Source organism: Novosphingobium endophyticum (assembly GCF_014640675.1).
In the GTDB taxonomy this organism is placed as follows: domain Bacteria; phylum Pseudomonadota; class Alphaproteobacteria; order Sphingomonadales; family Sphingomonadaceae; genus Novosphingobium; species Novosphingobium endophyticum.
The window spans coordinates 1-56,572 of record NZ_BMHK01000017.1 but is presented as its reverse complement, the minus strand read 5'-3'; the positions used below and the strand labels follow the sequence as shown (position 1 = coordinate 56,572).

Genomic DNA, 56,572 nt, shown 5'->3' with positions numbered 1-56,572 from the left:
GCGACCGCCTTCGGATCGCGGATGGCGATGCGCACGTCCTGCGCGACGATGTGCGCGCCCAGCAGCACCTTCGCAGCCGAATTGGCAAACCGGACCTGACCGCGCGCCACGACGAGCGCCGGCGTCTGAATATGCTCGAGGAGATTGACACCCTCAACGGCCATGTATGCGGTCTCCTTGTTCCGGCCTCGACGATGAACGTGGCCCGTCGGACATTGTACGAAAATCCGAAGACAAAGATATTGCAGGCTTGCCGAACCGCAAAGATTTGCCCTATTTCGCGGGCCATTCCGTCAACAGTCCGGCTTTCAGGTTTCAGGAAGTCCTATGTCAGCACGCTAGCGCCAACGCTTCACACTTGATATGCCGCATGTGCGAGAGGCCGGGCCTTTCGCTGTACCTCGCGTCCCGCCGGGCGCGTCCTGCCGATGATGGAATCGCCCGCACCATGAAATTCACTTCCGATCGCCTGTTGCTGTTTGGCGCCACGGGCGATCTTGCCAGGCGTATGCTGCTGCCTTCGCTCTGTGCGCTGGATGCCGAGCAGTTGCTCGACCCGTGCATCGAGATCATCGGCACGGCCCGCTCGGACATGGACGATCAGGGTTTCCGAGACTTCGCGCGCCAGTCGCTCGAACAGTTCCTGCCGGCCGATCGGCGCGGCGGGATGGCGACGTTCCTCAACCGGCTGAGCTATCAACCGCTCGACGCGAACAAGATCGAGGGTTTCAAGGCCCTGGCGGAGAAGGTCGGCGAGCCCAGACAAGGACTGTCGATCTTTCTTTCGACCGCACCGAGCCTGTTCGAGCCGACCATCCACGGGCTTGAGCAGAGCGGGCTTGCCGGCAGCAAGGTGCGCATCGGCCTGGAAAAGCCGCTCGGCATCGATCTTGCGTCGAGCTGCGTCATCAACGACGCGGTGGCGACGGCCTTTCCGGAAGAGCGCATCTACCGGATCGACCATTATCTCGGCAAGGAAACGGTCCAGAACCTGCTGGCGCTGCGCTTTGCCAACCTGATGTTCGAGCCGCTGTGGAACGCGGCGCATATCGACCATGTCCAGATCACCGTCGCCGAGACGGTCGGCCTCGAAGGCCGCGTGGCCTTCTACGACGATGCCGGCGCGCTGCGCGACATGGTGCAGAACCACATGCTGCAGCTTCTCGCGCTCGTGGCGATGGAGCCGCCGGTCTCCTACGATGCCACCAACGTGCGCGACGAGAAGGTCAAGGTGCTGCGCTCCTTGCGCAAGGTCGACGCGGGCGAGACCGTCACCGGCCAGTACCGTGCCGGCGCCATCGGCGGCCAGGCGGTGCCCGGCTATGACGAGGAACTGGGCAAGGATTCCAGCACCGAGACATTCGTGGCGATCAAGGCGCATATCGACAACTGGCGCTGGCGGGGCGTGCCTTTCTACTTGCGCACGGGCAAGCGCCTGCCCCGGCGCACAACCGAGATCGTGGTCCAGTTCCGCGACGTGCCGCACTCGATCTTTCAGGGGCGCGGCGCCAGGACGGTGCCGAACCGGCTCGTCATCGGCATCCAGCCCGAAGAGAACATCACGCTTTCGCTGATGGCCAAGGTTCCGGGGCTAGACCGCGACGGGATCGGCCTGCGCAGCGTGCCGCTGGCGATCACCATGCCCGACGCTTTCGCCGGCCCGCAGCGGCGCATCGCCTACGAACGCCTGCTGCTCGACCTGATCGAGGGCGACCAGACGCTGTTCGTGCGCCGCGACGAGGTGGAAGCCCAGTGGGAATGGATCGACGCGATCCGCGCCGGCTGGGAGGAACAGGACATCGAGCCCAGGACTTATACGTCGGGAAGCTGGGGGCCGTCCGCCGCCATCGCCCTTGCAGAGCGTGACGGAGTGACCTGGCACGAGTAGAACGGCACCTAAATCTACAGTGGGCCGCGAGGCCCGACGGGATCCAGCTCTTGGAGGAGAGGAGTACGGCCCAGGATCAGGAGTGGAAGAATGAGCAATCTCGCACCCGTGGTGGCCCGCGTGACGGACCGCATCATCGAACGGTCCAAAGACAGCCGCGCCCGCTATCTCTCACTCGTCGAGCGCGAGGCCGGGCGCCATTCGGACCGCAGCTTCCTGTCATGCTCGAACCTCGCCCACGGGTTTGCGGCATCAGGTGAGGACAAGAGCGCCATCGCCACCGGCGGTGCCTTCAACATCGGTGTAGTCACCGCCTACAATGACATGCTCAGCGCCCACCAGCCCTACGGTCGCTACCCGGAGCAGATGAAGCTCTTCGCCCGCGAAGTGGGCGCGACGGCGCAAGTCGCCGGCGGGGTTCCGGCGATGTGCGACGGCGTGACGCAAGGTTTCGACGGCATGGAGCTGTCGCTCTTCAGCCGCGACACCATTGCGCTCTCCACCGCGATCGCGCTCAGCCATGCGATGTTCGACGGCGTGGCACTGCTCGGCATCTGCGACAAGATCGTCCCCGGCCTGGTGATCGGCGCGCTGCGCTTCGGCCACCTGCCGGCCGTGTTCATTCCTTCCGGCCCGATGCCGACGGGCATCTCCAACAAGGAGAAGCAGAAGACCCGCCAGCTCTACGCCGAAGGCAAGGCCACACGCGAGGACCTGCTCGCCAGCGAGAGCGCCAGCTATCACTCGGCCGGAACCTGCACCTTCTACGGCACCGCCAACTCCAACCAGATGATGATGGAGATGATGGGGCTGCACATGCCCGGCGCTGCCTTCGTGCCGCCCGGCACGCCGCTGCGCCAGGCGCTGACGCGCGCGGCCGTGCACCGGCTCGCCGCGATCGGCCGCAAGAGCAATGACTTTCGCCCGATGGCACGCCTCGTAGACGAGAAGGCCATCGTCAACGCCTTGGTCGGCCTGCTCGCCACCGGTGGCTCGACCAACCACGCGATCCACCTGCCCGCCATGGCGCGCGCGGCGGGCATCGTGATCGACTGGGAGGACTTCGACGAACTCTCCTCGGTCGTACCGCTCATCACCCGCGTCTATCCCAACGGCTCGGGCGACGTGAACCATTTCCACGCCGCCGGCGGCATGGCCTGGGTGGTGCGCGAACTGCTCGATGCCGGTCTTGCCCACGCCGACGTGCTCACGGTCTCCGAAGGCGGCATGCGCGATTATGCGCAGGAGCCCGCGCTGATGGACGATGCCATGGCATGGACCTCGGCACCGACGGTCAGCGGCGACGAGACCATGCTGCGCAGCGTCTCCGATCCGTTCCTGCCCGACGGCGGCATGCGCCTCGTGTCCGGCAATCTCGGCCGCGCCACCTTCAAGACCTCGGCTGTCGACAAGGAGCGCTGGACCGTCGAGGCGCCGTGCCGCGTCTTCGATACGCAGGAAGCCGTCGCCAATGCATTCAAGGCGGGAGAACTCGACAAGGACGTGGTCGTCGTCGTGCGCTTCCAGGGTCCGCGCGCCAACGGCATGCCCGAACTGCACAAGCTCACCCCGCCGCTCGGCGTGCTGCAGGACCGGGGCCACAAGGTCGCGCTCGTCACCGACGGGCGCATGTCGGGCGCTTCGGGCAAGGTGCCGGCGGCGATCCACGTCACCCCCGAGGCGCTGGGAGGCGGGCCTCTGGCCTGTCTGCGCGACGGCGACCTCGTGCGCCTCTCCGCCGAGGATGGCTCGCTCTCGACCACGGCCGATCTCGCAAGCCGCGATCCCGCCCCGGCACCTGCTGCCGAGATGGGCATGGGGCGCGAACTGTTCGCGATGTTCCGCGTGAACGCGAGCGGCGCCGAACAGGGCGGCTCGGCCATGCTGGAAGTGGCGGGGCTGTGATGGGGATGATGGACATGTCCATATCGTCGTCCCGGGCTCGACCCGGGACCGCTGGCGGTGTTTACCCGCGCCCCTTGCCGCGAGCCTGTGCCGAACGACAGCCACCGGTCCCGGGTCGAGCCCGGGACGACGCCCTCCACCACCCTCCTCTTCAGAGGAGGGGGAAATGACTAAACTCGTCGCCATCGACATCGGCGGGACCCATGCCCGCTTTGCCATCGCCAGCGTGACGAAGAACCGCACGATCACCCTCGGCGAGCCGGAAACGCTGCATACGAAGGACCACGCCAGCTTCGAGAGCGCCTGGGAGGCGTTCAGCGAGATGCACGGCGGCAAGCTGCCGCCGGCGATCGCCATGTCGGTCGCCGGCCCCGTCGGAGGCGAGGTGATCCGCTTCACCAACAATCCGTGGATCATCCGCCCCGCGCTGCTCGGGGATAAACTGGGCGCAAAGCGCTGCACGATCGTCAACGACTTCGCCGCCGTTGCCCACGCCGTCGCCTGCGCGCACGAGGACGACTTCGTCCATCTCGCCGGCCCCGAGGACGCCCCGCTGCCTGCCGCTGGCACGATCAGCGTTCTCGGCCCCGGCACCGGCCTGGGCGTCGCGCACCTGTGGCGCGACGGCAAGGGCAGCTATCACGTCCAGGCGACCGAGGGCGGACACATCGACTTCGCCCCGCTCGACCAGATCGAGGACGCCATTCTCGCGCGGCTGAGGAAACGCCACATGCGCGTCTCGGTGGAGCGCGTGGTTTCCGGCCCCGCCATTGTCGACATCTACGAGACGCTGGCCGCCATGGAGGACAAGGCCGTCCATGTGTTGAGCGACGTGGATATCTGGAAGGCAGCCGCAGAAGGCAAGGACCGCCTCGCCGAAGCGGCCGTCGAACGCTTCTGCCTCTCGCTCGGCGCCGCAGCCGGCGACTATGCCCTTGCGCAGGGCGCTGGCGGCGTCGTCATCGCCGGCGGCCTCGGCTACCGGATCCGCGACACCATCCTCAAATCCGGCTTTTCCGACCGCTTCATCGCCAAGGGCCGCTTTGCCGGCATGATGGCAAAGATGCCCGTCAAGCTCATCACCCATCCGCAGCCCGGCCTGTTCGGCGCGGCTGCCGCCTTCGCCAGGGAACATCGTTCATGAACAGCCTGTCCGCATCCGTCGAGAAGGTCATGCGTCTTGCGCCGGTCATCCCGGTGCTGGTGATCGAGGATATCGAACATGCCCTGCCGGTGGCCGAGGCACTCGTCGCCGGCGGCCTGCCCGCGCTCGAAGTGACGCTGCGCACCGAATGCGCGATCGAGGCGATCAAGGTGATGAAGCAGGTCCCCGGCGCCGTCGTCGGCGCGGGCACGGTGCTCAATCCCACCGATCTCGACAGGGCCATCGATGCCGGCGCGGAATTCATTGTCTCGCCGGGCCTTACCGCGACGCTGGGCGAAGCGACGCTCAAGCGCGAGATCCCGTTCCTGCCCGGCACCGCCAACGGCAGCGATATCATGCTCGCGCTCGAACTCGGTCTTGACCGCCTCAAGTTCTTTCCGGCCATGGCCAATGGCGGCCCGCCGGCGCTCAAGGCGATCTCCGGCCCCTTCGGCCAGGTGAAGTTCTGCCCGACCGGCGGCATCAGCCCGGCCAACGCGCCCGAATGGCTGGCGCTCGACGCGGTGATCTGCGTTGGGGGAAGCTGGATGGTACCCAAGGGCAAACCCGATCCGAAGAAAATCGAGGCGGATGCCCGCGCCGCGGCGGGGCTGGCGCCCAAGGGGGCGGCATCGTGACCGGACCGGCGCTTCGCACGGTCCAGGACCTGGAAGAGCGCCTGCGCGAACTGCACAAGCTCACCGCGCAGACGCCGCTCTACAACCCGGTCTTCCAGCTCGGCCTCGAACTCTCGCGCAAACTGGAGAACGGCGAGATGTCGCTGGACGACATTGAGGCTCTGGTGGCCGAGATGGATTGCGAGGGCCTGCGCGCCCGCGCGGCGCGGATCGACCGGCTGCTGACGCCGGTTCCCGTCGCGGATAACGACGCGCGTATCGATGCCGCCGCCGAAGGAGAAGACTTCACCGCATTCGCGCTGCGCTGGCAGCGCCCCGCCGCCCACGTCGTCTTCACGGCGCACCCGACGTTCCTGCTCACCTCCGCCCAGACCGAAGCGATCACGCATTCGGCCTCCCACGGCGACTTCAGCGAAGCTTCCGTCTGCGCCGCCTCGCCCGCGCGCGACACCATCACGCTCGACTACGAGCACGAAAAGGCCATGGCCGCGATCGCGCGCGGCCAGAAGGCGCGCGACCGCATTGTCGCCCGCCTGCTCGACATCGCCGCCACCCGCTGGCCCAGGCGCTGGAAAGACCTGCAGCCGATGCCGGTGCGCTTTGCCCACTGGGTCGGCTACGACATGGACGGGCGCACCGACATTTCGTGGACGACCTCGATCCGCTACCGCCTGCAGGAAAAGGCCATGCGGCTTGCAGGCTATGCCGAGGCCTTGCGCGAACTCGCACCCGAGATCGCCGGGCGCCTCGATCGCGCGAGCAAGCTAGCCGAAGAGATGGCCACCCGCTTCGCCGCCGATCTATCCGCGCCCGAAGCCTTGTCCGAAGCCGCCAATGCCCTCACCGCCGATCACCCCGACAAGCTGGTCAGCCTCGAAGGCGTGATTGCCGAGCTGGAGGAAGAGGCCCGCCACGCCGATCAGAACGTGGCGCGCGATCTGCTCGTCGTCAGGGCCGCAATGCGCGCCGATGGTCTGGGCATGGGCTGGATCCACTTCCGCGTGAACTCCTCGCAGCTTCAGAACGCGATCCGCCGCCGCATCGACCCCGAAGGCAAGCTCAGCCTCGCCAGCCAGGCCGCGCTGGTGAAGATGCGCGAGCTGCTGGCCGAAGTGAAGCCGCTCAAATCGAACTTCGCGGCGCTCGCCATCGAGAACAGCACCGCCGTGCGCCAGTTCCTCGCCATGGCGCAGATCCTCCACCACATCGACGCCGATTCGCCGATCCGCATGCTCGTCGCCGAATGCGAACAGCCGACCACGGTGCTCGCCGCGCTCTACTTCGCGCGCATGTTCGGGATCGACGACAAAGTCGACGTCTCGCCCCTGTTCGAGACCGAGAGCGCGCTCGAGCACGGGGGGCGCTTCCTCGATGCGGTCTTGTCCGAGCCGGCCTACCGCGAATACGCGAGGCGGCGCGGCCGCGTCTCGATCCAGACCGGCTTTTCCGACGCCGGCCGCTTCGTCGGCCAGATCCCCGCCGCGCTTGCCATCGAGCGGCTTCAGGGCCGCCTGGCCGAAGCCATGGCCGCCAATGCCATGACCGATGTCTCCGCGCTGATCTTCAACACCCACGGCGAATCCATGGGACGCGGCGCCCATCCTTCCAGCGTCGATGATCGCTTCGCCTGGCCGATGTCGCCCTGGGCGCGCCGCCGCTTCGTGCGCGCCGGGATCAGGCTCGAACCCGAAGTCTCGTTCCAGGGCGGCGACGGCTACCTCTGGTTCGGCTCGGACGAACTGGCGCTGGCGACGCTCACCCGCATGGCCGAAAAGCCGCTGTGGGGCGCCGACGCGAAGGCGCCGACCGACGTGTTCTACCGCCGCACCGACCTCAGCCTCGATTTCTATCGCGCGATCCGCCGCGTCCAGAACGAGCACCTCGAAAGCGCCACCTACAGCCGCGCGATCACCGCCTTCGGCCTGGGGATGCTGAACGACACCGGCAGCCGCAAGTCGCGCCGCCAGTCAGACCTCGCCGCCGATCGCACGATGAGCCTGCGCCAGATCCGCGCGATCCCGCACAACGCGATCCTCCAGCAGCTCGGCTATCCGGTGAACGTGATCGCCGGCGTCGGCACGGCGGCGGACGGCAACATGGAGGAAATCGCGCAGCTGCTCACCGAAAGCGAGCGCGGCCGCCAGCTCATCCGCCTCGTCCGCTCGGCCAATGCGCTGGCCTCGATCAAGACGGTCGCGGCCTATGGCGAGCTGTTCAACTCCGCCTACTGGGCCAGCCGCCCCTATCGCGGCGACGAGCAGCACATCTCCGATGCCTGCCTGATGATCGGCGAATACCTCACCAAGGATGACCGCGCCGGCGTCTATCGCCGCCTTGCCTCACGCCTGCGCGTGGACTCGCTCAAGCTGCACCGCCTGCTCGCGCTCATCCCGGACGAGACGCCGCAACCCGGACGCGAGCACACGCGTCGCAGCCTGGGCGTGCTGCAATCCTTGAGGATCGCGCTGTTCAAGCACATGTTCCTGCGCGCCGTCATGGTCCCGGTCTTCAGCCGCGCCAATGACATCAGCCGCGAGGACGTGCTGGAGATGTTCTTCACCCTGCGCGTCGACGACGGCCTCTCCCAATTGCGCCGCGCCTTCCCGGTCAGCTTCCCCTCGATCAGTGACTTCAACGTCGATCTGCCGAGCGACTATCCCGATTCCAGCGCGACCGGCTACGTCCGGATCCACACCGACTACATCGACCCGATCGAACGCTCCTATGGCCTGAGCCTCAGGATCACGACCGCCATCGCCAACGAATTCGGCGCGCACGGGTAAACCCGTAACGAAGCGGGTCTATTCATCGGCCTCCAACAGGAGGAACGACTTGGCCGTCTTTTCGATGATTGCCGAGTCCATGTTGTCCGGCAGGATCGCGGCGAGCAGGTTGGTGTCCTTGAGCAGCATCCTGGCGCCGTGCCCGAACAGGCCCGGCTCCGGGATGCGCGCGTAGACTTCGAAACCGAAGCTGCGCCCGGAACTGTGGTTGACCAGTTCGGCAAGCGCGTTGCGCTCGATGCCCAGTGCCTCGCCGGCTCGCAGCGCGGCCTGGGCAAGACCCATGTTGGCCGCCATCAGTGCGTTGTTGACGATCTTGGCTTTCTGTCCCGCCCCCGCCTCGCCGAGCCGGACGATGAGCCTGCCGAAGCTCTCGAACACCGGACGCGCCTGTTCGAAGGCTTCCGGCGAACCGCCGCACATGACCGTCATCGTCCCGGCCTCCGCACCCGGCGCGCCGCCGCTGACCGGCGCATCGACCATCCTGACGCCGTGCTGCGCGCACAGCGCCTCGATCCGCATCGCCGTTTCGGGAAGGACCGTCGAATGCAGCGCCAGCAGGCTGCCGGGCTTCATTACCGGGACCAGCTTGCCGCAGACGTCGAGTACGTCCGCATCGTCGACGACGCACAGGCCCACATGATCGCAGGCCGCGCCAAGCTGTTCCACCGCCCCGGCCACGCTGGCGCCCTTTTCGGCGAATGGCCGGGCCGCCTCCGGCCGGCGTGCCCAGATCGTGAGCGGGAAGCGCTGCAGCATCCGCAGCGCCATTGGACCGCCCTGACTACCGATGCCGACGAATCCGGTACGAATAGCTGCCATTTCCCTGCTCCCGGCATCCGTTGTCTCGCGGCGATCGAAGCGCGCCCGGCGGACGGTGTCCAGCCCTGAACGGGCAGGCCGCGCCTCAGCGGACCGGCATCGTGGGGGCGACGTCGAATCCACAAATCTGGACATGTCAGGCTATCGGGCCACCAATGGTGCGCGGCTCTTCCGCATGACGCAGCCACGGGGTTATTCATGCGCTAGAACAGTACCGCCCATCAAGAGGACGGACGAAAGGAGAGAGACCATGGACACCGAACAACAGGCCATGCGCGAGCTTCTGGACCGGGAGGCCATGCGGTGCTGCCTCGCGCGCCTTGCGCGGGGCGAGGACCGCCGCAGCGCGGAGCTGATCCGCACCTGCTGGTGGCCCAATGCCCGGTTCGACTACGGCGTCCACGCCGGCGACTTCGAAACCTACCTCGCCTGGGTCGTCCCGGGCACCGACGCGATCAAGGATACCCAGCACATCCTCGGCCAGTCGCACATCGAACTGGCCGGGAACATGGCCAGGGCGGAAACTCACGTCCTGTCGTACCATCGCGTGGATATGGGCAGCGGGGATCGGGACACCTGCATTGGCGGCCGCTATCTCGACACATTCGAAAGGCGCGGCACCGAGTGGCGGATCATCGACCGCGTGCTGCTCTACGACTTCGAGCAGGAATGGGGCGAAGCCGCCGACTGGTCCCGGGGCGTGATGGGCTATCCCTTCTCCGACCAGCATTTTCCCGGCCGCGCCAAGGGCGATTTCAGCGAGACGTGGTTTGAAGGCAACTGGTTTGACGGGGGCAAGCCTTGAACGCGCTGCTGGCGGGCAAGGTGGCCCTCGTCACCGGCGCGAGCCGGGGCATCGGCAAGGGCATCGCCCTCGTCCTCGCCGAACAGGGCGCCACGGTCTATGTTACCGGCCGCACGGTGAAGGAAGGCGACTACTACCTTCCCGGAACCGTCGGCAGCACCGCCGCCGAATGCACCAGGCGCGGCCGGGACAGCGGGGGCAAGGGCATCGCGGTCGCCTGCGACCACGGTGACGACGACGCCGTGGCCCGGCTGTTCGAACAGATCGGCAGCGAGCAGGGCCGGCTCGACATCCTCGTCAACAATGCCTTCACGCTTTCCGACGACCTGCTGGAGCCCAAGGGGTTCTGGGAAAAGCCGCTCTCGAACCTCGAGATGTGGGACGTCGGCGTAAAGTCGAACTTCGTCGCCGCCTGGCATGCCGCGCGGATCATGGCGCCGCAGAAGTCGGGGCTGATCGTCGCGATCTCGGGCTATACCGGCGTCACGTATACCTACGGCGTGATCTTCGGCACCGCGAAGGCGGCGGTCGACCGCATGAGCCGCGACATGGCGATAGAGCTGGAGCCCTGCAACGTCGCCTCGGTATCGCTCTGGCAGGGGCTGACGCTGACGGAAAAGGCGCGGCACAATCTGGCGCAGATGGCCGACAGGATGACCGCCTCCGTCACCGGGCAGACGGGCAGCTCCGTGGAGCACCCGGGTCGCGTCATCGCCGCGATGGCCGCCGACCCCCGGATCATGAAACGCTCGGGCGCGACCTACATCACCGCCGAACTCGCCGACGAATACGGCATCACCGACATAGACGGGCGCCGCATCGAATCGATGCGCGAAAAGCGCGGCGCGCCGCTGTGGGGACCGATCAGCGAGAACGACTATCATGGCCACTGACCGCGAAAGACGCCTCGACGAACTGCTGGACAAGCAGGACATCCACGAATGCCTCGCCCGCTTCTCCCGGGGCATGGACCGGTTCGACAGGGACATCTACCTCTCCGCCTTCTGGGAAGACGCGCAGATGGCCGCCGGCCCTTTCGTCGGCAGCGCGGCGGACTGCTGGGACTGGGCCGTGCCGATGCACGAGGCGGGGCAGATACTGACGCATCACGCGCTGCTGCAGACCATGATCGACCTCGACGGCGACACGGCGCATGCGGAGACATACTACCAGTTCATCGGCCGCAACCGCGACGAGAGCCTGTGGATCGCGGGCGGGCGCTATATCGACCGGCTGGAGAAGCGGGAGAGCGTCTGGAAGATCGCGCTCAGGACCAATGTGATCGAATGGAGCTGCGCGCCGCCGCCAATGCCGATCCCTTTCGCCGACGTGCCGGACATCGCGGAAAACGGGGTTTCCTCACGCAGCCGGCAGGATCCTTCCTACCAGCGGCCGCTCGTCAACCGGCGCGCGCCGAACAATCCCGCGAAAGCCTGACCGGCCGGAGTGGACTTCCCCCCGTTCGTTACTTATATTGCAAATACGCGCAATAAAGAAACAACGGGGATGACATGGTCCCGGCTCGATCCGCACCCGCGAACCAGCACGAAACACTCTTCCGCCTGCTTGCCGCAGCCACCGACGAGAGGCGCGCGGCTTTCGCGCTGACGACGCTCGCGATCGATCCCGCGCTGGGCGGCACATCGGACCGGCCGGTCCGCGCACAAGTCGCCATGGCGCTGAACGCGGCGTTGTTTCTCGACCTGCTGGACCGCGTGCCGACCGCCGCGCGCTATGTCGCCGCGCTGCGCGAGAAGGGCGAGACCGTCGTCTTCGACCACGGCGCGCTGCGCACCATCGACGGGGAAACCGGCGCGCTGCCTGCGGGGTTCCGGGCCTTCACCCGATTCCTGACGCCGCTAGGCTACGAGGTGGGCGGCCTCTACCCCTTGCCCCGGCTGCGGATGACGGGCCGCGCCCTCGTCCATCACGACTTGCCCGAGACGGTGCCGCAGTTCTTCGTGTCCGAACTCCATGTGTCCGAACTGCCCGAACCGGCGCAGGCGGCGGCGCGGCGCGTCTTCGACCAGTCGCGCGATCCGCTCGGCGCGGCGGAACGGGCGGCGCTGGGCGTGCTCGAACGGCAGGGTTCCTGCTCGCTGGAAGAGGGGGCAACGATCGTCACCGGCGCCCTGCGCGCGTTCGAACGCCAGCACCCGGCCCCGGCCCTCGCCGACTACGAAGCCCTGTTCGAGCACAGCCGCGAAGCCGCCTGGATCGCCACCGAGGGCAATGCCTTCAACCACGCCACGACCCGCGTCGCCGATGTTGATGCACTCGCCGAGGAGTTGCGGCAGGCCGGCTATCCGATGAAGCCGGACGTGGAGGTGTCGCAGAACGGCCGCGTGCGCCAGACCGCGATCCTGGCCGACAAGGTGCAGCGCCCCTTCCGCCTGACCGACGGTTCCGAAGTGCTGCGCGAGGTGCCCGGTTCGTTCTACGAGTTCATCACCCGCGACGTGGACCCCGCGACAGGCAGGCTGGACCTGACATTCGATTCGGGCAACGCCACCGGCATCTTCGCGGTCACGAGGCAGCCATGAGCCTGATCCGATCAATCGACCCCGCGACCGGCGAGCCTGTCTGGGAAGGCGCGGGCGCCGTCGCGGAAGAAGTTTCCGCCGCGCTGCTGCGCGCCCGCGAGGCATTTCCGGGCTGGGCCGCGCTGCCAGTCGAGACCCGCATCGGGGCGGTGCAGCGGTTCAAAGCCGTTCTCGAAGCCCGCAGGGATGCGATGGCCGAGACGATCTCACGCGAGACCGGCAAGCCGCGCTGGGAGAGCCTCGCCGAACTGGGATCGATGATCGGCAAGGTCGATATCTCGATCGCGGCGCAGGCCGAGCGGGCGGGCGAGAAACGCGGCGCCATGCCTTTCGGCGAGGCCGTGCTGCGCCATCGGCCGCACGGCGTGATGGCCGTGCTCGGCCCCTTCAACTTCCCCGGCCACCTGCCCAACGGCCACATCGTCCCCGCCCTGCTGGCGGGCAATACGGTCGTGTTCAAACCCTCCGAGATGACCCCGGCGACCGGCGAGGCCATGGCCGGTGCGTGGACTGAGGCCGGCCTGCCCGATGGCGTGTTCCAGATCGTCCAGGGCGCGCGCGAGACCGGCGAGGCACTGGTTTCCGGCGACATCGACGGCCTGCTGTTCACCGGATCGGCCGGCGCGGGAGCATACTTCCGACGCCTCTTCGCCGAACGGCCGCATGTGATCCTGGCGCTGGAGCTGGGCGGCAACAATCCGCTCGTCGCCTGGGACGGCGATGTCGGGGAAGCGGCGGCGGTGGTCGTGCAATCGGCCTTCGTCACCACCGGCCAGCGCTGCTCCTGCGCCCGGCGGCTGATCGTTCCTGAAAACAGCTTCGGCGCCGAGCTGGTCGAGGCGGTCGCGGCGCTGGCGGACCGGCTGACGATCGGCGCGTGGGACGATGAGCCGCAGCCCTATATCGGTCCGCTGACCTCCGCTGCGGCAGCAGCCACCGCCGCGAAACAGGTCGCCGGCCTCGTGGAACGCGGCGCACGCGTGATCCGGCCCTTCGAGGGGATCGAAGGCCGCAGCGATGCTTTCGTGCGCCCCGCCCTGCTCGACGTCACCGGCATTTCCGTCCCCGACGAGGAGATCTTCGCCCCCGTCCTCCAGGTCAACCGCGTGCCGGACGTCGGCGCGGCGATGGACGCCGCCAACAATACCCGCTTCGGCCTCTCCGCCGGGCTCATCAGCGACGACAATGCGCTCTGGCAGCGCTTCATCCTCGAAAGCCGCGCGGGCGTCGTCAACCGCAACCGCCCTACCACCGGAGCAGCGGGTTCAATGCCCTTTGGCGGGCTCGGGGAAAGCGGCAATCACCGGCCGAGTGCTTATTACGCCGCCGACTACTGCGCCTATCCGGTCGCCAGCTTCGAGGCAGCGAGCGCGGCGGGCAGCACGGAAGCGCTCGACGGGAAGCTGCGGACATGAGCGCGCTCACCAGCGAAGAACGCGACCTGATCGAACCGATCGAGCGCCCGCCGATCCTGCAGCGCACGCTCGACTGGGCGGCGGTCAACAGCGGCACCGCCAATCTCGAAGGCCTCGCCGACATGGCGGCGCGCCTTGCCGATGCCTTTTCCGTGCTGCCCGGCGAAGTCCGGCTGGTCGAACCCGCGAGGGTCGAAAAGGTCGACGCCGAAGGGAAGCCGCGCGCCGTGAGCCACGGCCGCCATCTCGTCCTCTCGGTCCGACCCGAGGCCGGCCGCCGCGTGATCCTGACCGGCCATATGGACACGGTCTATGCCAGGGACCACCCGTTCCAGACCTGCGACTGGATCGACGACAATACCCTGCACGGCCCCGGCACGGCGGATATGAAAGGCGGCCTTTCGCTGATGCTGGCCGGTCTTGCCGCCTATGAGAGCGGCAATCCCACGCTCGGCTACGACGTGATGATAAACAGCGACGAGGAAACCGGATCGCTCTCCTCCGCCCCGCTGATCGCCGAACTGGCGCACGGCAAGCTCGCCGCCCTGACTTACGAGCCGGCGCTGCCCGGCGGGATCATGGCCCGTTCGCGGCCCGGATCGGGCAACTATGCCGCCGTCGTCACCGGGAAATCCGCCCATGCCGGGCGCAATCCCGAAGAAGGACGCAATGCCGTGGTTGCCGCTTCGGACCTCGCGATGCGGCTCGCCGCCGGCCGGCGTGACGGGCTTTCGGTGAACCCCGCCCGCATCGAGGGCGGCGCGCCCAACAATACGGTGCCCGACCTTGCCATCCTGCACTTCAACATCCGCCCGCGCGCGCCGGATCTTGCAGAACTGGCCGCACGGATGATCGACAGCGCCATCGCCGAAATCTCCACCCGGCACGACGTGCAGATCCATCTTCACGGCGGCGTCTCGCGTCCGCCCAAGCCGGTCGATGCGAAGACCGAAGCGCTCTTCGGCCTCGTCTCGAAGGCCGCCGCCGATCTCGGCCAGCACATGACCTGGCAGGATACCGGCGGGGTGTGCGACGGCAACAACATCGCCGCCTGCGGTGTGCCCGTGATCGACACCATGGGCGCCTGCGGCGGGGCGATCCACTCGCCCGACGAATTCCTGCTGGTCGACTCGCTCGAAGCCCGCGCCCGCCTCACCGCGCTGGTGATGCACCGGCTGGAGCGTGAACGCTCTTGACCGCGCCGCACGCCTTTCCGTCCGCGCAGTCACCGTCATCCCGGACTTGCTCCGGGACCGGTGGCGGTGTTTACGAGGGACCGCGCCGAACGACCGCCACCGGTCCCGGAGCAAGTCCGGGATGACGATCAAGACAATCGCGCCCCGACCGCCACGGAGTACCGGTATGACATTCCTCTTCCGCCCCGCCCGCGAAAACGACCTCGACGCACTCTACCGCATGGCGAAGGGAACCGGCGGCGGCTTCACCAACCTCCCGCCCGACAAGCCGACGCTGAAGGCCAAGCTGGAACGCGCCACCCGCGCCTTCGCCCGCGAGGAGGACACGCTGAACGACGACCTGTTCGTCTTCATCCTGGAGGATGTCGAGACCGGCAAGGTCCGCGGCACATGCCAGATCTTCTCGCAGGTGGGCACCGAGCTGCCATTCTATTCCTACCGCATCGGCCGCATCACCCAGCATTCCAAGGAACTCGACCGCACCTTTCGCGCGGAAATGCTGACGCTCTGCACCGACCTTGACGGATCGAGCGAAGTAGGGGGTCTCTATCTCGATGCGACCGAGCGTTCGGCCGGCGTCGGCAAGCTGCTGGCCCGCAGCCGCTACCTCTTCATGCGCGCCCACCGCGCGAAATTCGCCGACCGCACCCTGGCCGAACTGCGCGGCGCGATCGACGATGCCGGCAACTCGCCGTTCTGGGACGGTCTGGCCGGGCGCTTCTTCGACATGAGCTTTCGCGATGCCGACGAGTTCAACGCCCGCCACGGCAACCAGTTCATCGCCGACCTCATGCCCAAGCACCCGATCTATACCGCGCTCCTGTCCGAAGGGGCGCGGCAGGTCATGGGCCAGCCCCACTACTCGGGCCGGCCCGCGATGCGGATGCTCGAAAGCGAAGGTTTTTCCTTCCAGAACTACATCGACATCTTCGACGGCGGCCCGACCATGACCGTCGATACCGACCGTATCCGCACCATCCGCGAGGCGAAGGACGGCAAAGTCGCGGCGCTCACGGGCGCGGACGGCCCGACGCACATCCTCTCCTGCGGCCGGAGAGGCGAGTTTCGCGCCTGCCTCGGATGCGTGGCCGAGGCGGAGGGAGGCGTGACGCTCGACGAGCAGGCGGCCGGGCTGCTGCAGGTGCGCATCGGCGACACCATCACTTATGCTCCGGCCTGAGGGTTGAGATGATTACCGAGATCAACTTCGACGGGATCGTCGGGCCCAGCCACAACTACGCCGGGCTCAGTCTAGGCAACCTCGCCTCCACGCGCAATTTCGGCAAAGTCTCGCGCCCGCGCGATGCGGCGCTGCAAGGCCTCGCCAAGATGCGCGCCAATCTGGAACGCGGGCTGCCGCAGGGCTTCTTCCTGCCCCAGCGCCGGCCCGACGAAGGCTGGCTGCGACAACTCGGCACGACCATAGCCGAGGCAAGCCCCGCCTTGCGCGCCAATGCCTTGTCCGCCTCCTCGATGTGGGCGGCCAATGCCGCGACCGTCTCGCCGGGGCCGGACACGGCCGACGGGCGCTGCCATCTTACCGTCGCCAACCTCGCGACGATGCCGCACCGCAGCCACGAATGGCGCGAGACGCTGGCCCAGTTGCGGATCGCCTTCGCCGACGCGGCACACTTCGCGGTTCATGCCCCGGTCCCCCCGCCGTTCGGAGACGAAGGTGCGGCCAACCACATGCGGCTCACCCGCAGCCACTCGGAGCCGGGCATCGAAGTCTTCGTGTTCGGCGAAAACGGCGGCCCCTTCCCTGCCCGCCAGCACCGCGAGTCCAGCGCCGCCGTCGCCCGGCGGCATGGCCTCGACCCGGCGCACACCGTGTTCGCGCAGCAGTCGGAAGAAGCGATCGCGGCGGGCGCGTTCCACAACGATGTCGTCGCCGTCGCCAACGAGCGCGTCTTGTTCACCCACGAGCACGCCTTCGCCGCCCGCGAGGCGCTCTATGCCGAACTGCGCGAGAAATTCGCGGAAATCGAGATCGTCGAAGTTCCCGCCAGCGCCGTCAGCCTCGCGGACGCGATCACCTCCTACCTGTTCAACGCCCAGCTCGTGACGCTGCCCTCCGGCGAGATGGCGCTGGTCCTGCCCGGCGAGGCGCGCGAGACGCCCGCCGTCTGGCGGTGGCTCGAAGCCCACGTCGCCGGCAACGGTCCGATCCGCCACCTCTTCGTCCACGACTTGCGCGAATCCATGGCCAACGGCGGCGGCCCCGCCTGCCTGCGCCTGCGCGTCGTCGCCGACCCGGCGAGCGTGGACCCGCGCTTCATCGCCACGGGTGAAAAGCTGGACCGGATCGAGGCAGTGGTGCGCAAGTGCTGGCCGGAGCAGATCGCCGTCGAGGATCTCTCCACCCCGGCCCTGTGGCGCGACTTCCTAGCGGCACGGGCGGCCCTGTGCGCGGAACTGGACTTGAATGAGCTGGACCGGGAGTTTTTCTGATGGTCCGCTACCGGGCGCGGCCTTCGACAAGCTCAGGCTGAGCGGGGTTGGAAGACTGTGTGGAATGGGCAGCTAGCAGTCACTTCAAAGCTTGCAGCTTCGGATCTGGTGCAATTCAATCTGGTCAGGCGGGAATTGACTTCTGTATGTCACTACCGCTCCATTAAAAGAGGGAACGATCGACAATACTACAGACGAATTTTCATTCATATAAGTAACTCCAAGAATGGAGTCGACACCTTTAAACGGCATATAATGCATTTTGTTGCGACTTATTGTAGCAGTTATTCCCGGACATTCTTTCAATGCATGGACACTCCTATCCGCTGCAAGCTGAAATTGCAGAGGAGGTTCCGGCTTCTGACTGTGCAAAACGAATGCCAAGGTCACAAGAAGCAGACCAAGAACGATCGGACGCGAACGCATGACCTGCTATGCCGCAGTGAAGAGATGTCCGCAATGACGCGCAACCGGAACACCCCCAACCCCGCTCAGCCTGAGCCTGTCGAAGGCCGTCGCCAGCGCCCCCTCACCCCTTCGGACAATCCGGCTGATTGTCCGGATGCGCCGCCACGAAGGCCGGATGCTCAAGGCAGGCCGCCTCGATGCGCGTCATGTGCGGCATGGCCGAAAGGTCGAAATCGAAACGCCGCGCGTTGTAGAGTTGCGGGATCAGCACGCACTCGAACAGGCCCGGACCATCGAACAGGAAGTCTCCCGCCCCTCGCTCCGCCAGCTTCGCCTCCACCGGCACGAGCGTCCTGGCGAGCCAGTGGCGGTACCAGGTGTCGATCTCGTCCTGCGAGTGGCCAAGCTCGTGCTTGAGGTAGCGCAGCACCGGCAGGTTGAGCGGTGCGTGGAGTTCAGTGGCGATGGCCATTGCCAGCTCACGCATCACGAAACGGTCTTCGGTATCGGCGGGCAGCAACGAGCGGTCGCGATGCCGTTCGTCGAGCCATTCGAGGATTGCCATCGACTGGGTGTAGACCCTGCCGTCCGCTTCCAGCGCCGGCACGCCCGCGAAAGGGTTGAGCTTGCGGTACGCTTCGCCGCGCTGTTCTGATTCGAGCAGGTTCACCGGCACGATCTCGTAATCCAGCCCCTTGAGGTTCAGCGCGATGCGCACGCGGTAGCTGGTGGAGCTGCGGTAGTAGGCATGGAGGCGCAAGGCCGGTGCTCCCTTCAGGTTTCGGCGGCGATCTTCTCGTGCAGCCAGGCCGCGTGGCGCGGGGCTTTCCGGGTGCGGGACCACTCCTCCAGCATGTCCTCGGCCACGTCGCGCAGGCGCTGCATCTGATCAGGCGTACCGAACTGCCAGGCAAGTTCAAGCCGGTGGCCGTTGGGATCGAAGAAATAGATCGACTTGAAGACGCCGTGATGCGTCGGTCCGACGACATCGAGCCCGTGCGCCTCGGCGCGGGCCTTGGCATCCATCAGGGCCTCCTCGCTGTCGACCTTGAAGGCGATATGCTGAACCCAGTCGGGTGTCGCCGCATCGCGGCCCATCTCGGGCGCATTCGGCAATTCGAAGAAGGCGAGCACGTTGCCGCCGCCCGCGTCCAGGAACACATGCATGTAGGGGTCGGGATCACCGGTGGAGGGCACCGCGTCCTCGGCGATGGCGAGCATGAAATCCATGCCCATGACATCGCGGTAGAAATCGACCGTCTCCTTGGCGTCCTTGCAGCGATAGGCGACGTGGTGGATACCGCCGAGGGAGGGGGCTTTTGCTTCGGTCATCTTCTCTCTCTCCTCGTCATCCCGGGCTCGCCCCGGGACCGGTAGCGGTGTTTACGCGCAGCCCCTGCGAGGGGGCTCTGCACGAGATGGCGTGCCGAACGACCGCCACCGGTCCCGGATCAAGTCCGGGATGACGGTTCACTCCGCTCACTCCACCGCCTCCGCCTTCAGCACGCCGCGCCGCACCTGATCGCGCTCGATGGATTCGAACAGTGCCTTGAAGTTCCCTTCGCCGAAGCCCTCGTCGCCCCGGCGCTCGATGAATTCGAAGAAGACCGGGCCTATCCGCGGTTCGGCGAATATCTGCAGCAGCAGGCGCGGCCGCCCCCCCGAGCCAACGCCCTCGGTCGTGCCGTCGAGCAGGATGCCGCGGGCCTTGAGTTCGTCCGCCGGCTGCCCGTGCCCCGGAAGGCGCTCGTCCAACATCTCGTAATATGTCTCCGGCGGCGCCGTCATGAACGGCACGCCGAGCGTCTTCAGGCGGTCCCAGGTCTTCAGGAGATCATCGGTGATCAGCGCGATGTGCTGGATGCCCTCGCCATTGAACTGGCGCAGGAATTCCTCGATCTGGCCTTTGCCGCCTTCGCCTTCCTCATTGAGCGGAATGCGGATCTTGCCGTCGGGCGCGGTCAGCGCCCTGGAGGTAAGGCCGGTATATTCGCCCTTGATGTCGAAATAGCGGATCTCGCGGAAGTTGAAGAGCTTTTCGTAGTAGTCCGCCCAGTAGGCCATGCGGCCACCATAGACGTTGTGCGTCAAGTGATCGATCAACTGGAGCCCCGCGCCGACGGGATGCCTGTCGGCGCCCGGCAGGTACTCGAAATCGATGTCGTAGATGGACAGCGCGCCGTCGCCCTCCCCATTTTCATCGGCCCGCTCGTAGCGGTCGATCAGGTAGATGATCGAATTGCCGATGCCGCGAATGCCGGGAAGGTGCAGTTCCATCGGCCCGGTGGCGACCTGCACCGGCTCGGCCGAGCGGGCGAGCAGTTCCGCATAGGCCTTGTGAGCGTCGCGCACGCGAAAGCCCATGCCGCAGGCCGAAGGCCCATGTTCGCGGCTGAAGAACCACGCCGGGCTGTGCGGCTCGTAATTGGTGATGAAATTGATCCCGCCCTGACGCCAGAGCTCCACGTCCTTCGAACGGTGACGCGCGATCCTGGCGAAGCCCATGGCCTCGAACACCGGCTCCAGCACGCCCTTCTCCGGCGCGGAGAACTCGACGAATTCAAAACCGTCGAGGCCGATAGGGTTGTCGAACAGGTCTGTCGCAGGATGCGTGGTCATGTAGCGGTCTCGCGTTTGGGATCGCAGGGAGTCTCGCCGGGCAGGCATTCGCCCGCCGGCAGCGCAGGCGCCTCGCGCCATTTTTCGTAGATCGGGCCGAAATCCAGATCCACGAGGCTGTCGATGAGCTGGGGCAGGCTTTCGAGCACGAAATAGGTCTTCTGAAACTCGTCGATCATGTACCCGGTGCGCATGATCCGGACGGGATCGAACGGCAGGCGCAGGACCCGCGGATCCTCGATCGCATAGACAGTCTCGCTGTGCGACGAGATGATCCCGGCGCCGAAGACCTTGAGCGCACCGTCCTCGCGCACCAGGCCGAACTCGATGGTGTACCAGTAGACGCGCGCCAGCATCGGCAGCGCGTCCATTGCCATCGCCCGCGCCCCGGCCTTGCCGTAGAGTTCCAGGAAATCGGCGATGGCGGGGTCGAGCAGCATCGGGACATGGCCGAAGAAGTCGTGGAACACGTCGGGCTCGACGAGGTAGTCGAGCTCATGCTCCTCGCGAATCCACCGGGTTACCGGAAAGCGGCGGTGCGCCAGGTGATCGAAGAACACTTCGTCCGGAATGAAGCCGGGCACCGCGACGAGTTTCCACCCGGTCGCGGAAGCGAGGATGGCGTTGGCATCCTCGAAGCGCGGAATCCCGTCGGCGCAATCGAGCCGCGCCAGCCCCTTGCGAAAGGAGCTGCAGGCATAGCGCCTGACCAGCGCGGATTGGCGCGCATGCAGCCGCCGCCAGCGCTCGTGCATTTCCGGCGTATAGGCACGCCAGTCCTGCCCGACGGTATAGTCGGCGCGAGCGCCCTCGTACTCTCCCCGAAGGCCGCTATGGCTGGTCAGCGTGCAAGGCTTCTTCATGCCGTGCATATTATCACGGCACGCGGTTTATTTTCGTGCGATTGCTATATCCATATCACATGATATTAGTGGAATCCACCAAGCACATCACCATTTCGAGGTAATTCGTGCATCTCGACGAATTCGACCGCAAGATCATCGGCGCCCTTCAGGAAGACGCGCGAATGCCCGTCGCGCAGGTTGCCGAACGCGCCGCGCTGTCGGCGACGCCCGTCAGCCGCCGGATCAAACGCCTGGAGGACGAAGGCGTCATCCTTGGCTACCAGCCGGTTCTCGACCCGCGCCGCCTTGGCTTCGAGCTTGACGCCTACGTCCTCATCAACCTCGACGGGCACAGCGACGACAACATTTCGCGCTTCGAACGGGCGATCCACGGCAATCCCTACGTCATCGCCTGCCATGCGGTGACCGGGGACATGGACTACCTCGTCCACGTCATCGCCCGCGACGTGGAGCACCTCTCGCAGATCACGCTCAAGACTCTCGTGCGCATTCCCGGCGTACGCGATGTGAAGTCGATCATCGTGCTGGAAACGATCAAGGAAACCCGCGCGATGCCGCTGGAATAGGCGCGCGCTACCTACCGAGCAGGTTGCGCGCCTGGCTCGCGATCTGCGCGAGCATGGCCGGGGTGATCGGCACGGTCTTCTCCGCCCGCGCCACCGTCGCGCGGAATGCGGCGATCGAAGCGGTGTGGTGACGCCCCCACTCCTCCGCCGCCGCGATCGGGTCGGCCTTGCCTGCCTTGTCCCGTGCCAGCGAGCGCAGGAATTCGAGACGCATCTGCTGGAAATCGCGGGCCAGCCCCGCAACAAGCAGACGCTCCCACGGGTCGGACGGGCTCATCATGGCCGCGCTGGACTGTGCCCAGTCCAGCCCCAGCCCCGCGCCGATCCGGGTGAACGCGCCGACCAGACGCCGCGGGTCAATGCCGGTTTCGGCTGCAAGATCGGCGATCCCGACCGCGCCATCGAGGTCAACCAGATGCGTGACCATCGCGGCTTCCGCGTCCGGCGCCCCGAGAGCGAGCAGGCTGCGGCGCAGATCCTGCGAATAGGCTCTGGTGCGCTCGCCGAGAAGGGCATCGGTGTCGATCGCGAGCGCCGCGACATGCTTGCCGATGCGCTCCGCCAGCTCGGATGGCGGCACCTGCCCCGCACCTGCGCGCAAGAGGTCCGCCATGTGACCGCGCACCGCGATCGCGGTACGATCGAACAGCGCAAGGCGCGCGCCTTCGGACATCGGCGCGTTCTCCAGCCGCTCCCACAGCGTATCGAGATCGAACAGGCACGCCGCCAGCGCGAAGGCCGCCGCGACTTGCGCAAGGCCCACGCCTTCCTCTTCGGCCAGTTCGAAGGGATGGACGATCCCCAGCCGGTTGACGATGCGATTGGCCAGCTTTGTCGCGACGATCTCACCCGCGAGGCGGTGGCCGGCGATGAATTGCCCGAACTTCTCCTGCATCGGCTCCGGGAAAGCCTCGCGCAGCATACCGCCAAGCGTGGGATCGGCGGGAAGATAGCTCTTCTCGATTGCATCCTGCAGCATCAGCTTGCCGCTGGAGAGGAGCACGGCAAGTTCCGGCCGCGTCAGTCCCCGCCCGTCCTGCACGCGGCGGTTCAGCACCTCGTTGTCGCCGAGGCCTTCGGTGCGCCGGTCAAGATTGCCGCTTTCTTCCATCATCTCGATCAGGCGGATATGCGAAGGCATCGCCGCTGCCCCGCCGCGCTCCGCGATCGACAGCGCCAGAGCCTGGAGCCGGTTGTCCTCCAGCACGAGTTCGGCGACATCGTCGGTCATCTCGCGCAGAAGTTCGACGCGGCGTTTCTCGGCCAGCTTGCCGGCACGGCGGGCGGCGGCGAAAGCGATCTTGATGTTGACCTCGTTGTCCGAGCAGTCGACGCCCGCCGAATTGTCGATGAAATCCGTGTTGATACGCCCGCCCCTGAGGGCGAACTCGATACGCCCGGCCTGGGTAACACCCAGATTCGCCCCCTCGCCGATCACCTTGGCGCGCAGTTCACTGGCACTGACGCGCAGCGCATCGTTGGCGGGATCGCCGACCGCGACGTTGTTCTCTCCCGCCGCTTTCACGTAAGTGCCGATGCCGCCGAACCACAGCAAGTCCGCCGGACTGGACAAGATCGCCGAGATCAGGGCGTCCGGATCGAGCGCCTCTGCCTCGACCCCCAGCGCGCCGCGCATTTCGCTCGTCAGCGGGATCGACTTGAGCTTGCGGGGAAACACGCCCCCACCCTTGGAAATCAGCGCCTTGTCGTAGTCGTCCCAGCTCGAATGCGACAGTTCGAACAGACGCTTGCGCTCTGCCCAGCTCAGCGCCGGGTCAGGATCGGGGTCGATGAAGATATGGCGGTGATCGAAAGCGGCAATGAGCCTGATCGCCCGCGAAAGCAGCATGCCGTTGCCGAAGACGTCGCCCGACATGTCTCCGCAGCCCACCACGCGCACCGGCTCGCTCTGGACGTCGACGCCCATTTCGAGGAAGTGGCGCTGTACCGAAAGCCATGCACCGCGCGCGGTGATGCCCATGGCCTTGTGGTCGTAGCCGTTCGAGCCGCCGCTGGCGAAAGCATCGTCGAGCCAGAAATCGTGGTACGCGGCAATGCCGTTGGCGATATCCGAGAACTTTGCCGTGCCCTTGTCGGCGGCAACGACAAAATAGGGGTCGTCGCCATCGAGGATCACGATATCCTCGGGATGCACCACCTTGTCCGCCACGATATTGTCCGTGATCGAGAGCAGCGTCGCGATGAAGACCTCGTAGCAGGCCTGCCCCTCGGCGGCCCAGCCGGCGCGGTCGAGCGCGGGATCGGGCAGTTGCTTGGGATAGAATCCGCCCTTGGCGCCCGTCGGCACGATCACGGCATTCTTGACGCGCTGCGCCTTCATCAGGCCCAGAATCTCGGTGCGGTAGTCATCGCGCCGGTCGGACCAGCGCAGTCCGCCGCGCGCTACGGGGCCAGCCCGCAAATGGATGCCCTCGACGCGCCGCGAATAGACAAAGATCTCGCGCCAGGGCAGCGGCCTCGGTAGGCCGGGGACCAGCGTGGAATCGAACTTGAAGGCCAGCGCGAGCTGTCCGGCCGAAGCAAAGGCATTGGTCCGCAGCATCGCCAGCACAAGATCGCGATAGGCGCGCAGCAGGCGGTCGTCGTTGATCGCGGTAACCTCCAACAGGCCGGCGCGGATCGCCTCTTCCGCGTCCTGTCGTGCCTCGTCCCGGTCACCGCCGAAAGCCGGATCGTGGACCGCGCGGAACAGATCCACGATCGCCAGCGTCACTTTCGGCGCGCACTGCAGAGCGTCGACGGCGGTAGCGATGCCGAAGTGCGTGCCGCCCTGCCGCAAATAGCGATACAAGGCCCGCAGCCAGTTCGCCTCGCGCTTGGAGAGGCCCAACCCCGGCACGAGCCTGTTGAACGCGTCGTTCTCGCCCTCATTGTTGAGCACGCCGCACAGCGCGTCCTCGATCGTCGGCGCCAGGCCCAGCACTTCACCGACGTCGCGGCCGACGGGCAGCGCCAGCGTGAAATCGTGGATAGTCCCGATCCGGCCGTTCTCGAGCGAGGTCGGCACTTCGGCAAGCACCCGGAAGCCGAAGTTCTCGAGCGCCGGAACCGCATCCGACAGCGGCAGGCTGCCCTCGGCCTGGTAAATCTTCAGCCGCAGACGATCGGCGTCGTCGCCGGCGTGCCGATAGAGCCGTGCATCGCGCAGGCCGTGGCGGTGCTCGCCCTCTACCGCCTCGCCTACGACGACCTTGCGCATGTGCAAAATGTCGATGGCCGCTTCCACCGGGCCATCTTCGCTGCGGTAGGACATCGGGAAAGCGTCGGCATAGCGGCCGGCAATGGCTGCGGCGCGTGCCGGATCCATCGACTGCGCCAGCGCCGCCTCGACCGCCTCGGTCCAACCGCGCAGCATGACCTGCAATTGCTGGTCGAGCGCGTCTTCATCCAGCGCATAGCCCCCCTCGCGGATGTCCAGCGTGTAGCGCAGCATCGCAAGGTTGCCGGCCTCGACCTGCAGACTCCAGTCGAGCGTGGGCGCTTCGGCGGCCTCCTCGATCATGGCCTGGATGCGGCGGCGCATCTGCGTCGAAAGCATGTCGCGGGGCAGCCAGACGAAGACGAAGAGATGGCGCGAAAGCGGCGCACCGGTGACCAGCAGGCGCGGGCGCGGCCGGTCGACGAGACCCGTCATCGTCGTCGCCAGCCGCTCTACGTCGTGCTCTCCCAGCCCCATGAGGAGATCGTGCGGCAACGTGGTCAGCGCGTGGGCGAGAGCCTTGCCCGTGTGCCCGTTGGGATCGAATCCGAGCTTGCCGGCCAGTTCGCGAAGCTGCAGGCGCAGGCGCGGAACACGTTCGGGCGGCGCCGCCAGCGCCGCGCTCGTCCAGATGCCGGCATGGACTGAAAGCGCCGTGACCTTGCCCTCGTTGACGACGGGCACGAGGAACAGGTCCATCGGCACGCGGCGATGCACGCTGGCCATGCGATTGGCCTTGATCACCATCGGCGCGCGCACGTCGCCGGCGGCAACCTGCCGGTCGAACTCGGCGAAGGCGCTCTCGTAGCTCGCGGCGGAGAGAATGTCCCTGCTGCCCCGGCGGCATACGCCGAGCAATTGCCCGTGGCTGCCGTCGCGCCGGCGCGTGACATGGCCGAGCTGCGTCAGCATACCGTCCGCGAACCAGCGCAGCAGGTCGGCGCCTTCGGTATCCTCGACCCGCTCGGCGTCGGCCAGCATGGCCTCGACCATGCGCGGCCAGTCGGCCACGGCGCTGCGGACGTCGGCCAGTGTCGCTTCCAGCGAGCGCAACAGCGCGCGCCGCTGACGCGCATCGACGCGTGCCGTTTCGATGTAGATCATCGATTCGCGAATGGTTTCCCCTGCCCCCCCTTCGGGCAGGCCCTCGAGCTCTCCCCTGGCATTGCGGCGCACCGGCAGGACGGGGTGGGCGAGACGGTCGATCACCAGCCCGGCCTCGGCGATTGCCGCCGCCACCGAATCGACCAGGAACGGCATGTCATCGTTGATCAGCGCAATGCGCAGGAAGCGCCGCTCCTCGCTGGCGGAAGTCAGGTCGACGGCGGCTTCGCCGGGCTGACGCACCTCGGCGGCGGAGAGCAGCGTGCGCGCGGCCTCATCGATCCAGGCAGCATCCGAGGGACCGTCTCCGGGCAGCAGAGAGTCGCGAATGCGCTCCGCGATTGCTTCCTCGAGCCTCCCCGAATACCCGCGCGCGGCCGACTTCGCTCGCGTCTTGCCAGCTACGGACACTTCGCCTGCGCTCATGTTTCTCTCCGCAAAATCACCTGACACGGCCGCAACACGCTTCTCCCGGCGCGATGCGGCCGATCAGGGTATAGTAGAACCGGAATTACGTGCCGGCACCGGCCGTTCTCCGGAATTCCACCTCCTCGAACGCCAAGGCATTTAAAAGGTATTCAACCGGCATTTCATCCCACAAGCGGTAATATAACGATGCGTTCATGCCTCAGGTTGCGTACCTGACGATGCAAGTCCCTGCCGCTTTCGTTCGTAATGAAATTTCCGTATCAGGCAACATCCAATCTCATGGCAGCAATGTCGGCCGCGCCTGAGCGGAAACAACGTTCCGCGCGTGGCAAACGACAAGAGCGCCGAGGCAGCCCAGCGCCATCGCGGGGGCAATGTGTCGCCGGCGGCGGCCGCTCCGCTTGACTTGAACTCGCCCGCCAACTCAGTTGGTCTGCGGAGAGAGAGCCATGACGCAGACAGATGCTGCCGCCTTCACGAAGATCGCCTCGGGCATCTACCTGGAAGGCCTCGCGGTTGATCACGAACGCGACGTGATCTGGTACAGCGACGTGATGGCGGGCGGCATCCACGGCGTGAAGCCGGATGGCACGAAAGTCGCCTCGTTCAACGAACAGCGTATGTGGACCGGGGGCGCGCTGATGAACGCGGACGGACGCGTCCTGTCGACTGGCCAGGGCGGGATCATGTGGAACGATCCGGACAGCGGTAGGTCCGGTTGGCTGCTTCGCGAAATTGACGGCAAGCCGGCCAACGGCGTCAATGAGATGGTGCCCGACGGAACCGGCGGCATATTCTTCGGCACTCTCGACATCGAGAGCGTGATCGGCGGCGAGCAGGCCCGGCCGACCGCAATCTACCGCCTCACGACCGCAGGCCACGCGGTCAGGCTCGCCGAAGACATCGGCTTCACCAACGGCCTCATGTTCGATCCCGCGCGCCGGCGCTTCTATTGCAACGACACCTTTCGCGGGACCTGGGCTTTCGACGTCGGCGACGACCTGAGCCTGAACAACCGCAGGCTCTTCCTTGAAAAGGAGGATGCCGACGGCATGATCCTCGATGCCGAGGGCAATGTATGGATCACCGGCTTTCGCTCCGGTTTCCTGACGCGCCTTTCGCCCGAAGGCAAGGAACTGGAACGCTTCGAAACGCCGGCGGGATCGATTACCCAGGCGCGTTTCGCCGGCGCGAACATGCGCGACATCTATATCAACACAGTCCCTTCCGACGCCGGTGACACGCTCAAGGAAGGCGGCGGACTGACGGGCAGGAATTCCTTTCTTTTCCGGGGCCGCTCCGACGTGCCCGGCATGAAGATCCCGCCGGCGCGGTTCGACCTGACCTAGCGCGATAGGGCGCCACGCGCCTGCGCCCCCATCCACCCTGAAAGAAGGTACGCAAATGCCCCAGAATACCTCCAGCACGCCGACAGTCGCGATCGTGACCGGAGCCAGCCGGGGGGCCGGCCGGGGCATAGCCATTGCGCTCGGCAGCCACGGCGCCACGGTCTATGTTACCGGCCGCTCCGCGAAGGCAAGCGATCATCCGCTGCCGGGGACCATCTACGAGACGGCCGATGCCGTGACCGCCGCGGGCGGCAAGGGGATCGCGGCGCGCTGCGACCATGCCGACGACGAGCAGGTCAAGGCGCTGTTCGAGCAAGTCGTGGCTGAGCACGGCCGACTGGACATCCTCGTCAACAATGCCGCAGCGGTCCACGACGAACTGAGCGCGCCGGGCAACTTCTGGGAAAAGCCGCTGAAACTTGCGGACATGATCGATGTCGGCGTTCGCAGCAGCTATGTCGCAAGCTGGCTGGCCGCTCCGATCATGGTCCGGCAGAACCACGGGCTGATCGCGTTCACCTCTGCCTCGGGCGCGGCGCATTATTCGATGGGGCCGGCCTATGGCGCGCACAAGGCCGGCATCGACAAGATGGCGTTCGACATGGATGTCGATTTCAGGAACGCCGGGGCCGATGTCGCCTCGGTGTCGATCTGGATGGGCGCGCTGGCTACCGACCGGCTCAAGGCGATCATTGCCGCCGACGAGGAAAAGTACGGCCACCTGCGCGGGCAGATCGAAACGCCCGAATTCACCGGCCACGTCATCTGGGCACTCTACAAGGATGCGGGCCTCACCGCCCTGAGCGGGCAGACGCTGATCGGCGCCGAGCTTGCCGTCAAATATGGCATCAGGGATGAAGGCGGGCGGCAACCGCCCTCCTGCCGCGAAACGCACAAGGTGGCACCGCACGTACCCTACCCCGTCGTCATCCGGTGATCCCGACAGGCACTGCCCATACCAGGCGTTCAGCGTCTACCGCCGCGACGTCAACCCGCGAGGAAACCGGCTCCATCGCGCAAGAGGTCGGCGACATGTGCTTCGACTTCGGAGGTGAAGCGCGGCGTGGGGATGCCCACGCTGAGCGCGCCCGGTTCTCGCCCGAGACGACCGGTACCACCAGCACAGCGTCGCTTCACCGACGGTGGATCCGCCAGTAACGTGAAGCCGGTAGCCTGCCGCTACCCCACCCTCGCCTCAAGCGACGGCTTTGCGGCGGGCACGACCCGCAGTGCCTCTTCCCCCGGTGCCGGGGGAGAGATCACCGGGCAGCAGGATCAGATAATCCTGGATTCTATGAGAACGCGTATGGCAGCGTTGATTCCGACGCCGCCCAGCTTGTTCAGCAGGTTCGCACGGTGAATTTCGACGGTGCGGTGGCTGATATGCAATTGCTCGGCAACCGCCCGGTTGGTCTGCCCATCGGCAAGGCCTTCCAGGACTTCCATCTCGCGCTTGGTCAGGCCCGCGATGGCTTTCTTCGCCTTCAGCGCACGGGCGCGGATATGCCCGATACGGTCGGTGGCGCCTCGCGCCTCCTCAACCGTCTTGCAGAATTTTTCCGCATCCGTCGGGGTATCGCTGTAGCCAACCGCGCCCTGGTTCACCGCGCGCACGATACGCGACGTTTCCGGCTGTTCGGAAAATGCTATGAATGGAAGCCATTTTTCCGACTTCAGCATCTGCTCGGTCAGTCTCGGGACGTTATCGGTATCATCCGAAACCAGAACCATGCCATCATTTGGCCAGCGCGCGGCAAGTTCCTCAACATCCTCAAAGGGGACAACATACATTCCCCGTTTCGACATTTCATAGCTTATTGCTGCTCTTCTTTTTTGATTGTCGTCAACCAGAAAAAGATGACAATTTTCTTGATACATTCGAAGCCGACCCCCGGTTATACTGCATGACCGTTTTACTCCGACCGGAGGCCACCCACCCCTTTGGCGCCTTTCCAGTCAGTACGGTCATGTAACAGTTGATTAACCTTAGGAATTACCCTTAGGCAACTACGTAGTTGACCCTATTTTGCAGTCCTGCCGAATTAAATTCTTGGCAGGACCGGGCCGGGACACGCTCCGTCTTCGCATTTTGGGTTCAGCGGGCGCTAGAAAAATCCAGAAACTCGGCCCCGTTCTCCAGCGCGAAAGCGACGAAAGCCAGGACAAGGCCAGTCCGGAAAGCGCGGAAGGCGAATGAGAGATAGCGGTATTTCTTGCGCCGGAGCACCGCGCCGTTCTGATAGATGTCGCGCAGCATCGCGCTCAACACCCGTCCGTCGGTTTCGGACCGGGACATCACGCGGTCGACGAAATCCTCCTGCTCCAGCTCGGTAAAAACGCCGAAGAACAGCAGGTTGTCGTACTCATCCCCGGACAGCTTCGGCGGAGTGGTCTTGGGCATGACCGCGGCCATCGCGAACATCGCGGAGACAAAGGCCGAGAGTACGAGGATCAGCAGCGCGAACGGACTCGTCCCGCTGCCGAAGGCCGTCACGGAAAGCGTGAAGACGAGGAACGTCACGCCCATCAGGATATTGGCCTTGTGGTCCGCCATCTGGCTGAGCGCGACGTGGTTCGCCATGGCGGTGCGCACCATGTGGACAGCGTGCGCGGAATACGTCCCGCCATCGTAGAGTTGGGCCGGCGACGCCTCGCCCGCATCCGACCCGGCTTCGGACGACTTCACCGTACCGGACATGGCTCCTCCAACCGCGTCACACGACGCCGAATGCCAGCATGGCGTCCGCCACTTTCTTGAATCCCGCGATGTTGGCGCCGCGCACATAGTCGACATAGCCGCCGCCGCGCTCGCCGTACGTCAGGCAGCGTGTGTGGATGCCGGACATGATGTCCTTGAGCATCTGCTGCAGCTCCCCTTCGGTCCACGAACGGCGGGAGGAATTCTGGCTCATTTCCAGGCCCGATACGGCAACCCCGCCCGCGTTCGCCGCCTTGCCCGGCGCGAACATGATCCGCGCGTCCTTGAAAACGTGCACCGCTTCGAGGTTGCAGGGCATGTTCGCGCCCTCCGACAGGGCAATGCAGCCATTGGCGACGAGCGCACGGGCGTCCTCGCCATCGAGTTCGTTCTGCGTGGCACAAGGCAGCGCCACGTCGCATGAGACATTCCAAGGCGTCTTGCCTTCGTGAAACGTCGAGCCCTTGAACTCATCGGCATATTCGCTGATGCGCCCCCGGCGGTGGGTCTTGTGTTGCTTGACCCATTCGATCTTCTCAAGCGTGAGACCGTCCGGGTCGTGGATGAAGCCACCCGAATCCGAGAGCGTGACCGGCTTGCCGCCAAGGTGCACGATCTTCTCTGCGGCATGGGTTGCGACGTTGCCCGAGCCGGAAATCACCGCCGTCTTGCCTTGAAGGTCGTGCCCGCGGTTCGCCAGCATCTCGGCCATGAAATAGACCGCGCCATAACCGGTCGCCTCGGGCCGGATCAGCGAACCGCCGTATTCGAGGCCCTTGCCCGTCAGCACGCCCGTAAAATGGTTGGTGATGCGCTTGTACTGGCCGAACATATAGCCGATCTCGCGCGCGCCGACGCCGATGTCCCCCGCCGGCACGTCCACGTCCGCGCCGATGTGGCGATAGAGTTCGGTCATGAAGGACTGGCAGAAGCGCATGATCTCACGCACCGACTTGCCCTTGGGATTGAAGTTGGCGCCCCCCTTGCCGCCGCCCATGGGCAGGCCCGTCAGCGCGTTCTTGAAGGTCTGCTCGAAAGCCAGAAACTTGAGCACGCTCTCGCTGACGTTCGGATGAAAGCGCAGCCCGCCCTTGTAAGGGCCGATGGCATTGTTGTTCTGCACCCGCCAGCCGCGCTGGACGCGGATGCAGCCACTGTCATCCTCCCAGCACACGCGAAAGGAAACCACCCGGTCCGGCTCGGCAATGCGGCGCAGGATCTGCTGCTCGTGGTATTCTTCCTTGTCGGCGATGAAGTCGAAGATGTCCTCGGCGACTTCCTGGACTGCCTGCACGAACTCGGGCTGGTGAGGATTGCGGCGCTTCACGCCCTCCATGAAGCCGGCAAAATCGACATGGTCCACAATTGCCATATCCGCTCCCCCCTTTTCTGGTTCTGTACTGGCGCGAAGCTCCCGGCGTCAGTACTGAACACACTAGGGGCGCGCATCAAGCACGTACAGACTGAAAGTGGAGCGATCCCGGGCGCATCACACCCGACCGACAGAAGCCCGCGGGAGGGTTAGGACCGATAAAAGCGCGGGGCGCCGCGAGCCGTTGCTCGTCGGCGCACGAACGGCCTGTCGCCTTGCCCTATTCCGAAGCGGGCTTGTCCCCGGCCGCCTTGGCGCGCGTCGTCCGCTTGCGTCGGGGCTTGGCGAGCGCTTCGGCCTCCGCCTGGTTGTTGTCCTGGGTGATTTTCTCGACCGCCTTTTCGGGCGTGACGAAGACATCCTCACCCTTGGCCTTGCGACCGATCGAATACTTGTAGATCGCGTAGGCGCCCGCGGCACCCGCACCGCCCACGGCCCACTTCAGCAGCTTCATCGATAATCCCCTTAGTCGTCAGGGCAGACCCTGCCGGTCGGCATATGCGATCCGCCTCGGCCCGCGCGGCCGATCCGGAAGATGCCCGGAAAAGTCCACCGTCAAACGCCCGTCCTAGTCAAAGCTCACACGATTGCAACGCTCTGGCGATGCATTTTTGCCGGTACGCGGAATTTCGGACCCGGCCGCGTCCTAAAGCCGGACCGACCTGTTAACTTTTCAGCACGGCCAGTCCAACCGCGGTACACGTACCCTGGGTCGACTCGCTCTTTACCTTCACATGAGTAATGATCGGGCAGCGAACATGCGCCGATTCAAAGGACAAGGATCGCAGTGAAAGGACCTCTCTTCCTCGCCTCGGGCTTGCTGGCCTTGGCTGTCATTGCAGGCGTCCTCGTGCTCGCGACCTCACCGCAGACGGCCCGGAACGGTGCGCCGGCCACCAGCGAAGTGGCGGTGAACGACGTGGCGGTGAACGACAAGGCACCGGCGATGGAAACGGCTGCCGAACCGGCACCGGCACCCGCGCCGACCCCGGACAAGGCCGATGAACCTTTCATCATCAAGCGTATCCTGCCGATCGACGGGCCGATCAAGTACGGCGAGTGGCACTGGAACGACGAGAATGTGCCCGATGGCCCGATCGTCGTCACCGTCGATCTGGACGCTCGCGTGCTGTCGGTGTTCCGGAACGGATACGAAATCGGCGCCACCGCCGTTCTGCTGGGGACCGAGGAAAAGCCGACGCCGCTGGGCGTGTTCCCGATCACGCAGAAAAAACGCGACCATGTCTCGAACATCTACACAGGCGCACCGATGCCCTACATGCAGCGGCTGACCGACGACGGCATTACCCTGCACGGCTCCAAGGTCGAACTCGGCTACGCCAGCCACGGCTGCATCGGCATGCCCGAACCCTTCGCTGCCCGGCTGTTCAAAACCACCAGCCTCGGCGACAAGGTCTACATCACGCGCGGCAAGCAGATCGGCATGGGAGACAAGCTTACCGGCACCTGACTCCGCCGCGCTTCACGTCTTCCGCTTCGCCGCGCGAACCGGCGCCTTGCTGAAACTCCAGCGCCCGGCATTGGGACGCACGATCAGGTCCCCGATCGAAGCGGGCCTTCCTTGCGTCAGCGCATCGAGCAGGCGCGCCACGCCGCCGCCGCGCGGTTCGGCGCCGCCGAGTTCGCGCACGATCCGGGCGACCACCCGTAGCACCACGACGCGCGGGCCCTGCGGCCGATAGCCCAGCCCCATCGGCTCCTTCTTCACGCACGAGCGCCATTCGAGCGCCGCCATCCAGTCGAGCGCGGCGTCGGCTTCGGCGATATATTCGGCGCTGCGGGCAATGGCGGCGACATCCAGCCAGTCGGCGTCCGCCAGCGCCTTGCGGATGCGTACCCGGTCATACTTGTCGTCGACGTTGCTGGGATCGTCCGCAGGCACGATCCCCGCCGCCGCGACCACGCCGGCCAGTTCGTCGCGGCGCCAGCCGAGTACCGGGCGCAGCAGCGGGATATCGGTGCCCGGCACTTGTCCGCGACCGCGCGCGCCGGCCAGCCCCGCAACGCCGCTCGCGCGGTTGAGGCGCATCAGCAGCGTCTCCGCCTGATCGTCGGCATGATGCGCCGTCGCCAGCGCGGCCAGCTTGCGCTCCTCGATCCATCCGGCCATCGCCGCGTAGCGCGCGGCGCGAGCCTCGGCCTGAACATTACCCGGCGCGACTTCGACGCGCAGGACGGCGTGCGGAATGCCCATGCGCGCGCAGAGCGCGGCGACATCGGCGGCTTCCCGCGCGCTCTCCGGTCTCAGCCCATGATCGACGGTCGCCGCCTCGACCCGCCCCGGCAGCGCGGCGGCGGCAAGCAGGAGCAGCGCCGTACTGTCCGGGCCGCCCGACACGGCCAGCCCCAGTTTCGCCCGTTCATCGTCGATCGCGTCCGGCCAGAGCGCCGCCACCCCCTCGCGGAAGCGGGCCACGCGCTCGGCGGCCGGCGTCACGTCGCCCGGGGGCTCGTCAGTTGCAGGTGAGCCCATTGCGCGTGGAATCGTAGAGGCTCTTCAGACGCCCCGCCGCTTCCGCCGCGTAAGTCTGGCTGAATTCGGCCAGCGCGATGCAGGCGCGCTTGGTGTCCTTCAACTGCTTCATCGAGACGGCGAGGTAGAGCAGACTGTCCGGAGCGCGATCAGCGTTCTTGTCGGCCTGATAGTTCTGCACGAACCATTTCGCCGCCTCAAGCGGGTTGCCCTCGTCCAGGTAGGCACGGCCGAGCAGGTTGCGGCCCCAGCTGGCGCGGCCGTGCTTCGGGTATTTCTCCAGGAAGAGCTTCAACTGCTGCTCCGCTTCGGGATAGAACTTCGCCTCCCACAGGCGGTAGCCATAGCTGTACTCGTCATCGCCCGGATCGCCGGTCTGCGGCTTGACGATCGCCTGCACAGCCTGAAGTCGCGACGCCGAAGGCACGGCTGCGGGCGCCTTGGTCGTGGTGGTCACCGAGGCGGGCTGGACGGCGGAGCTCCCGCCGCTCATCGCCGAAAGGTTGGACTGCGACGCAGAAACCGGCGGAGGCGCGCTCGCGGCCGGCGCCGCGCCGTCCACGACCGGGCCGGCAGCGCCACTGCCCAGCCTGGCTTCTAGCTGGTTGATGCGATTGGTGTTCTGCTCGATCTGCGCGGTCAGCCGGTTCATCTGCGCCTCTACGGCGTCCATGCGGCCGAGCAGGTCGGTGAGCGGTGTCGTGGTCGGCGCCTGCGGGCCCGTGCCAGCGGTCGGTGCCGGCGGCGCGATCTGCGGCTCGAAGAATGTGCCGTCACCGCCCGGGAAGACCTTGCGCTGCAAGGCGCGGACTTCGGCTTCGACCTTCTTCAGGCGGCCTTCCGTTGAATCCTGCGCCTGTGTGGGGATCGCCCCGCATACGAGCAGCGAAGCGGCGGCGCATGTCGCCAACAGGCGTACACCCGCAAAACGCACCCGCCGCTCCGCGCCAATTGAACCTTTCATTGCCAAGTACTCTCCGTGTCGGGACACGCTCGCCCCATGACCTTCGCCCCCAAATCGCCGCACTGCGGGCCGTACCCCGGATTAACCACGTGCAGCAGGCAAAATGTTTGCCGCAACAGCCCCCGCGTGTCGAGGCAGTGCTATTCGGAAACCGTGGAAACCGGCTGCAAGGTCGGCCTTGGGCTCGGCGTGGGAGAAAGTGTCGGCGGCGTCTCCGCGACCGGAACGACAGTGGCCGGCGCGGTGCGCATGGCGCCGGAACGTGGCGCCGGGCTCTCGGCCGAACCTTCCGGGGGCGCGGCGGAAGTCGGGCGCGGCGCGGGCGCGGCGGTCGCTGCCGGACGCGGCGAGGCAACGGGCGCCGGTCCGACGGGCGCGGGCCTCGGCTCCGGCGGATCGGACAGGGTGGCGGGAGCCACCGCGCGCGCCGGTTCCACGGCGGGACGAGGCGATGTCTGGGGAGAAGGCGCCGCCTGCGTCGCCGTACCGCGCGCAAGCACATCGGCGACGGCGAGCGAGATCCCGGATATCGTCATCGGCCGGTCGGCCAGCGGCGGGACCTGCCTGCCGCCGACGGTGAGCCGCAGCGCATCCGGCCGCCCGGTGCGAAGCTGCGGACCTTCGGCGTCCTGCGGCACCGTCCAGCTTTCGCCCTCGGCGAGTTCCTTCTGCATCAGCTGCTTGCCGCTCGCATCGGTGACCTTGACCCATACGCGGTCGCTGGTCGCGGTCATTACCACCGGGCCGTCGTTCGCCGCGACCTGGCTCGCTGTCACGGCAGGGGCCGGCGCGGCGCTTTCCTGAACCGCCGGTTTTTCGGCGATCAGATCGGGTAATTCGCCCTCGGGCGAGAAAAAGCTGCCCCAGAACGCCAGCAGCAGCCCGATGACGACGACGACACCGGCAGCGGCGACCCACGCCAGCCGGACCGGCGGGACGCGCGCGGGGTCTCCGGGTTCGAAGCTCGGTTCGACGAGGCTGGCGTGGATATCCGCTTCGGCATCGAGATGCCTGCGGACCTGTTCGGCGACATCCGCCTCATCAAGGCCCACCGCCCGCGCATAAGTACGGGAAAAACCCACGGCGTAAGTCCGCGCGGCAAGGTCGCCGAAGCGATCCTCCTCGATGGCGAGGAGGTGGCGTTCTGCAACCTTGGTCTTCGAGGCGATGTCGCTCCGGCTCAACCCCGCAGCCTCGCGCGCTGCACGCAACCTGCCGCCTACCGATAGCGATGACTGTTCCGTGCCCTGGCTTTCGACGTCTTCCATTCCACTCCCGAAAGGAATTAGGTGTTACGATCCAGATCTGACCTGCCTAACTACTTGAATCCCTAGCGACAATCAGCATCAAGGGCCAATGTTTCGGATTCCGTGCGGCGGATCAGCCCCCAGGCTCAGCAGGCATCCTCTGCCTGCCGCAGACCGATGTCAATCCACGAGAATCCCACGTTCCACCGCCCAATTGGCCAGTGTCGCGCGCATGTTCTCCGGAGGCGAGTCCAGCCATCCATCCATGGCTTCGCGGATCGCGCGCAGATCGACCCGGCCGATCAGCTCCTTGATCGGTCCCACCGCGGCAGGGGTGATCGAAAGCCGGGTGATGCCCAGCCCGAGAAGCGCCAGCGCTTCCAGCCTGCGGCCGCCCATCTCCCCGCAGACACCGATATCGACATTGCTCCCCTCGACGCCGCGCACGGCGCGGCGCAGGAACCGCAGGATCGCGGGGCTCAACCAGTCGTAGCGTTCCGCCAGCTTCGGATTCGCGCGGTCGGCGGCAAACAGGAACTGCGTCAGGTCGTTGGTGCCGATGGAGAGAAACGAGATCTTCGGCGCCAACAGATCGAGCTGTTCGGCCAGGGACGGCACTTCCAGCATGACGCCGTAACGGATCGCCTCGGGCAGCAGCTTCTTCTGCGATCGCAGATAAGCGAGCTGCCCGTCGAACACCGCCTTGGCCGCATCGAACTCCCAGGGCTCCGCGACCATCGGGAACATGACATTGAGCGTGCGCCCGCCCCCCGCTTCGAGCAACGCGCGCGCCTGGACCTTGAGCAGGCCATCGCGCTCCAGAGCGACGCGCAGGGCGCGCCAGCCCATCGCCGGGTTCTCCTCCCCTTCCCCGTCGTCGTGACGCAGGTAGGGCAGAATCTTGTCCCCGCCGATATCGACGGTGCGGAACATCACCGGCTTGTCGCCGGCAGCCTCCAGCACGTCGCGATAGAGGCGGGTCTGGCGTTCGCGCTGCGGCAGCGTCGCCGAGACGAGGAACTGGAACTCGGTGCGGAACAGGCCGATGCCGTCGGCGCCGGTCAGGCTGAGGTTGGCCATGTCCTCACGCAGCCCCGCGTTGATCATCACCTTCACCCGCACGCCGTCTCGCGACACCGGCTCGACGTCGCGAAGCGCAGCATAGACGGCCTGGCGCTCGCGGCTCTTGGCGAAGCGCGCCTCGAAAGCCTCGATCATGCCCGCCGAGGGGCGCACTGTCGCGGTCGCCTGATCGGCGTCCAGCAGCAGGAAGTCGCCTTCGCGCACGACGCCGCGCAAACCACGAATCCGGCCCAGCACGGGAACGCCCATGGCCCGCGCGACGATCACCACATGGCTGGTAAGCGAACCTTCCTCGAGGATCACGCCTTTCAGCCGCCGCCGGTCGTATTCGAGCAGTTCGGCAGGCCCCAGGTTGCGCGCGATCAGGATCGCGTCGTTCCGCAGGCCTACGCTGGCTGCCGTACCGATCTGCCCCGAAACGATCCGCAGCAGGCGGTTCGCCAGATCCTCCAGGTCATGCATGCGGTCGGCCAGCAGCGGGTCGTCGATCTGGCGCATGCGCATGCGGGTGCGCTGCTGCACGCGCTCGATGGCCGCCTCGGCCGTAAGGCCGGAATCGATCGCTTCGTTGATCCGGCGGGTCCAGCCTTCGTCATAGGCGAACATGCGGTAGGTCTCGAGGACCTCATCGTGCTCGCCGCCCGTACCGAATTCGGCCTGACCGGCCATGCGGTCGATCTGCTCGCGCATCTTCTCGAACGCGAGGATGACGCGCTGGCGCTCGGCCTCGGTGTCCTCGGCGACGACGTGCTCGATCGTCACGCGCGGCTGGTGGAAGACCGCGGCTCCCGATGCCAGACCCTTGACCAGCGTGAGGCCGTGAAGCTGCTCGGAACCATTGTTGCCGGAGCCGAAGGCCTGCGACTCCACCTCGTCGATAAGGCCGGCGTTGGTGATGAGTTCCGAAAGCACCATCGCCACGGTCTGCAGCGCCTCGATCTCGACTTCCTCGTATCGGCGCGGATCGACGTGCTGGACGCAGAGCACGCCCACGGCGCGTTCGCGTCGCACGATCGGCACGCCGGCGAACGAGTGGAACTTTTCCTCGCCCGTTTCCGGGCGATAGGAAAAGTCCGGGTGCGCCGTCGCCTCGGCCAGGTTGAGGGTCTCGATATTGCCGGCGATCGTGCCGACGAGACCCTCACCCACCGCCATGCGCGTGACATGGACGGCTTCCTGGGCAAGGCCGCGCGTGGCGAAAAGTTCCAGCATCCCCTCGCGCAGGAGGTAGATCGAGCAGACCTCGCTATCGAGGCACTCGCCTATCACTTCCACCACATTGTTCAGTTTGGCCTGCGCATTACTGCGCGAGGCCATCACCTCGTGGAGGCGGGTGAGGATGTTCCTTGCTGCTTCGACGGCTCCGCTGGTCATGCTTTAGGACTACCCCAAAGTGGGCGCTTTGGGAACGCAGCCGGCGCGTCAATTCAGCCAAATCTGGAACTTATCGCTGTCTCGTCGCGGAATTGGCGCTCAAAAACGCTCAATTTCCTCCTTGAGCCTGAGCTTTCGCTTCTTGAGGGACTGGATCACGGCGTTATCAGGTCTCGGCCGCGTCATTTCGTCATGGAGTTGCCGTTCGATACCGGCATGCTTGAGCTGAAGGGCACTGACGTGCGAACTATCCATGGACGGTTCTCCTCTTGAGGGGGCGGATCCGCGCCGGGCTTCCCGAATGGCGACTCGACATCACGGGGATGCGGCGCAAAGTGATCCAACCACATTCAGGGCACCTTGCGAAGAGCAAGAATGCCTCATATTCGGTGAATCGCGTGTCGAGCGCGTCGAGCAGCGTCACCGCATTGCCAAGCACGCCGCCCTACAAGACGCTGTATAATATAAGGAATTTCGGCGTGACCGAAGAGGAATTGCGCAAACGCCTTGAAATCCTGAAGATCGAGCATCGCGATCTGGACGCGGCGATCGACGCCTTGGGGGCCGCCGGCTCGACCGACCAGCTGCAGATCGCGCGTCTCAAGAAGCGCAAGCTCGCCCTCAAGGATCAGATCGCGCAGATCGAGGATTACCTGATCCCCGACATCATCGCCTGAAAAGAGGCATTTTTCCAACTTCGCGAAGCACTTATGGTTAACGCCGCTCAACCATGAACCGTGTCATCGGGGGACAGTCCTGAAACGGGTCGTGGATTTTCACAATTGCACTGTTGCTGGCGATTCGCAGTTAATAAATATCCGCGGACCATGTCGGAACCGGTCGTCATCAGCCCGCGCATCATCGAGGCTCTCTATATCGAGGCCCTCACGCTCTCGGACGAGGTGCGGGGCGCCTTCACCCTGTCCATGCAGTTCGACAAAACCGGCGTCGAAGACCTCTCACGCGTCGCCCTGTCTAGCGAGGGCCTGCGCACGACGACCCGCATGATGCACGCCGTTGCGTGGCTGCTCAACCACCGCGCCTATTTCCTGGGCGAGATCACCGAATACCAGCTTCGCCGCCACGGCCGTCTCGCCCCGAACATGTGCCAGGTCGACCCGGACCAGCTCGCCCGCCTCGATCCCGACATCGCGGACCTCGTGGAAACCACGCGCCGCTTCTACGACCGGCTTCTGCGACTGGACCGGAACCTGCGCCTGGACGACGAGGCCCAGCCCAACGCGCTCGAACGCCTGCGCGAGCGCATCGAGCAGCGGCTGGCGGGTTAGACGTTCGCCAGGGCGCGGTGCCAGTTGCGCACACGCTCGTTGCGGACCTCCTGATCCATGGCCGGCGCGAACAGGCGGCGCCTGCCAGACATCGCCCTGCCCGCCTCTTCGAGCGACGCGAAGAGCCCTGCCCCCAGCGCCGCCAGCATTCCCGCGCCCAGCGCGGTCGTCTCGATGAATTCGGGCCGCTCCACCGGCAGCGCGAGCACGTCGGCGAGATCCTGCGCCATCCAGTCGTTCGCGCTCATGCCGCCATCGACGCGCAGGGTCGTCCAGGTAGCGCCGTCCGCAGCGAAAGCCTCGGCAAGGTCGCGCGTCTGCATCGCCATCGCCTCGAGCGCGGCGCGCGCGAGGTGGGCGCGGGTGGTGGCAAAGGACAGGCCGCTGATGCTGGCCCGCGCGTCGGCGCGCCAGTGCGGCGCGCCCAGCCCCGAAAGCGCCGGCACGACGACGACGCCGCCGCTGTCCGGTACGGAGCGGGCCAGCGTCTCGGTTTCCGCCGCCGCGTCGATCAGCCCCAGGCTGTCGCGCAGCCACTGCACCAGACTTCCGGCCACGAAGACCGAGCCCTCCAGCGCATAGCAACGCTCGCCGCCAAGCTGCCACAGCACGGTCGCCACCAGCCGGTGCGCCGAGCGCGGTACGGCGGCGCCCATGTTGGCGAGCACGAAGGCGCCGGTGCCGTATGTCGCCTTGGTCTCGCCGGGCGCAAAGCAGGTCTGGCCGATCGTCGCGGCCTGCTGGTCGCCGGCGAGGCCGGTGACCGGGACCGGCGCCCCCAGCCATTCGGACAGCGCGGTGCCGAGCGGGCCGGCGTTGTCGCCAAGCTGCGGCAGCGCCGCAAGGGGCACGCCGAAAAGCTCGCACAGTTCCTCATCCCACTGCCCCGATGTCAGCGGCAGCAGGCTGGTGCGGCTGGCATTGGTGGCATCGGACACGAACGCACCGCCGGTCAGATTGTAGAGCAGCCAGGACTCCACGGTCCCCAGCGCCAGCCTACCCGCCTCGGCCGCCCCGCGCACTTCGGGTACATTGTCGAGCAGCCAGCGCATCTTGGTGGCCGAGAAGTAGGGATCGATGAGCAGCCCGGTCCTTTCCTGGACGCGCCCTTCGTGCCCGGCCGCGCGCAAGGCATCGCAGACGCCCGCCGTGCGCCGGTCCTGCCAGACGATCGCGCGGGCGAGCGGCGCGCCACTTTGCCGATCCCAGGCCACCACCGTCTCGCGCTGGTTGGTAATGCCGATCGCGGCGATCCGGTCCGCCCCGCCGACCTGCGCCGCCGCCTGCCGCGCGCAGGTAAGAGCGGCGCTCCAGATCTCCTCCGCATCGTGCTCGACCCAGCCGCCCCGCGGATAGTGCTGCGTCAGTGGCCGCTGCGCCATGGCGCGCATGGTTCCGTCCAGCGCGAAGACCATGGCCCGCGTGGACGTCGTGCCCGCATCGATAACGAGGATCAGTTCAGCTTCGCTTGCCATGAAACACCTTTCTCATGCCTGCCCCGACGTTTAGCTAGCGCAGATGCGCGGCTTGCGGAACGCCCGCGCCGCAATACTCGACAGCCGCGCTGCAAGACCCCATATCGGCGCCATGGACGCGCTGACCCAGATCGAACGATCCTATGCCGTGGCCGAGCAGGTCGGCCCGCTGGTGCGGCGCGTCCTTGCGCGCAATCCTTCGCCCTTCACCTATACCGGCACCCAGACCTACATCGTTGGCGCCGGCCGCGACGTCGCCGTGATCGATCCCGGCCCCAACGAGGCCGAGCATCTCGACGCGCTGGTCGAAGCGATCGGCGATGCGACCCTCGCCGCGATCCTGTGCACCCACACCCATCGCGACCACTCCCCGGCGGCCGGCCCGCTCGCGGCGCGCACCGACGCGCCGGTCATCGGCTGCGCACCGCTCACGCTGGAGGATGACGGCCCGCGCGCCGATGCCGCTTTCGATCCCGATTACCGCCCGCACCGCGTGCTGGAGGATGGCGAGATCGTCTCGGGCGACGGCTGGACGCTGGCGGCCGTCGCGACGCCGGGACACACGTCCAATCACCTCTGCTTTGCCCTGCCCGAAACCGGCGCGCTGTTCACGGGCGATCACGTCATGGGCTGGTCGACCAGCGTGGTCTCGCCCCCCGACGGCGACATGACCGCCTACATGGCAAGCCTCGCCAAGCTCTATGCGCGTGAGCAGGACACCGTCTATTTCCCCGCCCATGGCCCGGCGGTGGAAAAGCCCCGGCAACTCGTCCGGGGAATGATCGGCCACCGCCGCAGCCGCGAAAAGCAGATCCTGCGCCAGATCGAGGCGGGCCGCCATGGCATCGCCGACATGGTCCCGCACATGTACAAGGGCGTGGACCAGCGCCTCTGGCCGGCGGCCGGCCGGTCCGTGCTCGCCCACCTGATCGACCTGGAAAAACGTGGTGTTGTAGCGCATTCCGAAGACCGGTGGCTGCTTTCCGCGTGACTGCAGTTCTTCTGGCGCCGGCAAAGTAAATCCTGTATTACTGCAACCCGCAAAACAGAACAAATGCGGGGGAATACATGGCAAGCATTGCGGGCGCGCGCGCAGGCGCGCTTTCGTTCTGGCAGAAGATCGCGCTTGGCATCGCCATTTTCATTCTTTTGGGCTTCTTCCAATGGGCCGCGCGCGGCTTCGTCGACATTCCCGCGGTGCCGATCTGGATCCATGTCCACGCCCTCGTCATGGTGGCCTGGCTCGCGCTTTTCGTGATCCAGCCGACGCTAGTGAAGCGCAATGCGCTCGCCCAGCACCGGCGGCTTGGCCGGATCGGGCTGGTCCTTGCGGCAGCGGTCGTCGCTCTCGGCAGTTTTTCTTCCATAATGGCGATCCGCACCGCGCATGTGCCGCCTTTCTTCACGCCAGCCTATTTCCTCGCCCTGACGCACATCGGCCTTGCCGCCTTTGCCGGAATGGTTGCGGCCGCGATCGTGCATCGCCGCGACACCCAGGCGCATCGGCGTTTCATGGTCGGGGCCAACGTCCTGCTGATGGAACCCGCATACGGCCGCCTCCTGCCGATGCCCCTGCTCGGCCCCTGGGGCGAGACGGTGGGCATGCTCATCCAGCTCGGCACGCTGGTCCTGGTTGCCCGCCACGACAGGGCGACCTTCGGCCATGTCCATCGCGTCACGATAATCGCCATGGCGGTGGTGGCCGGATACCATGCCCTGTTCGAGCTGCTGGGCCGCGCGCCCTTCACCGTCTCGCTCGCGGCGCGGATCGCCGGCGGCTGACAATCGCATTTTCCCTTGGGAGGCGGCCTTTCAATCCCTAGATAGCCTGCGTATCCGGCGTGAAAGACCGGACCGGAAATCAAAGGGAAAAGCATACCATGACCGTAATGTCCGCCGATCTGTCAGGCATCGACATCCGCGCCGAGATCGAGCGGCTGCGCAAGGAGCGCAACGCCGTCATCCTGGCCCACTACTACCAGAAGCCTGAAATCCAGGACCTGGCGGACTATGTGGGCGACAGCCTCGAACTCAGCCGCAAGGCCGCCGCGACCGATGCCGACGTCATCGCCTTCTGCGGCGTCAAGTTCATGGCCGATACCGCCAAGATCCTCAGCCCCGAGAAGATCGTCGTCCTGCCCGATCTCGAGGCCGGCTGCAGCCTCGAAGATTCCTGCCCCCCGGAAAAGTTCAAGGCCTTCCGCGAGGCGCACCCCGATCACATCGCGCTCACCTACATCAACTGCTCGACCGAGGTTAAGGCGCTCTCCGACGTGATCGTCACCAGTTCCAGCGCCGAGACGATCCTCCAGCAGATACCGAAGGACCAGAAGATCATCTTCGGCCCCGACCGGCACCTGGGCGGCTACCTCTCCCGCAAGTTCAACCGCGAGATGCTGCTCTGGCCCGGCGTGTGCATTGTCCACGAGGCCTTCAGCGAGACCGAGCTGCTCAAGCTCAAGGCCCTGCACCCCGGCGCCCCGATCGCCGCGCACCCGGAATGCCCGCCGCACATCATCGACCATGCCGATTATGTCGGATCGACCAGCGGCATCCTGAAGTTCGCGCAGGAGTTCGAAGGCGAGACGCTGATCGTCGCCACCGAGCCGCACATCATCCACCAGATGGAAAAGGCGCTGCCCGGCAAGACCTTCATCGGCGCCCCCGGCGCGGACGGCAACTGCGCCTGCAACATCTGCCCCTACATGGCGCTCAACACGCTGGAGAAGCTCTATCTGGCGCTGCGCGACCTGCAGCCGCGCATCGAGATCGAGGAAGGCCTGCGGCTCGCGGCAAAGAAGAGCCTCGACCGGATGCTGGAGTTGGCGAGCGGAACCGTCGGCAAGGGGGACCTGGGGGCGCGGTGATGCGGGAGCGTTGCGAAAAGTAGAAGCGCGCAGCCCTACACTTCCCCGTTCGTGTCGAGCGAAGTCGAGACACATAGGCGAGGCGCTTGCGTGTCTCGACTTCGCTCGACACGAACGGAGGCTGAGTTCATCTTAGCCTCCGGAGCGGCAGGAACCTACCCCGCCATCACCCGCCTGACCATCTCCGGCTCCGCCTCGATCACCTTGAGGTAGGCGCGCACGGCGGGCGGCGGCATGTAGCGGCCGATCTCGTACTGCCGGATGCTGTTAGCCGGGATGCCGAACACGTTCGCGAATTCCTTCTGCGTCATGCCCAGCCGGTTGCGCAGCTTGCGGACGCGGCGGCCCATCAGCCCGCGTTCGAGCGCCGCCTCGGTGACATCGAAGTCCTCCGGATCGTTCGGGTCAGCCGGAATGGCGATCGTAGTCTCTTTGTTCGCTCGCATTGCTTCGCCTCGAACTCCATGCCGCGTGAACTATGTGAATCACATATAGCATGGGAAGTTGACAGGTGTCCATCGGGCCCATTCCTCCCCGCTTGCGGGGAGGGGGACCATCCGAAGGATGGTGGAGGGGGCTCTCGCCCGAACGCAACGCCCTGCTGGGGGACGCAGACCCCCTCCACCACCGCCTGCGGCGGCGGTCCCCCTCCCCGAGACAAGCTCGGGGAGGAATTGGGAATGCCCCGTCAGTTCCTCCCCGAGCTGGAGTTGACGGAGGGGCAACGGACGCGACTGATCGCCCGCTGGCGAATGCGGGATAACGCCGGGGGAGGGTTCGGGCACGGCGGACGGTGCGGCCGGCGCGGGGGTTGGCCTCGGCAGGCGGAGTTCCTGCGCGGGCGGGGCTACGGGTTCCTTGTGGCGAGTGGCCGGTGGGGGAACCGCGCAAGGTCCATCGGCACAGCCCGGCTGCGAGGCACCGGCGGAAGGGGGCTCGTTCGTCCACACCGGCCAGTGGGCCTTACCAGGGCCCTGAGCAAATGGCCTCGCAGCGAACCGGACGCGCCCGTCCGGGGACGCCGGCCGCATGTGCGGGTAACATATGAGCGAAGGCCTTGCGCTCCCCGCACCCGCCGTGATGCCGGGTGGTAACCGGCGGCCGCGGTTTGCAACCTATATGGTTCGTCATGTCAATTTGACTCATCGACATACAGGCCGCCCCGAAGGCGGGTAGAGACGCGGAAAGGCACGCGATTCAATGTGCGAGTTCCCAGACGCCCGCCTTGGTGCGCTGCAAGGTTCCGAGGCGCTTACCTTCCTGCCAGAGCACGGCCGCTCTGCCGCTCTGCTCCTGCTTCAGGATTTCGAAAGCCTGGGACGGGTCTTCGGAGATGAACTCTATCTTCTTGGGCTCGCCTCGTCCATCTTCCTCCAGCACAAGTAAAAAAAGAGGCATTGCCGCTGCTCCATAATTTTGAGTGACAAAGGCATCATATAATACAATGCGGCACAACTATCAATATACTATCTGCAACAGTTCAAATAATATGGATCCAAACAGACACTATCAGACAAATGAGTAAGTGCCCCAAGAAACGCAGGCACACCTATTTACACACTCCGCGTCATCTCCTATTTTGGAACACGCACCAAGATCGAGCACGGAGGAATCTGCCTTGGCCGAGCGGACGCGCGAACAACGCTTGCAGATCATGGTCTCGGAGGGCGAACTGCAAGCCATCGACGACTGGCGCTTTGCGCGAAGGATGCCGACGCGCGCGGCGGCAGTGCGCGAACTGCTCAAGCGCGGTCTGGCGGCGGAAGGTTTCGCGAAGGCCGGGGCCGGAGTGAAATCCCAGGATTTCAGCGTGCTGGGCGCGAACGGACACGAAGAGCCCGCCTCTTCCGGGCGATAGCCCGGTCCGGGATGACGCCTGCCGCGTTTACCCCCGCGACAGCAGGAACACCGCGTGTTCCGCGCGGAAGTTCGCAGCGGCCGGGCTGCACCGCGTATCGCCCGAGAGGAACCAGCACCCTTCCACCGCGATCCCCCGCTCCTTCACCAGCGCGCGGAAGTCATCGATGGTGAGGTGGTGGATGTTGGGCGTCTCGTACCACGCCACCGGCAGCAGGCGCGTCACCGGCATGCGGCCGCCCCACAGCAACGAGAGGCGCACGCGCCAGTGCGCGAAGTTGGGAAAGCTGACGAAGGCCTTGCGGCCGATGCGCAGCAGTTGCTCCAGCGCCATGTCGGGCCGCATCGTCGTCTGCAGGGTCTGGCTGAGGATCGCGTAGTCGACCGACTTGTCCGGGTAGAAGGCCAGGTCCTTGTCCGCATCGCCCTGGATCACCGAGAGCCCCCGGGCGACGCATTCGCCGACGTTGGCGGAATCGAGTTCCATGCCGCGCGCGTCGCACTGCTTTTCGTCGCGCAGGGCGGCAAGCAGCGTGCCGTCGCCGCAGCCGACGTCGAGCACGCTCGATCCGGGCGCGACATTGACGGCGATCACCGCAAGGTCGGGACGCAGCTTGCTCATCGCCGGGCTCACTGCTTGAGGAACCCTTCGACGACGCGGTCGAGCGCTGGCACGTCGAGCAGGAACGAGTCGTGCCCATACGGGGCGGACAGCTCGACGAAGCTCACCGGCAGACCGGCCGCATTGAGCGCGTGGACCACGTTGCGCGATTCGGCGGTGGGATAGAGCCAGTCGGTATCGAAGCTGACGAGGCAGTAGCGCGCCATCGACCCGGCGAAGGCATTGGCCAGCAGGCCGCCGTGCTCCTCGGCCAGATCGAAATAGTCCATGGCGCGGGTGATGTAGAGGTAGGAGTTGGCATCGAACCGGTCCGTGAACGAAAGACCCTGATAGCGCAGGTAGGACTCCACCTGGAAATCGGCGTCGAAGCCGAAGGTCTTTTCGGCGCGGTCCTGCAACCGGCGGCCGAACTTGTCCGTCAGCCCCGCTTCGGAAAGATAGGTGATATGCGCCGCCATGCGCGCGACCGAGAGGCCCTTTTCCGGCCCCTTGCCCCCGTCTACCTTGGCCGCGTAATAATCGCCCTCGCGCCAGGCCGGATCGGCCATGATCGCCTGACGCCCGACTTCGTGGAACGCGATGTTCTGCGCCGAGTGGCGCGCGGTCGAGGCAATCACCAGCGCGGCGCGCGTCCGGTCGGAGAAGTTGGCCGCCAGCGAAAGCGCCTGCATCCCGCCCATCGATCCGCCGACAACGGCGTGCAGGCTTTCTATGCCCAGCGCGTCGAGCAGGGCGATGTGGCCGCGCACCATGTCGCGGATGGTGATGACCGGAAAGCGCATGCCGTAAGGCGCGCCATCGGGCGCGAGACTCGCCGGGCCGGTCGAGCCCATGCACGAGCCGATGACATTGGCGCAGATGACGTAGAACCTGTCCGTGTCGATCGGCTTGCCCGGCCCCACCATGCGCACCCACCAGCCCGGCTTGCCGGTCTTGGGATGATCGGACATGACGTGCTGGTCGCCGGTCAGCGCATGGGCGATGAGGATCGCGTTGTCCCTTGCGGGCGAGAGCGTGCCGTGGGCCTCGTAGGCGATGCGCACGCCCTCCAGGCTCCGCCCGCTGTCGAGCGGGAGCGGCTCTGCCAGTTCGAGCACCTTGCTCGTATCGATGTTGCGGGCCGTGGCCATAGTGAACCGCCAAGTGGGGGAGCGCCCCGCATGTGTCAATCACAGGCTGTCAATCGGCCCCTCGCTGGGTTAAAGGCGCGCGCGTTATGACCGAGACAGAGACCCGTTCGCAAGCCCCCCAGCCCAAGCCGTGGATCGAGGCGATCCATGCCTATGTTCCGGGCAAGTCCGCCAGTGACTTTGAGGGCAAGGACGGGCGGCCGCTTATCAAGCTGTCAGCCAATGAAAACCCGCTTGGCACCAGCGAGGCGGCGCTGGCGGCGCGCGCGGATGCCGTGGTGCCTTCGCTCTATCCCGACCCCGACAGCAATGCGCTGCGCGCGGCGCTGGGCAAGCTGCACGGGATCGATCCGGCGCGCATCCTGTGCGGCACCGGTTCGGGCGAACTGCTGAGCGTCGCCGCCAGCGCCTACGCCGGTCCGGGCGACGAGGTGCTCTATGTCCGCTACGGCTTTTCGCTCTACGACATCGTCGCCCGGCGATGCGGCGCGACGCCGATTGTCGCGCCCGATGACGACTACGGGACTGACGTCGCCGCGCTGCTGGCGCTGGTCAACGCGCGAACGAAAGTGATCTTCGTCGCCAATCCCAACAATCCCACCGGCAGCTTCCTGCCAAAGGGCGAGATCGCACGGCTCCATGCCGCGCTTCCTTCCCACGTGTTGCTGGTGATCGACCAGGCCTATGCCGAATATGTCGCGCCGGAGGACGACGATGGCGCCCTCTCGCTCGCGGCTTCATCGGCCAACGTGCTGGTGACGCGCACCTTCTCCAAGGCTTATGGCCTTGCGGGCGAACGGGTCGGCTGGGCGACCGGATCGACCAAGGTGATCGAGGTCCTCAACCGCATCCGCGGGCCCTTCAACCTGAGCAACAGCGCGCAGGCAACCGCGCTGGCGGCGGTGGGGGATCAGGCCTTCGTCGACCGCACGCGCCTGCACAACCGCGAGGAACGCGCCCGCTTTGCCGGCAAGATCGAAGCGCTGGGCAACGACGGACTGCGCGCCATTCCCAGCGAGGCGAATTTCCTCCTCGTCCTGTTCGAGGGCCCGCTGACGGCCGAGGCCGCTTACGAGGGGCTGGCCGAGCGCGGCTACATCGTGCGCTGGCTGCCGGGACAGGGCCTGCCGCAGGCCCTGCGCATCACCATCGGTCACCGCCGCGACATGGACGCCATCGCGGCAGCCCTGCGCGAGATGGCGGAGGCGGCGCGATGAGCCTGGGCACCGTCGCGATCATCGGCCTCGGGCTGCAGGGCGGTTCCATCGGCCTTGCCGTGCAGGAATTCCTGCCCGGCACCCGCACCACCGGTTACGATCTCGATCCCGCCACCCGCACGCGCGCCGCCGAGCGCGGCCTCGTCCATCAGGTTTGCGGGACGGCGGCGGAGGCCGTGAGCCAGGCCGACCTCGTGATCTTCTGCGTACCGCCGGGCGTCATGGGCGAGGCCGCCGCCGAAGTGCGCGGGGCCATTCCTTCCGGCGCGCTCGTCAGCGATGTCGGCTCGTGCAAGCAGTCCATCGCCGCCGCCCTGCGCGAGGCGCTGCCCGATCATACCGTGATCCCCGCACATCCGGTCGCCGGCACCGAGAACTCCGGCCCCGACGCGGGCTTCGCCCACCTGTTCCGCAATCGCTGGTGCATCGTCACGCCGCCCGAACAGACGGACCTCGTGAAGCTCTCCGAACTCGTCGCGTTCTGGGAAGCGCTGGGCGCCAATGTCGAGATCATGGACGCGCGGCACCATGACCTGGTGCTCGCGGTCACCAGCCATCTGCCGCACCTCATCGCCTATACCATCGTCGGCACCGCCTCCGACCTCGAGGACGTGACGCAGAGCGAAGTCATCAAGTACTCGGCCGGCGGCTTTCGCGACTTCACCCGCATCGCCGCGTCCGATCCGACGATGTGGCGCGATGTGTTCCTCACCAACAGGGACGCGGTGCTGACGATGCTCCAGCGCTTCACCGAAGACCTGACGGCGTTGCAACGCGCGATCCGCGTGGGCGACAGCGATACCCTGTTCGACCACTTCGCCCGCACCCGCGCGATCCGCCGCTCGATCATCGAGGAAGGCCAGGACGATTCCCGCCCGGACTTCGGCCGCACCGACCACGAGAATGGCGGGGCAAGAGGCTGAGGCACGACTTCCGCCCTCTCCTGAAGGGGGAGGACCGGAGCCGCCTATCACGGATTCAGCGCGTTGATCGCCTCGGTCACCCGCGCTTCCAGTTCCGCGCGTGGCAGGCCTGGCTCGATCCGCTCGCCCACCCGCAGCGTGATGACGCCCGGCTTCTTCCAGCGGCGATGATAGAGCTGGCCGCTGTCTACCGCCACCGGCACCACCGGCATGCCCAGCAACTTGTACAGCCCGGCAAAGCCGGACTGCAATCTGGCCCGCTGCCCGTGGGGTATGCGCGTGCCTTCGGGGAAGATCACCAGGGGACGGCCCAACGCCGCGAAGCGCCGCGATGCCGCGACCATCTGGCGCAGGGCCTTCGCGCCCTGGTCGCGCTCGACCACGACCACGCCATAGCGCCTGGCCGCCCAGCCCCAACCGGGAATGCGCGCCAGCTCGCCCTTGGGGAACGGCGCCGGCCAGTCCATTTGCGCCGGCGCATCGATCGCCTCGAAGAAACTCTCGTGCTTGACCGCCACCAGCACGCCCTCGTTCGGCATTTCGCCTTCGACGACGACGCGGATGCCCAGCAGCCAGCGGGCGCAGCGGCGATGGAACATCGACCACCCGCGCACGACCGCCCGCGCCGGCCGTTCTCCAAACCGCGCGGCCAGCCAGAACCCCAGCACGTAGCCGACGCTGCCGCCGTAGAACACGAGATAGAAGGCCAGACTGCGGATCACGTCCGCCGCGTTGCTACGCATACCTGTCCCACAGGTTGAGCGCGAAGCGGGCGAGCAGTTTGTGATACTCGAGGAACAGCGCGCCGAAGCTGGGGCGTGAAGGCACCGCGTCGCGTTCCAGCTTTACGTCATTCGGCAGGGCATGCGAGAGTTCGAGCACGGCCCGGCGCATGTGCCAGTCCGCCGTGACCAGCCGCACCGACTTCGCCTTTTTCTCCGTGACCCACGCCGCCGCCTCGATCGCGTTCGATCGCGTGTCGTAAGCCTGGTAGCCCAGCGTCACGCAGCATTCGAGCATACGCTGCGACACGCCGAACTGGGCGGCGAACTCGCCGGGCTTCACTTCGGGATCGACACCGGACACCAGCAGGCGTTCCGCCTTGCCCTGTTCGAGCACTTCCAGGGCATGCTCGATCCGCCCCTTGCTGCCGGTAAGGACGATCACCGCGTCGGTCTCGCGATCGCCCAGCGGCCCGGGCAGCGCGATGGCGAACCACAGGAAGCCGAACAGCCATGCGAGGACCAGAAAAGCGGCGGCGCGACGAAACATGTTGTACGATCTATAGCATCTTGCGCAGCGCATGCAGCACTGTAAGGCGCGCCGTCACCATCGCCAGCAAAGTGGCCAGCAATGGGACAAGCGCAAGCAGGAGCCAGTCGCTCCAGATCAGCGCGCCGCTGTCGATGAGGCCCGCGCTCAGCCCCGCGAAACGGCGGCCCAGTGCGATGATAACGGCCAGCGCCACGATGAGCCCGACCGCACCGCCGCCGGCCGCGTCGTAGCCGATCGAACGCTGGAACACGCGCGCGACCTGCGTATCGGTACCGCCGAGCAGGTGGACGATCTCGATCGTGTCGCGATTGGCCCCCAGCGCCGAGCGCGCCGCCAGCAGCACCGCTGCGGCCAGCGCCAGCGCCAGCAGGACCACGAGCGCGCCGGCAAGGAGCTGCAGCGAAACCATCGCGTCGAACACGGGCCGCAGCCAGCTCGACTGCGCATCGACGCGCGCGGATGGCGCGACAGGGGCCAGCGCCTGTTCGATCGCCGCCAGCTTCGCCGGACTTGCCGGACCGTCCAGGCGCACGTCGATCAGCGCGGGAACCGGGATCGTCGAACCGGTCGCGGCATCGATTCCGGTGCCCAGCCAGGGCTCGATGAGCGCGTCCAGTTCCTCCTGCGGGACGAGCCGTAGGCCGGCGACGCCGCGCAGTTGCTTGATCGCATCGACCGCCCTTTCCGCCTCCTTCTCCCGCACCTCGACGCGCGGTTCGAGCACCTGCACGGTGACGCCGCCCTCGATCTCGGCGCGCGCGGCGGACACCGCGTTGCCCAGCGCAAGCCCCGCCGCGAGCGCGATCGCCGTCATCGCCACCATGATCGCGATCACCCAGGGCATCGGCCCCGACATGCGCCCCTGCGGAATCAGCTCGGCATCGCCCCGGCTCAGCAGCCGGCGCCCGCCCCCCATGACCGGCCGCGACATCTACTGCATCTTCCTGGGCGGGTAGCGGAGCGCTCCGGTGGGGTCCGAAAGGCGGCCCCGGTCAAGCCGCATGATAAGGCTGTCTGGCACCTTGCGCAGCAGGTCGAGATCGTGCGTGGCGACGACGACGGTGGTGCCCTGGCGGTTGAGCATCTCGAACAGCCGCATCAGCTTTTGCGCCATTTCCGGATCGACGTTGCCGGTCGGCTCGTCGGCGACAAGCACCGCCGGGTGGGCGATCACCGCACGCGCGATGGCAACGCGCTGCTGCTCTCCGCCCGACAGCGTCGGCGGCCGGGCATCGAGGCGATCGGAAAGCCCCACCCAGTCGAGGATGTCCCGCACCGGGCCGGCCAGGTCCCTTTCCTGATGCCCCGCCACGCGCAGCGGCAGCGCGACGTTGTCGAAGGCGGACAGATGCGGGATCAGCCGGAAGTCCTGGAATACGACGCCTATCCGCCGCCGCAGGGCCGGCAGGCGGCCGCGCGGCATGGTGATGGCGTCGGCCCCGAACATCCGGATCATCCCGCGCGAGGGCCGCTGCGCGAGGTAAAGCAGCCTGAGCAGAGAAGTCTTGCCCGCCCCGCTCGCACCGGTGAGAAAGTAAAAACGCCCCGGAAACAGGGTAAAGGTCAGGTCGCTCAGCACCTCCCGGTCGGTGCCATAGCGAAGCCCCACATTGTCGAAATGAATGATTTCCCCGTCCGCGGTCATGTTTGTCTGTCTGGCTGGTCCGTCTGTCCGGTTCGAACGGGCGATTTTCGGCCTATAGCGAGCATTGAATGTGGAAAAAAGGGCGTTACGCGGCCTACCCACATGTGGGAAGCTTGTCGCGCGCGCGGCAACCGTGCTTATAAGGTGAGACCATGATCATCGCCTGTCCCGCCTGCTCAACGCGCTATGCCGTTCCGGACAGCGCCATCGGCGTGGACGGCCGCACGGTACGCTGCGCCAAGTGCCGGCACAGCTGGTACCAGGAAGGACCGGAACTCGTCACCGAGGAGGCAGCGGCCGCCCCCCCTCCGGCGAGATCCGAAGCGGTCACCCCATCGCCCCCCCGCGACACCATGCAGCGCCCCGCCACGCAGGCCGCGCCGCAAGGCGAACCCGTCGCGCCGGGCCGGGCCTCTCCGCCCGAGAGGAAGGAGCCGCTCCCCTCTCCGCCGCCGCCTCCTCCTCCCAGCGCGCCCGCGCGTACGGCGTCCACCTATTACGATGATACCGTCGGCGCGCGCTATTCGGACGAAGCCCCGTCGAGCTTCGAGCATTCGCCGCCGTTCCGACCCCGTCGCAACTGGACCAAAATCGGCACGATCGCGGCCGGCGTCTTCGCGGTAGTGACGCTGAGCCTCACGGGCGCGGTCGCATGGTTCGGCCTGCCGGACTGGGTGCCGATCCCGCGCCAGGCCTTCACCCAGGCGCAACCCGACCTGCAGCTCGACTTCCCGCGCAAGCGGCAGGACCGCAAGCTCCTGCCCGACGGCACCGAGTTCTTCAGCGTCAGCGGAACGATCCGCAACATCGGCGGCGAGAGCCGCCGCGTCCCGTCCCTGCTGGTGGTGCTGCGCGACGAGCGCGAACGCATCGTCTACGAAAAGGAAATCGTGCCCGCCAAGCGCGAACTGGCGCCCGGCGAGATCCAGACGGTCAACGAGGCCCTCACCGACATCCCCAAGGCCTCCGCCGCCGCGGAGATAGGCTGGAAACCGGAATAACAGCGCCTTTCCGGACCCGGCGGAGAGAAAAGCCGGACCGCGTCCAACCCGCTCCTTCGCCAAGACGCGCGAGCGGAAACTTTTCCCCAGACTCCGCTTGCAGCGCCCCCATCGCTTTGCTAATGGCCCGCTCCTGCCACGGGGCTGGTGCGAACCGAGCCCCGTTTGATTTAGCGGTCGTGGCGGAATTGGTAGACGCGCAACGTTGAGGTCGTTGTGGGCGAAAGCCCGTGGAAGTTCGAGTCTTCTCGACCGCACCAGCAGCCTTCTGAAGGCTGCTCAGGAAGTCCAAGAATGGCTGACTTCAGCCATTCCTTGCTTCACTAGAGCCCATCATGTATCCTCCAAGCTCACCCCAAACGGGGGACTGGAAGGGGGACTGGATCAGGGCCCCTTCCGTCAGTTCGGAAGGATCGGTGAAGCAGCATATCCTCTCCCACATTGGCGCGCGCAACGCGCCGCCCGGTCGCTACGGCGACGGCGCAGGCCTCTGGCTGCACAAGCGCGAACGCGCGCACGGCATGCGCAGGCCTCTGGCTGCACAAGCGCGAACGCGCGCACGGCAAATGGGTGCTGCGCTATTTTCTTCACGGTAGACGCAGGGAAATGGGTCTCGGCCGATGGCCGGACGTGTCGATCGCGGAGGCCAGGGCCGCCGCCGCCGATGCGCGTGCAACGCTGAGAGGCGGGCAATGTCCAATCGAAGCGCGCAGGCTGGAACGTCGCTTAATTCACCGCCTCACAGTCAGCGAAGCGATCGACAGCTGCTTCGAGGCGCGAAAGGCGCAACTCAAGGGCGACGGCAAGGCCGGTCGCTGGATGTCCCCTCTCAAGGTCCACGTCATCCCAAAGATCGGCGCTCACGCTATCGAGGACGTCGATCAGCACGTCTTGCGCGATTTGCTGGCCCCGATCTGGCACACCAAACCCGAAGCGGCGGCCAAGGCCCTGAACCGCCTCAATCTCACCCTCACCCACGCTGCGGCGCTCGGTCGCCCGGTCGACCTCCAGGCCTGCATGAAGGCACGGGCGCTGCTGGGGAAACAACGGCACGAGACCGAGCACATTCCCGCGCTTCCCTACTCCGAGGCGCCCAAATTCTATAAGTGGCTGTGCAGCCTCGATACGACAGCATCCCGGGCGCTGCGCTTTCTTCTGATGCTCACGCTGGCGCGAACGAGCGAGGTGCGGCTGGCGGTCAGCGACGAGATCGAAGGTGATGTCTGGAGCCTCGCCGCCAAGCGCACCAAGACCAACGAGAATCGACGAATCCCCCTCGTTCCGGAGGCGCAAGCGCTGATCACCGGTCGATCCGGCAATCTCTTCGCGGCCTACAAAGGCAAGCCCCTGTCAGACATGGCAATGACAGCGCTTATGGACCGCGCCGGACACAGCGCGCGGCCTCATGGGTTCCGCAGCACCTTCAGGACATGGGCTGAGGAATGCACCAAGGCTGATTTTGAGACGAAGGAAGCGTGTCTTGGCCACGCCGTCGACTTGGGAGTGGTCGGGGCCTATCAACGCAGCGACCGGCTTGCCAAGCGCCGCAAACTGCTCGGGGAGTGGCAAAGCTACCTGATGCGGGAGGATTAGATTGTGTCCTGGTCAAGCGCAGGCTCATTCAAAATCGACATTCGCGATTGGCGTTTTTTTGCCGTGTCCGGAACGGCGCCCACGAAGCTGTCGCTGCGAAGCGATCCTTCGTTCACCGAAATCGGCGATGGTGGCCCGCAAAGTGCCCGGGATGAGCCGTATTAAGTCAGGCGCTATCATATTGGAGCGCCTAGTGGTGCGAGTCTAACGCTTGGTGCCCACGCCTGACGGCGGCGATGATTTCGTCGGGGTCCGCAGTCCATTGGAAGGGTTTGGGATTATCGCGGTTATGCTC

52 protein-coding genes and 1 tRNA gene (1 of these 53 cut by a window edge) are annotated in these 56,572 nt (G+C 66.2%); 28 read left to right on the top strand and 25 right to left on the bottom strand.

From position 1 onward, the window contains the following. Nucleotides 1-164 carry the beginning of a sensor histidine kinase gene (locus IEX32_RS13095; RefSeq protein ID WP_188771989.1) on the bottom strand. 835 nt of this gene lie to the left of the window's left edge, so only the first 164 of its 999 coding nucleotides appear in the window; it begins with the start codon at nt 162-164; the stop codon falls past the left edge of the window. A gap of 284 nt (nt 165-448) precedes the next feature. Here IEX32_RS13095 and zwf point away from each other — a divergent pair, with 284 nt between their 5' ends. The 5 genes from zwf to IEX32_RS13070 all read left to right on the top strand — a co-directional run bounded on the left by zwf (nt 449) and on the right by IEX32_RS13070 (nt 8,358). After that, entirely contained in the window at nt 449-1,888 is a 1,440-nt protein-coding gene (zwf, locus tag IEX32_RS13090; RefSeq protein ID WP_188771988.1) for a glucose-6-phosphate dehydrogenase, read from the top strand. Between the two features lie 90 nt (nt 1,889-1,978). Further along, nucleotides 1,979-3,793 carry a phosphogluconate dehydratase gene (gene edd, locus IEX32_RS13085; RefSeq protein WP_188771987.1) on the top strand — a complete coding sequence of 605 codons (1,815 nt, stop codon included), beginning with the start codon at nt 1,979-1,981 and terminating at the stop codon, nt 3,791-3,793. Between the two features lie 166 nt (nt 3,794-3,959). Continuing rightward, nucleotides 3,960-4,937, top strand: a complete 978-nt coding sequence (gene glk, locus IEX32_RS13080; RefSeq protein ID WP_188771986.1) for a glucokinase — start codon at nt 3,960-3,962, stop codon at nt 4,935-4,937. Beyond that, nucleotides 4,934-5,575: a bifunctional 4-hydroxy-2-oxoglutarate aldolase/2-dehydro-3-deoxy-phosphogluconate aldolase gene (gene eda / locus IEX32_RS13075; RefSeq protein WP_188771985.1), complete on the top strand. Its 642-nt coding sequence runs from the start codon at nt 4,934-4,936 to the stop codon at nt 5,573-5,575. The genes glk and eda overlap by 4 nt, the downstream gene beginning before the upstream one ends. Further along, nucleotides 5,572-8,358, top strand: coding sequence for a phosphoenolpyruvate carboxylase (locus IEX32_RS13070; RefSeq protein WP_188771984.1), 2,787 nt, complete (start codon nt 5,572-5,574; stop codon nt 8,356-8,358). Before eda ends, IEX32_RS13070 begins: the two co-directional genes overlap by 4 nt. 18 nt (nt 8,359-8,376) lie before the next feature. On the opposite strand, the gene IEX32_RS13065 is transcribed toward IEX32_RS13070, so the two are convergent. Then, nucleotides 8,377-9,180 carry an NAD(P)-dependent oxidoreductase gene (locus IEX32_RS13065; RefSeq protein WP_188771983.1) on the bottom strand — a complete coding sequence of 268 codons (804 nt, stop codon included), beginning with the start codon at nt 9,178-9,180 and terminating at the stop codon, nt 8,377-8,379. Between the two features lie 250 nt (nt 9,181-9,430). Here IEX32_RS13065 and IEX32_RS13060 point away from each other — a divergent pair, with 250 nt between their 5' ends. From IEX32_RS13060 to IEX32_RS13025, 8 genes are all read left to right on the top strand, one after another. Beyond that, a complete protein-coding gene (locus IEX32_RS13060; protein WP_229736361.1) occupies nt 9,431-9,985 on the top strand; it encodes a nuclear transport factor 2 family protein in 555 nt (184 codons plus the stop codon). Next, nucleotides 9,982-10,878 (top strand): SDR family NAD(P)-dependent oxidoreductase, encoded by an 897-nt coding sequence (locus IEX32_RS13055; protein ID WP_188771982.1) that lies wholly within the window; start codon nt 9,982-9,984, stop codon nt 10,876-10,878. The genes IEX32_RS13060 and IEX32_RS13055 overlap by 4 nt, the downstream gene beginning before the upstream one ends. Further along, nucleotides 10,868-11,422: a nuclear transport factor 2 family protein gene (locus IEX32_RS13050; protein WP_188771981.1), complete on the top strand. Its 555-nt coding sequence runs from the start codon at nt 10,868-10,870 to the stop codon at nt 11,420-11,422. The genes IEX32_RS13055 and IEX32_RS13050 overlap by 11 nt, the downstream gene beginning before the upstream one ends. A 74-nt stretch (nt 11,423-11,496) precedes the next feature. Then, entirely contained in the window at nt 11,497-12,528 is a 1,032-nt protein-coding gene (locus IEX32_RS13045) for a 2-oxoadipate dioxygenase/decarboxylase family protein (protein ID WP_188771980.1), read from the top strand. Continuing rightward, on the top strand, nt 12,525-13,943 hold the full coding sequence (astD, locus tag IEX32_RS13040) for a succinylglutamate-semialdehyde dehydrogenase (RefSeq protein WP_188771979.1): 1,419 nt from the start codon (nt 12,525-12,527) through the stop codon (nt 13,941-13,943). Before IEX32_RS13045 ends, astD begins: the two co-directional genes overlap by 4 nt. Beyond that, nucleotides 13,940-15,139, top strand: coding sequence for a hydrolase (locus IEX32_RS13035; RefSeq protein ID WP_188771978.1), 1,200 nt, complete (start codon nt 13,940-13,942; stop codon nt 15,137-15,139). Before astD ends, IEX32_RS13035 begins: the two co-directional genes overlap by 4 nt. A 166-nt stretch (nt 15,140-15,305) precedes the next feature. Further along, nucleotides 15,306-16,319 (top strand): arginine N-succinyltransferase, encoded by a 1,014-nt coding sequence (astA, locus tag IEX32_RS13030; RefSeq protein WP_188771977.1) that lies wholly within the window; start codon nt 15,306-15,308, stop codon nt 16,317-16,319. A gap of 8 nt (nt 16,320-16,327) precedes the next feature. After that, nucleotides 16,328-17,590: an N-succinylarginine dihydrolase gene (locus tag IEX32_RS13025; RefSeq protein WP_188771976.1), complete on the top strand. Its 1,263-nt coding sequence runs from the start codon at nt 16,328-16,330 to the stop codon at nt 17,588-17,590. A gap of 529 nt (nt 17,591-18,119) precedes the next feature. On the opposite strand, the gene maiA is transcribed toward IEX32_RS13025, so the two are convergent. From maiA to phhA, 4 genes are all read right to left on the bottom strand, one after another. Further along, nucleotides 18,120-18,758, bottom strand: coding sequence for a maleylacetoacetate isomerase (maiA, locus tag IEX32_RS13020; protein WP_188771975.1), 639 nt, complete (start codon nt 18,756-18,758; stop codon nt 18,120-18,122). Nucleotides 18,759-18,772: 14 nt separating this feature from the next. Then, a complete protein-coding gene (locus tag IEX32_RS13015) occupies nt 18,773-19,330 on the bottom strand; it encodes a VOC family protein (RefSeq protein WP_188771974.1) in 558 nt (185 codons plus the stop codon). Nucleotides 19,331-19,477: 147 nt separating this feature from the next. Further along, complete coding sequence (gene hppD / locus IEX32_RS13010; RefSeq protein ID WP_188771973.1) at nt 19,478-20,617, bottom strand: 4-hydroxyphenylpyruvate dioxygenase; 1,140 nt, start codon at nt 20,615-20,617, stop codon at nt 19,478-19,480. Then, the gene (gene phhA / locus IEX32_RS13005; protein ID WP_188771972.1) at nt 20,614-21,480 is read right to left on the bottom strand and encodes a phenylalanine 4-monooxygenase; all 867 of its coding nucleotides are present in this window, start codon (nt 21,478-21,480) and stop codon (nt 20,614-20,616) included. The genes hppD and phhA overlap by 4 nt, the downstream gene beginning before the upstream one ends. Before the next feature lie 107 nt (nt 21,481-21,587). On the opposite strand from phhA, the gene IEX32_RS13000 reads away from it, so the two are divergent. Beyond that, on the top strand, nt 21,588-22,049 hold the full coding sequence (locus IEX32_RS13000; RefSeq protein WP_188771971.1) for an Lrp/AsnC family transcriptional regulator: 462 nt from the start codon (nt 21,588-21,590) through the stop codon (nt 22,047-22,049). A 7-nt stretch (nt 22,050-22,056) separates the two neighbouring features. On the opposite strand, the gene IEX32_RS12995 is transcribed toward IEX32_RS13000, so the two are convergent. After that, nucleotides 22,057-26,799 carry an NAD-glutamate dehydrogenase domain-containing protein gene (locus tag IEX32_RS12995; RefSeq protein WP_188771970.1) on the bottom strand — a complete coding sequence of 1,581 codons (4,743 nt, stop codon included), beginning with the start codon at nt 26,797-26,799 and terminating at the stop codon, nt 22,057-22,059. Between the two features lie 452 nt (nt 26,800-27,251). On the opposite strand from IEX32_RS12995, the gene IEX32_RS12990 reads away from it, so the two are divergent. Both IEX32_RS12990 and IEX32_RS12985 read left to right on the top strand, forming a co-directional pair. After that, nucleotides 27,252-28,151 (top strand): SMP-30/gluconolactonase/LRE family protein, encoded by a 900-nt coding sequence (locus tag IEX32_RS12990; RefSeq protein ID WP_188771969.1) that lies wholly within the window; start codon nt 27,252-27,254, stop codon nt 28,149-28,151. Nucleotides 28,152-28,206: 55 nt separating this feature from the next. Further along, entirely contained in the window at nt 28,207-29,088 is an 882-nt protein-coding gene (locus IEX32_RS12985) for an SDR family NAD(P)-dependent oxidoreductase (protein ID WP_188771968.1), read from the top strand. Between the two features lie 338 nt (nt 29,089-29,426). Here IEX32_RS12985 and IEX32_RS12980 read toward each other — a convergent pair whose 3' ends face one another. The 4 genes from IEX32_RS12980 to IEX32_RS12965 all read right to left on the bottom strand — a co-directional run bounded on the left by IEX32_RS12980 (nt 29,427) and on the right by IEX32_RS12965 (nt 32,675). Further along, nucleotides 29,427-30,029 (bottom strand): response regulator transcription factor, encoded by a 603-nt coding sequence (locus IEX32_RS12980; RefSeq protein WP_188771967.1) that lies wholly within the window; start codon nt 30,027-30,029, stop codon nt 29,427-29,429. 217 nt (nt 30,030-30,246) lie between these two features. Then, nucleotides 30,247-30,849 (bottom strand): Pycsar system effector family protein, encoded by a 603-nt coding sequence (locus IEX32_RS12975; RefSeq protein ID WP_188771966.1) that lies wholly within the window; start codon nt 30,847-30,849, stop codon nt 30,247-30,249. A gap of 16 nt (nt 30,850-30,865) precedes the next feature. Further along, nucleotides 30,866-32,221 carry an NADP-specific glutamate dehydrogenase gene (gdhA, locus tag IEX32_RS12970; protein WP_188771965.1) on the bottom strand — a complete coding sequence of 452 codons (1,356 nt, stop codon included), beginning with the start codon at nt 32,219-32,221 and terminating at the stop codon, nt 30,866-30,868. Nucleotides 32,222-32,441: 220 nt separating this feature from the next. Further along, nucleotides 32,442-32,675: a hypothetical protein gene (locus IEX32_RS12965; protein ID WP_188771964.1), complete on the bottom strand. Its 234-nt coding sequence runs from the start codon at nt 32,673-32,675 to the stop codon at nt 32,442-32,444. A gap of 450 nt (nt 32,676-33,125) precedes the next feature. On the opposite strand from IEX32_RS12965, the gene IEX32_RS12960 reads away from it, so the two are divergent. Further along, entirely contained in the window at nt 33,126-33,692 is a 567-nt protein-coding gene (locus tag IEX32_RS12960) for a L,D-transpeptidase family protein (protein ID WP_373285448.1), read from the top strand. Between the two features lie 12 nt (nt 33,693-33,704). Here IEX32_RS12960 and tilS read toward each other — a convergent pair whose 3' ends face one another. The 5 genes from tilS to IEX32_RS12935 form a co-directional block, all read right to left on the bottom strand. After that, the gene (gene tilS, locus IEX32_RS12955) at nt 33,705-34,715 is read right to left on the bottom strand and encodes a tRNA lysidine(34) synthetase TilS (RefSeq protein WP_188771962.1); all 1,011 of its coding nucleotides are present in this window, start codon (nt 34,713-34,715) and stop codon (nt 33,705-33,707) included. Beyond that, nucleotides 34,696-35,679 (bottom strand): tetratricopeptide repeat protein, encoded by a 984-nt coding sequence (locus tag IEX32_RS12950; RefSeq protein ID WP_188771961.1) that lies wholly within the window; start codon nt 35,677-35,679, stop codon nt 34,696-34,698. The genes tilS and IEX32_RS12950 overlap by 20 nt, the downstream gene beginning before the upstream one ends. Before the next feature lie 140 nt (nt 35,680-35,819). Continuing rightward, nucleotides 35,820-36,947 carry a helix-turn-helix domain-containing protein gene (locus tag IEX32_RS12945; protein ID WP_188771960.1) on the bottom strand — a complete coding sequence of 376 codons (1,128 nt, stop codon included), beginning with the start codon at nt 36,945-36,947 and terminating at the stop codon, nt 35,820-35,822. A 159-nt stretch (nt 36,948-37,106) separates the two neighbouring features. Then, complete coding sequence (gene ptsP, locus IEX32_RS12940) at nt 37,107-39,383, bottom strand: phosphoenolpyruvate--protein phosphotransferase (protein ID WP_188771959.1); 2,277 nt, start codon at nt 39,381-39,383, stop codon at nt 37,107-37,109. A 99-nt stretch (nt 39,384-39,482) separates the two neighbouring features. Beyond that, on the bottom strand, nt 39,483-39,638 hold the full coding sequence (locus tag IEX32_RS12935; protein WP_188771958.1) for a YdcH family protein: 156 nt from the start codon (nt 39,636-39,638) through the stop codon (nt 39,483-39,485). A gap of 224 nt (nt 39,639-39,862) precedes the next feature. On the opposite strand from IEX32_RS12935, the gene IEX32_RS12930 reads away from it, so the two are divergent. Further along, the gene (locus IEX32_RS12930; protein WP_188771957.1) at nt 39,863-40,060 is read left to right on the top strand and encodes a YdcH family protein; all 198 of its coding nucleotides are present in this window, start codon (nt 39,863-39,865) and stop codon (nt 40,058-40,060) included. Between the two features lie 150 nt (nt 40,061-40,210). Further along, complete coding sequence (locus IEX32_RS12925) at nt 40,211-40,672, top strand: DUF1465 family protein (protein ID WP_188771956.1); 462 nt, start codon at nt 40,211-40,213, stop codon at nt 40,670-40,672. On the opposite strand, the gene glpK is transcribed toward IEX32_RS12925, so the two are convergent. After that, the gene (gene glpK / locus IEX32_RS12920) at nt 40,669-42,147 is read right to left on the bottom strand and encodes a glycerol kinase GlpK (RefSeq protein WP_188771955.1); all 1,479 of its coding nucleotides are present in this window, start codon (nt 42,145-42,147) and stop codon (nt 40,669-40,671) included. The genes IEX32_RS12925 and glpK overlap by 4 nt on opposite strands. A 112-nt stretch (nt 42,148-42,259) precedes the next feature. Here glpK and IEX32_RS12915 point away from each other — a divergent pair, with 112 nt between their 5' ends. The 3 genes from IEX32_RS12915 (at nt 42,260) to nadA (ending at nt 45,014) form a co-directional block, all read left to right on the top strand. Further along, entirely contained in the window at nt 42,260-43,138 is an 879-nt protein-coding gene (locus tag IEX32_RS12915) for an MBL fold metallo-hydrolase (RefSeq protein WP_188772016.1), read from the top strand. Between the two features lie 77 nt (nt 43,139-43,215). Beyond that, nucleotides 43,216-43,929 (top strand): hypothetical protein, encoded by a 714-nt coding sequence (locus IEX32_RS12910; protein ID WP_188771954.1) that lies wholly within the window; start codon nt 43,216-43,218, stop codon nt 43,927-43,929. 98 nt (nt 43,930-44,027) lie between these two features. Then, nucleotides 44,028-45,014 (top strand): quinolinate synthase NadA, encoded by a 987-nt coding sequence (gene nadA / locus IEX32_RS12905; RefSeq protein WP_188771953.1) that lies wholly within the window; start codon nt 44,028-44,030, stop codon nt 45,012-45,014. 155 nt (nt 45,015-45,169) lie between these two features. On the opposite strand, the gene IEX32_RS12900 is transcribed toward nadA, so the two are convergent. Next, a complete protein-coding gene (locus IEX32_RS12900; RefSeq protein ID WP_188771952.1) occupies nt 45,170-45,460 on the bottom strand; it encodes a helix-turn-helix domain-containing protein in 291 nt (96 codons plus the stop codon). 751 nt (nt 45,461-46,211) lie between these two features. Then, complete coding sequence (locus IEX32_RS12895; RefSeq protein WP_188771951.1) at nt 46,212-46,412, bottom strand: hypothetical protein; 201 nt, start codon at nt 46,410-46,412, stop codon at nt 46,212-46,214. A 220-nt stretch (nt 46,413-46,632) separates the two neighbouring features. Between IEX32_RS12895 and IEX32_RS12890 the strand changes: the two genes are divergently transcribed. Next, a complete protein-coding gene (locus tag IEX32_RS12890; RefSeq protein WP_188771950.1) occupies nt 46,633-46,872 on the top strand; it encodes a hypothetical protein in 240 nt (79 codons plus the stop codon). A 27-nt stretch (nt 46,873-46,899) separates the two neighbouring features. On the opposite strand, the gene metW is transcribed toward IEX32_RS12890, so the two are convergent. Both metW and metX read right to left on the bottom strand, forming a co-directional pair. Continuing rightward, nucleotides 46,900-47,493 (bottom strand): methionine biosynthesis protein MetW, encoded by a 594-nt coding sequence (metW, locus tag IEX32_RS12885; protein WP_188771949.1) that lies wholly within the window; start codon nt 47,491-47,493, stop codon nt 46,900-46,902. An 8-nt stretch (nt 47,494-47,501) separates the two neighbouring features. Continuing rightward, nucleotides 47,502-48,623, bottom strand: a complete 1,122-nt coding sequence (gene metX, locus IEX32_RS12880; RefSeq protein ID WP_188771948.1) for a homoserine O-acetyltransferase MetX — start codon at nt 48,621-48,623, stop codon at nt 47,502-47,504. Between the two features lie 86 nt (nt 48,624-48,709). On the opposite strand from metX, the gene IEX32_RS12875 reads away from it, so the two are divergent. Next, on the top strand, nt 48,710-49,840 hold the full coding sequence (locus IEX32_RS12875) for a pyridoxal phosphate-dependent aminotransferase (RefSeq protein WP_188771947.1): 1,131 nt from the start codon (nt 48,710-48,712) through the stop codon (nt 49,838-49,840). Continuing rightward, nucleotides 49,837-50,763, top strand: coding sequence for a prephenate/arogenate dehydrogenase family protein (locus tag IEX32_RS12870; protein WP_188771946.1), 927 nt, complete (start codon nt 49,837-49,839; stop codon nt 50,761-50,763). The genes IEX32_RS12875 and IEX32_RS12870 overlap by 4 nt, the downstream gene beginning before the upstream one ends. 47 nt (nt 50,764-50,810) lie before the next feature. Here IEX32_RS12870 and IEX32_RS12865 read toward each other — a convergent pair whose 3' ends face one another. From IEX32_RS12865 to ftsE, 4 genes are read right to left on the bottom strand one after another with little or no spacing between them, the layout of a single operon-like run. Further along, nucleotides 50,811-51,506, bottom strand: coding sequence for a lysophospholipid acyltransferase family protein (locus IEX32_RS12865; RefSeq protein ID WP_188771945.1), 696 nt, complete (start codon nt 51,504-51,506; stop codon nt 50,811-50,813). Further along, nucleotides 51,499-52,035: a YdcF family protein gene (locus IEX32_RS12860; RefSeq protein ID WP_188771944.1), complete on the bottom strand. Its 537-nt coding sequence runs from the start codon at nt 52,033-52,035 to the stop codon at nt 51,499-51,501. The genes IEX32_RS12865 and IEX32_RS12860 overlap by 8 nt, the downstream gene beginning before the upstream one ends. A 10-nt stretch (nt 52,036-52,045) precedes the next feature. Then, the gene (locus IEX32_RS12855; RefSeq protein ID WP_188771943.1) at nt 52,046-52,969 is read right to left on the bottom strand and encodes a cell division protein FtsX; all 924 of its coding nucleotides are present in this window, start codon (nt 52,967-52,969) and stop codon (nt 52,046-52,048) included. Beyond that, nucleotides 52,970-53,683, bottom strand: a complete 714-nt coding sequence (gene ftsE / locus IEX32_RS12850; RefSeq protein WP_188771942.1) for a cell division ATP-binding protein FtsE — start codon at nt 53,681-53,683, stop codon at nt 52,970-52,972. It abuts the gene before it with no gap. Between the two features lie 152 nt (nt 53,684-53,835). Here ftsE and IEX32_RS12845 point away from each other — a divergent pair, with 152 nt between their 5' ends. The 3 genes from IEX32_RS12845 to IEX32_RS12835 all read left to right on the top strand — a co-directional run bounded on the left by IEX32_RS12845 (nt 53,836) and on the right by IEX32_RS12835 (nt 56,277). After that, nucleotides 53,836-54,684 (top strand): MJ0042-type zinc finger domain-containing protein, encoded by an 849-nt coding sequence (locus IEX32_RS12845; RefSeq protein ID WP_188771941.1) that lies wholly within the window; start codon nt 53,836-53,838, stop codon nt 54,682-54,684. A 173-nt stretch (nt 54,685-54,857) separates the two neighbouring features. Continuing rightward, nucleotides 54,858-54,944: transfer RNA gene (locus tag IEX32_RS12840), tRNA-Leu, on the top strand. Between the two features lie 181 nt (nt 54,945-55,125). Further along, the gene (locus IEX32_RS12835; RefSeq protein ID WP_188771940.1) at nt 55,126-56,277 is read left to right on the top strand and encodes a tyrosine-type recombinase/integrase; all 1,152 of its coding nucleotides are present in this window, start codon (nt 55,126-55,128) and stop codon (nt 56,275-56,277) included. The last annotated feature ends 295 nt before the right edge of the window (nt 56,278-56,572 follow it).

Coding starts and splice junctions, on each gene's coding strand:
- zwf (WP_188771988.1), top strand. CDS start 449: ATGAAATTCACTTCCGATCGCCTGTTGCTGTTTGGCGCCACGGGCGAT.
- edd (WP_188771987.1), top strand. CDS start 1,979: ATGAGCAATCTCGCACCCGTGGTGGCCCGCGTGACGGACCGCATCATC.
- glk (WP_188771986.1), top strand. CDS start 3,960: ATGACTAAACTCGTCGCCATCGACATCGGCGGGACCCATGCCCGCTTT.
- eda (WP_188771985.1), top strand. CDS start 4,934: ATGAACAGCCTGTCCGCATCCGTCGAGAAGGTCATGCGTCTTGCGCCG.
- IEX32_RS13065 (WP_188771983.1), bottom strand. CDS start 9,180: ATGGCAGCTATTCGTACCGGATTCGTCGGCATCGGTAGTCAGGGCGGT.
- IEX32_RS13060 (WP_229736361.1), top strand. CDS start 9,431: ATGGACACCGAACAACAGGCCATGCGCGAGCTTCTGGACCGGGAGGCC.
- IEX32_RS13050 (WP_188771981.1), top strand. CDS start 10,868: ATGGCCACTGACCGCGAAAGACGCCTCGACGAACTGCTGGACAAGCAG.
- IEX32_RS13045 (WP_188771980.1), top strand. CDS start 11,497: ATGGTCCCGGCTCGATCCGCACCCGCGAACCAGCACGAAACACTCTTC.
- astD (WP_188771979.1), top strand. CDS start 12,525: ATGAGCCTGATCCGATCAATCGACCCCGCGACCGGCGAGCCTGTCTGG.
- IEX32_RS13035 (WP_188771978.1), top strand. CDS start 13,940: ATGAGCGCGCTCACCAGCGAAGAACGCGACCTGATCGAACCGATCGAG.
- astA (WP_188771977.1), top strand. CDS start 15,306: ATGACATTCCTCTTCCGCCCCGCCCGCGAAAACGACCTCGACGCACTC.
- IEX32_RS13025 (WP_188771976.1), top strand. CDS start 16,328: ATGATTACCGAGATCAACTTCGACGGGATCGTCGGGCCCAGCCACAAC.
- IEX32_RS13015 (WP_188771974.1), bottom strand. CDS start 19,330: ATGACCGAAGCAAAAGCCCCCTCCCTCGGCGGTATCCACCACGTCGCC.
- hppD (WP_188771973.1), bottom strand. CDS start 20,617: ATGACCACGCATCCTGCGACAGACCTGTTCGACAACCCTATCGGCCTC.
- phhA (WP_188771972.1), bottom strand. CDS start 21,480: ATGAAGAAGCCTTGCACGCTGACCAGCCATAGCGGCCTTCGGGGAGAG.
- IEX32_RS12995 (WP_188771970.1), bottom strand. CDS start 26,799: ATGAGCGCAGGCGAAGTGTCCGTAGCTGGCAAGACGCGAGCGAAGTCG.
- IEX32_RS12990 (WP_188771969.1), top strand. CDS start 27,252: ATGACGCAGACAGATGCTGCCGCCTTCACGAAGATCGCCTCGGGCATC.
- IEX32_RS12985 (WP_188771968.1), top strand. CDS start 28,207: ATGCCCCAGAATACCTCCAGCACGCCGACAGTCGCGATCGTGACCGGA.
- IEX32_RS12980 (WP_188771967.1), bottom strand. CDS start 30,029: ATGTATCAAGAAAATTGTCATCTTTTTCTGGTTGACGACAATCAAAAA.
- IEX32_RS12975 (WP_188771966.1), bottom strand. CDS start 30,849: ATGTCCGGTACGGTGAAGTCGTCCGAAGCCGGGTCGGATGCGGGCGAG.
- gdhA (WP_188771965.1), bottom strand. CDS start 32,221: ATGGCAATTGTGGACCATGTCGATTTTGCCGGCTTCATGGAGGGCGTG.
- IEX32_RS12965 (WP_188771964.1), bottom strand. CDS start 32,675: ATGAAGCTGCTGAAGTGGGCCGTGGGCGGTGCGGGTGCCGCGGGCGCC.
- tilS (WP_188771962.1), bottom strand. CDS start 34,715: ATGGGCTCACCTGCAACTGACGAGCCCCCGGGCGACGTGACGCCGGCC.
- IEX32_RS12950 (WP_188771961.1), bottom strand. CDS start 35,679: ATGAAAGGTTCAATTGGCGCGGAGCGGCGGGTGCGTTTTGCGGGTGTA.
- IEX32_RS12945 (WP_188771960.1), bottom strand. CDS start 36,947: ATGGAAGACGTCGAAAGCCAGGGCACGGAACAGTCATCGCTATCGGTA.
- ptsP (WP_188771959.1), bottom strand. CDS start 39,383: ATGACCAGCGGAGCCGTCGAAGCAGCAAGGAACATCCTCACCCGCCTC.
- IEX32_RS12935 (WP_188771958.1), bottom strand. CDS start 39,638: ATGGATAGTTCGCACGTCAGTGCCCTTCAGCTCAAGCATGCCGGTATC.
- IEX32_RS12925 (WP_188771956.1), top strand. CDS start 40,211: ATGTCGGAACCGGTCGTCATCAGCCCGCGCATCATCGAGGCTCTCTAT.
- glpK (WP_188771955.1), bottom strand. CDS start 42,147: ATGGCAAGCGAAGCTGAACTGATCCTCGTTATCGATGCGGGCACGACG.
- IEX32_RS12915 (WP_188772016.1), top strand. CDS start 42,260: ATGGACGCGCTGACCCAGATCGAACGATCCTATGCCGTGGCCGAGCAG.
- IEX32_RS12910 (WP_188771954.1), top strand. CDS start 43,216: ATGGCAAGCATTGCGGGCGCGCGCGCAGGCGCGCTTTCGTTCTGGCAG.
- nadA (WP_188771953.1), top strand. CDS start 44,028: ATGACCGTAATGTCCGCCGATCTGTCAGGCATCGACATCCGCGCCGAG.
- IEX32_RS12900 (WP_188771952.1), bottom strand. CDS start 45,460: ATGCGAGCGAACAAAGAGACTACGATCGCCATTCCGGCTGACCCGAAC.
- IEX32_RS12895 (WP_188771951.1), bottom strand. CDS start 46,412: ATGCCTCTTTTTTTACTTGTGCTGGAGGAAGATGGACGAGGCGAGCCC.
- metW (WP_188771949.1), bottom strand. CDS start 47,493: ATGAGCAAGCTGCGTCCCGACCTTGCGGTGATCGCCGTCAATGTCGCG.
- metX (WP_188771948.1), bottom strand. CDS start 48,623: ATGGCCACGGCCCGCAACATCGATACGAGCAAGGTGCTCGAACTGGCA.
- IEX32_RS12875 (WP_188771947.1), top strand. CDS start 48,710: ATGACCGAGACAGAGACCCGTTCGCAAGCCCCCCAGCCCAAGCCGTGG.
- IEX32_RS12870 (WP_188771946.1), top strand. CDS start 49,837: ATGAGCCTGGGCACCGTCGCGATCATCGGCCTCGGGCTGCAGGGCGGT.
- IEX32_RS12865 (WP_188771945.1), bottom strand. CDS start 51,506: ATGCGTAGCAACGCGGCGGACGTGATCCGCAGTCTGGCCTTCTATCTC.
- IEX32_RS12860 (WP_188771944.1), bottom strand. CDS start 52,035: ATGTTTCGTCGCGCCGCCGCTTTTCTGGTCCTCGCATGGCTGTTCGGC.
- IEX32_RS12855 (WP_188771943.1), bottom strand. CDS start 52,969: ATGTCGCGGCCGGTCATGGGGGGCGGGCGCCGGCTGCTGAGCCGGGGC.
- ftsE (WP_188771942.1), bottom strand. CDS start 53,683: ATGACCGCGGACGGGGAAATCATTCATTTCGACAATGTGGGGCTTCGC.
- IEX32_RS12845 (WP_188771941.1), top strand. CDS start 53,836: ATGATCATCGCCTGTCCCGCCTGCTCAACGCGCTATGCCGTTCCGGAC.